A 57,671-nucleotide genomic window follows, 5' to 3' on the forward strand; every position below is an offset into this window, starting at 1 on the left:
AAAAGCAGACTTGTTGTGAACACACAACATCGTCTGCTTGTTTAACTTTTTATAAAGGAATGTAGTTTAATGGGTTTACACTGCCAACACTTTGTCTTACCCAAGTTCCAATATGAATTTCAAAGTGTAAGTGTGGACCTGTTGATGCCCCAGTACTACCCATGGCAGCGATATGTTGACCTTTTGATACTTGAGTACCAACACTTACATGAATTGAACTTAAATGTGCATAAAGAGAAGTGAAAATTTGTCCATCAATGGAATGCGTAATCATAACAACATTACCATAAGTGGATAAAGGTGCTGCATAACTTACAACACCATCTGCTGCTGCTACGATTGGAGTCCCTGTACTATTGGATAAATCGATTCCGTAATGCATTTTACGTTCCCCTGTAATTGGGTGAATTCGAACGCCATATGGGCTACTGTATCGACCATTTGCAGGTTTTGTCCAATTTCCGGATGATACAGCTGGTGCTGAACCACTGTTACTACTTCCACTGTTGCTACTTCCGCTATTACTGCTTCCGCTGTTGCTACTTCCGCTATTACTGCTTCCGCTGTTGCTACTATTATTCTTTTTAGCATTTTCAGCTTCTTTTTTCTTTTGTAGCTCTTGTTGACGAGCAATCTCTAGTAGTCTTTTTTGTTCAGCAGCGATTTGAGCATTGATCTCATCACTAATTTCAACCGCTTCTTCATAATGCTCTTCTAATTGTTGCTTCTCACTGGAAATTTGCGTTTGTTCTTGCTCAAGTTCTTTTACTAGTCTATCTTTCTCAGCTTTTTGAGAATCAAGGGAAGACTTTAAACTTTCTAGCCTTGATTTATTTGATTCTAATTCATCTTTCGTTTTTTCAACGGTTACCTTTTGTTGATCTAGCTTTTCCTGATCTTCTTTTTGCTCTTTAATAATTTGACGGTCTGCATCCATTAACGTATTAACTGCTGAGAAACGGTCAATGAAATCTACGAAACTATTAGCACCTAATAAAACATCGATGTAACTAACAGAACCATTTGCTTGAAGTGCGCGTGCACGTTCTTCAAGTAGCTTGTCCCGTTGTTCGATTTTTTCTTCAAGGGCTTTTATTTCCTTTTTTAACGTTTCAATTTTCTCTGTTGCTTCTGTAATTTCAGTTTCAACAGCAGCAATTTCATTATCCGTTTTTGAGATTTCATTGTTTAAATTGGAAATTTGAGCAATCAATTGATTTTGCTTGTCCTCTAAAACATTAATTTCAGAAGATTTTTCATTAATTTGGCTTTTTAACTCATTTTTTTGGCTTTCAATTTCTGATTTTTCATTTTTTAACTCTGATAAACTTTCAGCATATGTAGCTGGCATTTGAATAGCAAATACTAATGCCACTGCTGAAGCAAATACTGGAAACGTCTTTTTTCTCATTTTCACAAAAGATGACTCCTTTCAACTTAAATGCACATTATTCAACTTTTTTCGCCTATGTAATTGACCGTTAGATCTTTAAGAACTTTCTAACGGACATGAAACTTCCCCAAATTCCTATGAAAATACCAAGCACTAAAATTAATGCATTTACTTGATATAGTAACGGTGTTACATCTAACAGTTGTACTAACTCACCGTGCAATCTAGGTTGTAATACGTTAAATACGTTATAATAAACAATTGATACAACAGCGATTGGAAGTATTGAACCTAATACTCCAAGCCACATTCCTTCTAAAACAAATGGAATTCTTACAAATGAATTTGTCGCACCTACTAGTTTCATAATTTCAATTTCGTCCTTGCGGGCAATAATCGTAATACGAATTGTATTTGAAATTAAGAAAATAGCTGTAAATAGTAAGCCTACAATTAATACTAGGCCAACATTTCTACTTGTATTTAAGAAGCTAAATAGTTTCTCTACTTTGCCCTCACCATACACAACTTCATATGTATTTTCCAAATCATCAATTTTCTTTGCAACTTTGGCAGTTTGTTGTGGATCTGTAGCTTTTACATATAGAACGTTTCGTAATGGATTACTTTGTTCGAATAAGCTTAAATCATCACCGAAGTCCTCTATTAATAGATTCAATTCATTTTCTTTTGAGGAATACTGCACTTCTTTCACATCTGGTAAATTTTTTATTTCACTAATTAATTTATCTTCAGCTTGTTTTGCTTGATTTGGATCATCAATTATGTCAATTAATACTTTTATTTCTACATCGTTTTCAATATCATCCGCTACTTTGTTTAAGTTCATCATGATGATTGTAAAAACACCAACTAAAAGTAATGTTACGGTTACAGCACTAATGGAAGCAAATGTCATCCAACCATTACGACTAAGTGTTTTAAAACTTTCTCGGAAGTGCCGTTTAATCGTTCTACCCTTCATAACCGTAATCACCTCCGTCTACGTCACGGACGATTAAGCCGCCTTCTATTGCAATTACTCGTTTACGAATTGCATTTACAATTTCTCTGTTGTGAGTAGCCATCACAACTGTTGTTCCACGGGCATTAATTTCTTCAAAAATGTTCATAATTTCCCATGAAGTTTCAGGGTCTAAGTTTCCTGTAGGCTCGTCCGCAATAACAACTTTCGGCATGTTTACAATAGATCGTGCAATTGAGACACGTTGTTGTTCACCGCCGGAAAGTTCGTTTGGGAACATGCGAACTTTATGTTTTAGACCAACTAAATCTAATACATCCATTACTTGTTTACGAATGGTCTTTGGATGTTCTTCGATTACTTCAAGGGCAAACGCCACATTCTCATAAACATTTAATCTTGGTAACAATTTAAAGTCTTGGAATACAACACCAAGCTGCCGTCTTAAATATGGTACTTGTCGATTTTTTAAAGTTGTTAAATTTGTACCAGCGATAATTACTTCACCGGATGTTGGTTTTTCTTCACGATACATCAATTTAATGAAAGTAGATTTTCCCGCACCGCTTGGTCCAACCACATAGACAAATTCACCTTGTTTTATATCAACTGAAATTCCGTTAGCTGCGACAACACCATTCGGATATTTCTTCACGACGTTATTCATCTGTATCATTAATTAAACCACCTATATTCATATTAAATTCATTATCTATTCATTCACACATTATCTATTATAGCATTCCTTTTCTTTATTTTTATTACATTTTCGTTTCATATTTAGAGTCCATCTACCTATTTTAGTCAATATATTACATTTTTTTAGTATTTCCGAATTACTTTTTTCTATCTTTTACAATTTCTTCATATTATTTTCTAACCTATCATCTTAAAAATTGACAAAATTTTTATAGTTCTTTAGTAGAGTAAAAAAACCTAAAAATGTTAGATTATTGTCTAACACTTTTAGGTTGAAATGGAAATTTTTATTAATATAGATTTACTCAGCAATATATCGAACGATTATGCTTCCTGTACGAGATTCGCCAGATAGTTTTAAAATATTGGCATCTTCGATTAATTTCTCAAAATACAATGTTTTAAGTAAAAATTGATCTTCTTCTGATCGAATGACTACATCAGAAAGGCCAACATCTGCTTTTCCAAAGTTAGTTGTTACTTGCCCATCAACAGATATTGTTTTTGGTACATATAGCTCAACAGCTCCAGCTACTGTTTGTGCTTTTACTTTACGTGCATCTTTTGCATTTGTCGTTATAACTAGTGTACCGTTAACCGACTCTGCTTCAACTTCTTTAAGTTCTCCATCGATATAAATACGTCCGTTTACTGTTTCCGTTTCTAAATCTTCTCCTATGACATCACGGAGTTCAATGGATCCATTCCCTGTCTCAATTGACGCATGTTCAAAGGATGTATGATTTACTTTAATTGTCCCATTATACGTTTTTAACTTTATTAATTTTGCATCGAGGCTTTGAACTGTAACAGAACCATTTAATAAACGTACTAAAACTACGTCATATAGTTTCTCAGGTACAACTAAACGTAGAGAAACTTGAGACATTTTTGTCGAAACTGAGATCGTTAATTTCCCGTTTACTAGTTGAACTAATTGTTGTTCAAATTGTTCTTTTGTTTTTTCTTCATTATGATCATTCACAGATGTTTTTACTTGGGCTTCTACTAAAAATTGATTATCTTCCGATTTGATGATATCGACTTTCCCATTCGGTATGTCTATTTCAACACCTTTTATTTCATCGGATTCATAAGCATAGGTTTTCATGAATTGTACCTTTTCTCCAAAAGGAAATTCGAAATCAAAGTCTTTTATTTTCGAAAACGTAGAATTCATCAGCCCAACTACCCGATTACTAAATTGGGATAAATCTTGTTTTAAATCATTCATAAATTCATCCATTTTCTTATTTGTTTCTTTATTGTGAAATGCTTTGCCAAATATATCTTCAAATCCTGTTTTTTTCGATTCTTCTTCTGTATGTTGGGAAGTTTCCTTTTGCTCTGAATCATTTGTCTTTTCCGTATTTGTCGTTAGAGGTACATTCGTTACTTGTGTGGAATCCTTTTCTTTTGTTAACGCCTCAAGTAAAACAATCGCTTCTTCAGCGGAGATTGTTCCATTTTCAACTAATTTTAAAATGCGTTTACGTTCATTTTCCATAAAAAAAGCCTCCCTCTACTTTGTATACTTAATATACGAAGAGGGTGGCTAAAAAGTTTCATTTCTCTTTTATGATAGACAATTGTCGACGATTATTTGTTAGAAGCTTCGGCTAAAAGAGTTTCCATCCGTTTTCTGTCTCTCTCTAATATAGGTTTTAAATATTGACCAGTATAGGATTTTTCATGATTCGCTATTTCCTCTGGAGTGCCTGTAGCGATAATCGTACCGCCATTTTCTCCCCCTTCTGGTCCAAGGTCGATAATATAATCTGCTGTTTTAATAACATCTAAATTATGTTCAATGACAAGAACGGTATCACCATTATCTACAAGCCTTTGTAATACTTTTAAAAGACGGGCTATATCATGAGCATGTAAACCCGTTGTTGGTTCATCTAAAATATAAAACGATTTTCCAGTGGATCGTCGATGTAATTCTGATGCCAATTTAACCCGTTGTGCCTCCCCGCCTGATAATGTAGTGGCAGGTTGTCCGAGTTTCATATAACCTAATCCTACATCAACGATCGTTTGTAGTTTTCTTTGAATTTTAGGGACATTTTCGAAAAATACAACCGCATCTTCAATTGTCATATCTAGTAGTTCAGCAATATTTTTTTCTTTATAACGAACTTCTAAAGTTTCACGATTATATCGTTTCCCATGACAAACTTCACATGGAACATAGACGTCAGGTAAAAAATGCATTTCAATTTTAATAATGCCATCACCACGACATGCTTCACAGCGGCCACCTTTTACATTAAAACTAAAACGGCCCTTTTTATAACCACGAACTTTCGCTTCATTTGTTGAAGCAAATAAATCACGAATATCATCAAATACACCTGTATACGTTGCAGGATTTGAACGCGGTGTACGACCAATTGGTGATTGATCAATATCTATTACTTTGTCTAAATGTTCGATTCCTGATATGTCTTTATGGGCACCTGGTTTTGAGCGGGCACGATTCAATTTTTGAGCAAGGGCTTTATATAAAATTTCATTAATTAATGTAGATTTTCCAGAACCTGATACACCCGTAACGGCAATAAATTGTCCTAAAGGAATATCAACACTTACATTTTTTAAATTATTTTCTGTTGCCCCTTTAATCGTTAGTTTACGTCCATCCAATTTTCTTCGTTCAATCGGAAGTGGAATAAATTTGCTTCCGCTTAAATATTGTCCTGTAATCGATGAAGCGTTTTTCATCACTTCCAAAGGTGTTCCAGAAGCTACAATTTCTCCGCCGTGAACACCAGCACCAGGACCAACATCGATTAGGTAATCAGCGGCTAACATCGTATCCTCATCATGTTCAACGACAATTAATGTATTACCTAAATCCCTCATTTCTTTCATTGTTGCGATAAGTCGGTCATTATCTCGTTGATGGAGTCCGATTGAAGGTTCGTCCAAAATGTATAATACCCCTGTTAAACGGGAACCGATTTGTGTAGCAAGTCGAATTCGTTGCGCTTCTCCACCAGATAGTGTGCCAGCTGCCCTTGATAGCGTTAAATAATCTAGCCCAACATTTATAAGGAAGCTCAATCGCTCAGTAATTTCACGGATGATTAATCGGGCAATTTGCATTTCCTTTTCTGAAAGGTTTAATGTAGAGAAAAATTCATACATATCCCCAATCGAATGCTCGGTTGCTTCAGCAATGTGTAACCCTTCTACTTTTACAGCTAATGTTTCCGGCTTTAATCGATACCCTTTACACGTTGGACATGGTTGTTGGGTCATATATTTTTCCATTTGTTCCTTTACGTAATCGGAAGTAGAATCACGGTAACGTCGTTCAATATTACGAATAACTCCTTCAAATTCTATTTCCTTATCATGGACACTGCCGTATTCACTTTCATAATGGAAATGGATTTTTTCCTTCCCAGAACCATATAAAATTTTATCCATTTGGCTTTTCGGTATTTGTGACACCGGTACATCCATTGGGATACCATAGTGATCACAAACGGCTTTTAAAAGTTGTGGGTAATATTGGGAACTTGTTGGCTCCCAAGCAGCAATCGCATGTTCTTCCAAAGTCTTTTCCCAATCAGGAATTAATAAATCAAGATCTACCTCTTGTTTTGTTCCTAATCCGTCACAAGATGGGCAAGCGCCAAAGGGACTGTTAAATGAAAACATACGAGGCTCTAGTTCACCGATGGAAAAACCACACAACGGACAAGCATGATGTTCACTAAATAATAACTCTTCATGTTCCATCACATCCACTATCACTTTTCCATCAGCTAGTTTACATGCTGTTTCTAAAGAGTCACTTAAACGGGACGAAATCCCTTCTTTAATAACGATTCGATCGACTACTACTTCAATATTATGTTTTTTATTTTTATCAAGTTCAATGGAATCATCTAAATCCCGCATTTCTCCATCTATTCGAACACGAACAAATCCTTGTTTTTTCAAATCTTCAATTAGTTTAACATGGGTTCCCTTTCGACCCGATACGATTGGTGCGAATAGCTGCATTTTCGTACGTTCTGGATATTCCAATAAGCGATCTACCATTTGTTCGATTGTTTGGGAAGCAATTTCAGTTCCGTGATTTGGACAAATTGGTTTTCCAATTCGAGCAAATAGTAATCGTAAATAATCGTAAATTTCCGTAACCGTCCCTACTGTTGAACGTGGATTTCGACTAGTTGTCTTTTGGTCGATGGAAATAGCAGGTGATAACCCTTCAATTAAGTCAACGTCCGGCTTGTCCATTTGACCTAAAAATTGACGGGCATAGGCCGAAAGGGATTCTACGTACCGGCGTTGCCCTTCAGCATAAATCGTATCGAATGCAAGGGACGATTTACCAGAACCAGATAACCCAGTTATTACAACTAGCTTATCTCGTGGTATCGTTACATTAACATTTTTCAAATTATTTGAACGTGCACCTTGTACAACAATTTCAGTATTTTTCACTATTGATCACCCTTCCACCTTCAACTCAAATATCGTATCTCTCAATTCTGCTGCACGTTCAAAATCAAGGGCTTTCGCAGCTTCCTTCATTTCTAATTCTAAAGATGCAATCAGTTTTTCGATTTCAGATTTCGTCATTTTCTTACCTTTCGTTACTTTAGTAACGTAAGTTTCTTCCTCTTCTGCCGCTTGTGTAGCTCGAATTAATTCTGGTATTTTCTTCTGAATTGTTTTTGGTGTAATGCCATGCTCTTTGTTATATGCTTCTTGAATAGTTCGACGGCGTTTTGTTTCATCAATCGCTTTTTTCATCGAATCTGTTATATGATCTGCATACATAATGACATGACCGTTAGCATTTCGAGCTGCACGACCAATTGTTTGAATTAATGATCGTTCAGAACGTAAAAAACCTTCCTTATCTGCATCCAATATAGCTACAAGGGATACTTCAGGAATATCTAGTCCTTCCCGCAATAGGTTGATTCCAACTAATACGTCATATGTTCCTTTTCGAAGTTCTCTTATTATTTCGATTCGGTCTAGCGTTTTTACTTCTGAATGAAGATATTCTACTTTAATCCCCATTTCTTTAAAGTAATCTGTCAAATCTTCGGCCATTTTCTTTGTTAATGTCGTAACAAGTACTCGTTCTTGTCTTTTTGTTCGTTCGTTAATTTCATCGATTAAGTCATCGATTTGTCCTTCTATTGGACGTACATCGATTGTTGGATCTAATAATCCAGTTGGTCGTATAATTTGTTCTACCATTTCTGGTGTATGCTCTATCTCATATGGTCCAGGTGTGGCGGATACATAGATTGCTTGATGAATATGTTGTTCAAATTCTTCAAATTTTAACGGTCTATTATCCAATGCAGAAGGTAAACGGAATCCATGCTCTACTAATACGTTTTTACGAGCTTGGTCTCCATTATACATTCCTCGTATTTGTGGCAATGTAACATGACTTTCATCAACTACTAATAAAAAATCTTTTGGGAAGTAATCAAGCAACGTATATGGTGTTGCCCCTGCTTCTCTCAACGTTAAGTGACGGGAGTAATTTTCAACTCCCGAACAAAAACCCATTTCCCGCATCATTTCTAAATCGTAATTTGTTCGTTGTTCAAGACGTTGCGCTTCAAGCAATTTATCTTCTGCTCGGAATTTGGCTAACTGTTGTTCAAGTTCCTTTTCAATATTTTCAATCGCCTTCCGCATCTTTTCTTCCCGGGTAACGAAGTGGGAAGCTGGGAAAATCGCTACATGTTCCCGGTCGCCTATAATTTCTCCTGTTAAAGCATCCACTTCTCGGATTCGCTCAATCTCATCACCGAACAATTCAACTCGAATACATTTCTCATCCCGTGATGCTGGGAATATTTCGACCACGTCCCCACGAACACGGAACGTCCCACGGGTAAAGTTCACATCGTTTCTTTCATATTGAATATCTACTAATTTTCGTAGTAATTGATTACGTTCTATTTCCATTCCAGTTCGCAGTGAAACAACCATTTCACGATATTCCTCTGGATTCCCTAAACCATAAATACAGGAAACAGAAGCAATAATGATAACATCCTCTCTCTCAAATAATGAGGATGTTGCCGAGTGTCTTAATTTGTCAATTTCATCATTAATGCTTGAATCTTTTTCAATGTATGTATCGGTTTGTGGTACATACGCTTCTGGTTGATAATAATCGTAGTAACTAACAAAATATTCTACCGCATTATTTGGGAAAAATTGTTTAAATTCACTATAAAGCTGACCTGCCAATGTTTTATTATGGGCAATGACGAGGGTTGGCTTCTTCACTTCTTTAATAACGTTAGAAATTGTAAATGTTTTCCCTGTACCAGTAGCCCCGAGTAATGTCTGATGTCTTTTGCCCTCTTTTATTCCTTTAACAAGTTCTACAATAGCATTAGGCTGATCCCCACTCGGTTTATAGGCAGAATGCAATTCAAAAGTTTCGGTCATTTATCGTTCGTCCTTTCCACCCAAATGTTCTATGAATAAATTTTAGCATAACCAATCGAAAAATACGATTAATAAGCGAACGTACATTCTTAAAAAGATTATTGATCATATATCTAATACTAATTTTTACCATAGATTGGATTATTAAAACTTATAAAAGAAAAACGACGATCCATGTAAACATTTACTGCAAGGATCGACGCTATAATCTGCTTATAAATTTTTCTACTATTTCATCAACGAAGACTGCTTTTTATATAAAAATATATAGGAAAACAAATAAACCACCTTTAAGTTAATTGTCTACCCAAATGTTACATTCGGATTTAGACAACAACTCTTTAGGTGGCTTATAAAACTTGGCATTATGTTACATTAATGTCTCTTGCGATTCGTCCAACTCTTGAGATTCTTGTAACTCATTAAGCTCTTTTGTATAAGTATAAAACGCGTCTTCATTTCTTTCATCTAATGCACTATCGATGAGATCTTTCAACTGTTCAATTCTTTGCAATCTTTGCATGCGGTTTAAAAACAAGTCCAAATAAATGTCATTCAATAATTTTTCAGATTCGTTTGCATGTTGATAGTGTCCAACTGCCTTAAGAAAATCTGTGTATGAATAATATTTATCCATCGATAATCACCCCGATTCCCTTTTTTCTATTATAAAAAATCGGTTATCAATTTGCAATATATTCTGAAAAATATGTGATTTTTTCTTAAATTGGTGTTAGTAACAATTTATATGATTTCCTTACATATTAGCCAACAGAATTAATAGATTGAGGACTTTTGAATAAATTATTCCTTCCATTTATTATTTAAAATTTTATTTTTATTTAATTAAAAACGGAGAAATTTAAATTTAAGAATTTTTCAAAATTTCCCATTGAAATAGTTCTAATATCATATTATGATTTTCTTAAATCGGTTATATAGCATTAATTAGATATTGAAAAGGAGGATGTTTATGTTGGAAGATGTAAATGTTGTTAATTCTTATCATATCTCATTTAATACTTATTTAATCGAACCTATGGAACATGGAGAAAAACTATACTCTCGCGTTTACGATAAAAACGGAGAAATTATTGTCGAAAGAAAACCTCTTTACATAGTAAGAAAATCCTGTTATGCAATGGGCAGTAATTATAATGCAGCACGTATGGTTGCGAAACGTTTCTTTGGTAAAGAGAAACATAAATTGCCTATCATTATTTCTCATGATTATGGGATACCTTGTGTCTTCTTCCCGCTTCTATCTCCTGCGTCGCCTAGTAATGTTTGGATTGGACTTCATGCGATTATTAATATACGCCGTTTAAAAGACTTTACCGAAATTACTTTAAAAAATGGAAAAGAACTCGTTCTACAAATTAATTACTCATCCTTCTGTTCCCAATACGTATGCGCAACAATGCTGCAAAAATATGCTGCTAACCAGCGACTGATCATTCAAAATGAATTACCCTTTTGAGTAATTGTTGAAGCTTTATTTAAATATAATTTAAGCAAATCTTCAACTTGATTTCGAAGTCGTATATTTGAATATCTTCTAACTTCCATTATTTTCATATAATGGAATTGGTACTCAGTAAATAATTCATCGCGGTTTCCTTGAACAACTCTAAGCTGATGATTTTTCAAATAATCCTTTGTTTTTTTTAAATCATCTTCTGCGTATCTTCTTGCTTCATCAATTAAATAAATATAGGGACGCTTTAACTTAAACTGTCCATTTTCTATTTGTGCATGGTCTTTTTCTAAAACGATTAATAACATTGGTAAATAGATGGCCGCTTCTAGATATGGGACAGTTTCAATGGGAATATGTGCCATTAAAAAACCCTCCTAAACAGTAGAACACTTGTTCTTATTATTATATTACAACAAATTTTAAAAAATGCAATTACAGAATACAGGAAAATAATAGTATGTCTAAAGAGGATGATCTTTCGAGAGAAAAGCAATACTTTATAGTTAAAAATATGAATTAACTCTATTTGCTAATAACCGATGAATAAAATACATCTAAGAGTCATTCAGAAAATACGATCTATCTCTTATTATTAGACAAATAAATATAAAATAATAAAAACCTTTTCGATCAAGGAATTTCATCCTTATCGAAAAGGTTTTGAAGTAATTATTACTGTCCAATACGTGAACGTAAGAAGGCGTTGATGAAATCATCTAAATCTCCGTCCATTACCCCTTGAACATTACCTGTTTCAAAATTTGTACGGTGGTCTTTTACCATTGAATAAGGGTGGAATACATAAGAACGAATTTGAGAACCCCAACCAATTTCTTTCTGTTCTCCACGAATAGCAGCCAATTCAGCTTGTTGTTTCTCAATTTCAAGTTGGTATAACTTTGCTTTTAACATACTCATCGCTTTTTCACGGTTTTTAATTTGAGACCGCTCTGCTTGGCAAGAAACAACTACGCCTGTAGGAATGTGCGTAATACGAACAGCTGAGTCCGTCGTATTAATGTGCTGACCACCAGCACCAGTTGCACGATACGTATCAATTTTTAAATCTTCCGTTCGAACTTCGATTTCAATTTCATTATTAAACTCTGGCATTACATCACAGGAAACAAAGGAAGTATGACGACGTCCAGCTGAGTCAAAGGGTGAAATACGTACTAAACGATGTACGCCCTTTTCCGCCTTTAAATAGCCATATGCGTTATGTCCCTGAATTAATAAAGTAACAGATTTTATACCGGCTTCATCACCTGGCAAGTAATCCATTGTTTCTACTTTAAAGCCACGTTTTTCAGCCCAACGAGTGTACATACGTAATAACATCGAACCCCAATCTTGAGATTCGGTTCCACCAGCACCTGGGTGAAGTTCTAAAATTGCATTATTTTTATCGTATGGTTCACTTAAAAGCATTTGAAGCTCAAACTGATCCATTTTCCGTTGAAACTCTTCTAATTCATTACCTAGTTCGGATTGTAAATCTTCATCCGGCTCTTCTTTTAAAAGTTCTAACGTCATTTCTAAATTTTCATGGGTCATAATCAAGTCATTAAATTCATTAACGATTGCTTTTAAACCGTTTGCTTCATTGATGACTGTTTGTGCCGCGTTTTGGTCATTCCAAAAATCCGGCATCAGCATCATTTCATCCAATTCTTGAATACGCGCCTCTTTGTTTTCTAAGTCAAAGAGACCCCCTGAAGTCCGCCAATTTTGAGGCTGTAGTTTCCAACGTGTTTCTTACATCTGATAATTCAATCATTAAAAATCCTCCGTACTATATAATTAAATTGAGAGAACCGTACCATCATAAGATGACTACGGTTCAAGTTCATAAATAAAGGGTCTTCGATTTACTCTACACCATGGCAGTTTTTGTATTTTTTGCCGCTACCGCATGGGCATGGATCGTTACGGCCAATTGTATCGGATTTACGAATCGGTTGTTTTTTCTTCGGTGCAGCTTCTTCTTTCGGATTAACTGCCTGTCCTTTTGCAACCTCTTCCCGTTCTAAATTGTTGCGAATTTGGGCTTTCAGTGCATATTTCGTTACATCTTCACGAATAGAAGCAATCATATCTTCAAACATTGCAAATCCTTCTTGTTCATATTCGCGTAACGGATCATTTTGACCATAAGCACGTAAATGGATACCTTGACGTAATTGATCCATCGCATCAATATGATCAATCCATTTCGTATCAATTGAACGAAGTAAAATAACCTTTTCAAATTCACGCATACGTTCAGGAGATAACTGTTGTTCTTTTTCATCATAACGTTTTTGAACTTCTGCATAAATATATTGAATCATCTCTTCAGGTGATTTTCCTTCAAGATCGCTCGCTTTAATAGCTCCCTCTTCTAATAAATTTGCTTGAATGTAATCTTCGAGGGCTTTTAAATTCCAATCTTTTTGTTCGCCTTGTGTATGAACAGCGACGATATTTTCAATAGACTCTTGAATCATCGCCTCAACTAAAGAACGCATATTTTCCGTTTCAAGAACATCACGGCGCTCTTTGTAAATAACTTCCCGTTGTTGACGAAGTACATCATCATATTGTAATAAACGTTTACGAGCATCGAAGTTATTACCTTCAACTCGTTTTTGTGCAGATTCAACCGCTTTTGATACCATTCCTGATTGGATAGGTTGAGTATCATCCATACCAAGTCTCGTCATCATCGCTTTCATTTTATCTGAGCCGAAGCGACGCATTAAATCATCTTCTAAAGATAAGTAGAATTGGGTAACACCAGGATCCCCTTGACGTCCAGAACGACCGCGCAGCTGATTATCAATACGACGGGATTCGTGACGTTCCGTACCAATGACAGCCAAGCCTCCAAGCTCTAAAACGCCATCTCCTAATTTAATGTCAGTACCACGACCAGCCATGTTCGTTGCAATCGTTACAGCACCTTTATTCCCCGCATTAGCAATAATTTCAGCTTCCCGCTCATGATTTTTCGCGTTCAAAACATTGTGAGGAATTTTATGTTTATCTAGTAATTTCGAAATGATTTCAGACGTTTCAATCGCCACTGTCCCAACTAAAACTGGTTGCCCTTTTTTATGACGTTCCGCAATTTCAGCGGCAACCGCATTAAATTTCCCATTCATCGTAGCAAAAATTAAATCCGGTCTATCTTCACGGGCAATTGGTTTGTTTGTAGGAATGACAACTACTTGCATATTGTAAATATTACGGAACTCTTCTTCTTCCGTTTTTGCTGTTCCGGTCATACCAGCCAGTTTCTCATACATACGGAAGTAGTTTTGGAACGTGATCGTTGCCATCGTCATTGATTCATTTTGAATATCTACACCTTCTTTTGCTTCAATTGCTTGGTGTAGACCGTCAGAATAACGGCGTCCTTTCATTAAACGTCCTGTAAATCCATCGACAATGACAATTTCTCCATCTTGAACGACATAATCAACATCGCGATGCATAGAAACATGGGCTTTTAATGATTGGTTGATAGCATGGAGTAATCTTACATGGGATAAATCAAATAGGTTATCAATATTAAAAGCCTTTTCTGCTTTAGCAATACCAGTTTCCGTTAATGTAACCCCTTTTGTTGTTTCATCATAAGTGTAATCTTCTTCTGCTTTTAACAAGCGAACAAACATATTCGATTGAACATAAAGCTGGGCAGTTTTCCCTGCTTGACCTGAAATAATTAAAGGCGTACGTGCTTCATCAATTAAGATGGAGTCAACTTCGTCAATTACAGCGTAATAAAGAGGTCGTTGTACTCGCTCTTCTTTATAAAGCACCATGTTATCACGTAAATAGTCAAAACCAAGTTCATTGTTCGTACTATATGTAATATCAGCAGCATAGGCTTCACGTTTTTCTTCTTTCGATAGGCTATTTAAATTTAACCCTACCGTTAAACCTAGGAAATTATATAATTGACCCATTTCATTAGCGTCACGGCTAGCAAGATATTCATTGACTGTTACAACATGTACACCTTTCCCAGTTATAGCGTTTAAATAGACCGCCATTGTAGAAGTTAATGTTTTCCCTTCCCCGGTTTTCATCTCGGCAATATTACCTTCATTTAATGTAGCAGCACCCATAATTTGAACGCGGAATGGATACATCCCTAGTACACGACGAGATGCTTCCCGACATACGGCGAAGGCTTCTGGAAGTAACTGCTCCAATGTCTCCCCATTTTGATAACGCTCTTTGAATTCAGTCGTTTTTTCTTTTAAGTCTTCGTCACTTAACTGTTCCATCTGAGAAGCTAGAGCTTCGACTTGATCAGCAATTTTGTTTAATTTTTTAATTTCTTTTTTGTTAAGATCAAATATTTTATTTAAAATGTTAGCCATGAAATTTTTCACTTCCCATATAGTCTTAATACATATTTTATCACTACCTATATAGTAGGTGCAAATACCCTTCCTATTTTCGACGAATGTAACTAACCTCCAGAAAGTTTTCTTTGAAAGAAGTATAAAAATTAAACATTTCGTGAAGAAGGATAAAAGATGAATCTTATAGAAATACAATTAGAACCATAATTATATTGTAAGGAGAGATGGAAGTGGCAATTCAATTATATTTCGTTTTCAATGGAAATTGTCGAGAAGCAGTAGAATTTTATGCAAAAGTTTTTAAAACAGAGGAACAGAACATTATGTCTTTCGGTGATGCTCCACCGGATCCAAATCATACGATTCCAGAGGAAGCGAAACATTTAGTCATGCATGCAAACTTGGAAATTGCTGGCAGCAAAGTGATGTTTTCAGATACATGGCCTGGCTCTCCTTTTACTGTAGGAAACAATATTACAATAGCCGTTGTAAGTGAAGATGAAGAGTTGATTCGTTCTGCCTTTGATGGTTTAAAAGAAGGTGGGAAAGTGAACATGGAACTACAAGAAACTTTCTGGAGCAAATGTTATGGCCAAGTAGTGGACAAATTTGGCATCGAATGGCAACTAAGTCTAGAAAGTAAAGAACAATAAATCAAAAAACGGCCTTTATTCCCGCATATCATTGGAATAAAGGCTTTTATTTTTCCTAACTACATATTCGTACGACTGTTTGCTCCCATTGTTTCTTCCATTCTACCCAATTCAAATTCTTAACATATATTAGAGAGAAGTTACTACCGAATGAACAAACTAGAAAGAGGGGTTAAGGGTGGGGAAGGAGAGTTCCAAGCTTACTTCGTATGTATTGTTAATTTTATTAATCGTTATTTGGGGAGTTAGTTGGCCAATTTATAAAAATGGGGTAAGTTTTATGCCACCCCTTCTTTTTGCAGGAATAAGAGCTTTTATTGGAGGCATTCTTTTATTTTTCATTGCATGGAAAAGTCGTTATATCCTCCAATTTCGGAAGAACTGGCATTACTATGCTATTTCTGCCACATTGAACATTGTCCTTTATTTAGGAATCCAAACAGTTGGGCTTATTTATTTACCGGGTGGATTGTTCTCCGTTCTTGTCTATTTTCAACCTGTACTGTTAGGCATCCTCGCATGGTTGTTTTTAGGAGAGGGGATGACGATTACGAAAATAATCGGCTTAATCATTGGATTTATTGGGATATTACTTGTGAGCATTGAAGGACTGACCATCCACCTTTCCATTATAGGAGTATCCCTAGCCCTTGCAACCGCTCTAGTATGGGCAAGTGGCGTTGTTTATGTAAAGAAAAATAAAGAGAAGGTAGATCCTTACTGGATGGTCGTTATGCAACTAGTTATCGGTGGGGCCTTTTTATTAACGGCTGGATTTATTGTAGAAGATGTGCAACTCATTAGTTGGAACGGTGAGCTTATTTCAAGCATTATTTGGGGATCAACAGCAGGAATGGCCATTGCACAATTCCTTTATTATAAATTAATAAATGAAGGAGAAGCGAGCAAAGTAGGAGCTTTTACTTTTATCGTCCCGATTATTTCAGTCATTATTAGTGCCATTTTTTTAGATGAAACGATTACGATCAACTTATTTTTTGGCATGATTCTCGTAGGAACGAGTATTTATTTAGTGAATTATCAACGAAAAAAACTTTCAGCTTAAAATGAAAATACTCCGGAAGGGTCATTCTTTAGGAGTATTTCCTCTTCATAAAGACAAAAGAACCCTTATTATAATAAGGGTTCTTAATGCAGACAATGAACTCTTGTCCTTATCTATTTATTTTAGTTTGTTTCGATTAATCCATATTTTCCATCACGGCGTTTATAAACGATGTTCGTATGGTTCGATTCTGCGTCTGTATATACGAAGAAATCATGACCAAGTAAATTCATTTGAAGAATAGCTTCTTCCTGATCCATCGGTTTTAAGTCAAATTGCTTTGTTCGAACTACTGTAAATTCCTCATCATCTGTCGTTGTTGCTGCGATGCCGTTCCCTACTTCATGGGCAAAGTAAACACCTGCCCCTTCACGTTCACGGAATTTACGGTTAACCTTTGTTTTATGTTTACGAATTTGGCGCTCAAGTTTGTCAACGATTAAATCGATTGCTGCATACATATCATCATGACGTTCTTCTGCACGAAGTGTGACATTTTTCATAGGAATTGTTACTTCGACCTTTGTTTGCTTGTCATTGTACACTTTTAAATTGACATTAGCGTTTGCATTAACACCTTCGCTGAAATAACGTTCGATTTTCTCGATTTTATTTTCAACGTAGTCGCGAATCGCTGGAGTTACCTCAATGTTTTCACCACGAATGTTAAAGTTAATCATGTAAACTCCTCCTTTGTTACACCTATGTAAATATATATTCGCCATCGGTTCAAAAAATCCTACCAGTTTAAAAGAATATTTTTCATCTTTCGACATTTTTATTCACAAAAAATTAACATACCGAGAAAATACATATATAACATGTAAATGTAACGTTAAAATTTCTAAGTAACAAAACTAAAGTAAAAGAAAAAGCCTTACAAATGTAAGACTTGTTTCCTGCACAACGATTAAACTTGTTGTGTATTACTATATTGTTGTTGACGAGTAATTTGAATTACTTGTTTCCAAGTATCACGAAACTCAGTTGTTAACCCAATGACTTCATCGATAATCACCGTATCATTTTTCACATTTGCCTCCATTAGACGGCGATTCATATATTCATATAACGGAAGCATTTGTTTCGAAATGTCATAGTCCATATTTAAAGTGGACATCAACTCTTGAATAATAGCTTGAGCCTTTTGAAGGTTTGTATTTTTTTCTTGGATGTTTTGTTCTTCTATTGCTTTTTTTGCCTTCGTTAAAAACTTCAAACAGCCGTTATATAACATTAACGTCAGTTCTCCAGGCGAAGCAGTTGTCACACTGTTTTGTTTGTAAGCATTAAGTGCGGAATTTTGTACTGCCAATATGGGACACTCCTTTAGAGAGATACATTATAGTTTTCATACCAAGTAATTATCTACCTATTCATTTTTATTGAATTGGCTAACAAATACTTTATTTTTTCTTATCGTAATACATGCCGTCCATTACTTGAACGGATGCATACGGATTCATATATTGTTTTTCATGTTTCTTTGATTGTTGCAAATCTTTCATATCTTGCTTCACAAGTTTCATCGTATCGTCTAGGCGTGCTCGAATCCCACTATCCAACTCTACTAAAGTGGTATGAAGTTTATTTGTTGGATCCATTTGAAAGCCTTCTTGTCGAAGCTTTTCAACAATCGTACCGCGCTCATCCAACATGTCGTTGATTTCATCAATAAATTCGGAACGCTCTTCCCCTTTAGGAATGTTCGTTAAATGTTTCAATAGTTTCGCGGATATTTGTAAAAGTTGCTGTGTATTATCCATTGGTCTACTCCAATCAAAAGGAATTAATTTATGCTGTTTGGAAAAGACTTGCTTGGCTATTTGCTTTGTTAATGGCCGATTCCATTGCCGTGAACTGTCTCCAGTAACGCTCTTCAATGTTTTCTAACTTATCTAACCATCTCTTGATACTGCTATCTACTTCATTCAAACGTTTTCCTAAAGTAAACGTATCATTTGTTGAAGTTGATTTCCCTGCTTTTTTCTCAATGTCTGTTGTAAACTCTTTTAGTTCGTCACGTAATCGTTGGGCTATTCCGCGCGAGTCAACAGTTTTTCCATTTTCATCCTTTGTAACAGAACCTGTTTGTGTAAACATAGATGCCACTTGGTCTGGATTTTTTTCGATAGCACTACGCAATTTATCTTCATCAATAACTAGTTTACCACCATCCGAGTAAGTGGAAGATGTCGTAATTCCTATTTCTGCTAAAGAATCCATTGTAGCATCACCTAAACCTGCTACAGAATTCATAAATGAGCTACGCATACCATATAAACCGTTCGTTAAAATGGAATCATTTCTTAGCAAACCTGATTTAGCTTTTGCTTCCCATTTTTCAATTTCGTCTTCAGACATTTCTTCTTTTTGCTCGTCTGTTAACGGTGGATAATTACGATCATAGCTCTCTTTTAATTTGCTATTAATTGTCGTTACAAGCCCATTATAAGTTTCAACAAACTTTTTAATTTTGTCCACCATATCATCAACGTCTGTTGATGAAGTAAGTGTAACAGGGTTAATAGTTGTTGCATTACTTATTTCATTATTTAAGAACGAATTTAAATCAACTTCATTATTAGAAGAATCGTAAGCTTTATTCGTATTAAAATCGTATGTAATTCCATAGTTTTTCGTTAAAGCATCACTTAAAGTAGACTTTGCTGAATTCAAATTATTTGTAGCTGTTTCAGCATTAACGATACTTGTTTCTAATTGTTTGTTTGCATCAAAATAAGCTTTAACATCTGTAAAAGTTTGATCTGTTTCACCATTTAAATTATCTGCCAAACCTTTGAAAATCGAAGCTGATGAAGTGAATGAAATAGAAGCTTCTGCATCTCCTGTTGCTTCTGTCTCAGAAATGAACATCTTTTTTAACTGTTCCACTTCAGATTCAGTAAATAAATTTGTTTCACTATCGGCAGAATATAAGCCTTCCAGTTCTGTTTTTAACACAGCCGGATCCTCAAAATTCAAAGAAGAAAGTTTCTTTAATTTTTCTGCTCCGTTTTCTCCTAAATTCATTAAATAAGCATTTAATGCATCATCTGTTTCAACTGAGTCAATCGCTGAACGAATGTTCGAACTTAAAGCTGATTTTTTTGCCGATACATCATTTTGAGCAGCATCCAAATTATTCATTGCATCATTATACTCAGAAGAAGCAATAATGTAATTATTGTACATATTTTTTGTGTAATCTGCTGTTATAGACTGATTATTAAAAGTCGAGCTAAGGGTTACTGTATAACCATTTATAGTAAATGTATTGGAACTTCTTTCAGTCGCAATTCCATTTATAGAAAAGATCGCATTTTGACCACCAGAAGCTAAATCAAGAGAAGTACTACTATCAAAGTTGCCAGTTTGATCACCAAAACCAAGCTTATTAAATAAAGTAGCACCCGTTCCAGCCGATACAGTTACCTCGGCTCCATTTTCGATATCCCCCATATTTTTTGCAGTAATGGAAAGTTTGCCGTTCTCGAAAAGGGCAGTAACGCCAATATCGCTACTATTAATTTTTTTAACTAATGAATCAACTGTTTCATTTGCATCAATTGTAAATTCTTTTGAACTTAATGTACCACTACTATTAATCGCACTTAAAGTAAATTTGGAACCACTTGCTAAACCGGTTAAATCGGTAATTTTACTTGAACCTGTAGCTACAATCGTTGACCCTACTCCTTGTGCTGATTTCGCTAATTGACTTACACCATCAATCGAAATAGTACCTGTAGCAGAGGAACTAGCCGTTGCAGTTACATAGGATGAATTGGAAGATGTTACTGTTTTTTTATAAAAGTTACTTGATAGACGATAATTATCGAATAAAAAATCATCAAAAGAACTTAAAGCTGTATTAATTTCTCGATAGGCATCCCGTTGCCATTCGTATTTTTGTTGTTGTTGATAAAGCTTGTTTAAAGGCGCTTTTTCAGCAGACATTAACTTTTCAACAATCGAGTCAATGTCCATACCAGATGCTAACCCACCTACACGTGTTACCATTTATATACCCTCCAATGAATTATATTTTTTCGTCTACGATCATTCCGACTAGCTTTTGCATTTCATAAAATGCATCTAGCAGTTTTTTGGGTGGAATTTCTTTTACTACTTCTTCTGTATCTTTATTTACAACTTGAACGAAGTAACGTTCTAAACCTTCATGGTAAACAAACTTTGCCGAATTATGGTTAATTTCTAGAAATTCATTTAATGAATCAACCGCTTGTTTTAATTTTCCTTCCGTTACTTCACTATTTTCCAAAGTGGCATTTTGTTGATTTGTCATAGTTGTCGTATTTGAGCTTCCTTGCTTCTCTACTTGTTCTATCGATGCACTTTGAACCGTCTTCATTACCGTTGCACTTTCTACAGCATGTTGTGACGAAATACGCATGATCTCATCCTCCTTGATTTTGTCCGAGCGTATAAAGTTCAGTTGAGACAATTTTTGTATGTATTATATATCGGCAATTAAAAATGATATTTCATATAAAAATAGAAAATCTAGTTAAATAAAAAAAACTAAGCATTTAAATTATGCTTAGTTTCAGATTGTCGACAAAAGGCCTTCAGAATGGTCACATTCTGAAGGCCTTTTGTAATTTTGAACGTTTTTCGGGTATTTGACAGTCTTATTTTAAGCAAAAGCACTCTACGAGTATTCTATTTAGACCATTTCTGGAGCTTGCCATGTCCAATTGGCAAGCTTCTTTAAATTCATGGCAGCAAAAGTAAGCATCGCCTGCATGGACAATTTTTTAATCCCACGTAGGGTTGTCCATCGCATACCATGCTTTTCTTTCGCATCCGCAAAAACACGTTCAATCGTTTCTTTACGTCTTGCATATATTTGTTTGATATCGTTTTGATGACGAAGATGATCCGCTTCCTCTACATGATGTGCCCAAATATGACGCTCAATAATTTTTCGATGGTCTTTACTGTTCGTACATCGAGCAAGCAAAGGACAGTTTGCACACTCAGTAGGGTTCGATTTGTATTGGCGTTTTCCATCTTTAGTCGTTGTCGAATATTTTAGGATTTGCCCTTCCGGACAAAGGTAACAATCATAGTACTCGTCATATACATAATCGTGTTTACGTAAAAATCCATCCTTCGTTTTTGGTCGTGTATACGGAAGTGCCGGTTGAATATCATGTTCAAATAAAAACTTAGTAATCGCAGGTGTTTTATAAGCAGCATCGGCCGCAACCGCAAGTGGCTTCTTCACTTTTTCCATTACCTTTTCAACAAGTGGCTGAAGCATATGACTATCATGAACATTCCCAGGTGTCACAATCGATCCAAGTATAAATCCATACCTATCCGCTGCCGCATGGAATGAATAAGCAAACTGCTTCGTCCGTTCATCTTTTACATAGTAGCCACTTTCAGGATCTGTCGTACTCTCTTTAATTTCCTTCATCTCTTCTTTTTCAAATTTATCTGGCGGGAATGGTTTCTTCCCATGATCAATCCGATCTTGATTCAACTCTTCTTGAAGTTTAGCTTCATATGCCCGAGTCTCTTTGCGTACAATCTTCTTTTCGAATTTACGTTTATTCGCACTGGCTTTAACATGAGTTGAATCGATGAAGACATGGTCGGCACTTAGTAATCCTTTATCTGCAATTTCTTTAAGAATTCGATAGAAGATCTGTTCAAAGATATCCGTATCTTGGAAACGACGTTCATAATTTTTACCGAAGGTAGAAAAGTGCGGTACTTCAGAATGGAATCCAAATCCTAAAAACCATCGATATGCCATATTCGTCTCGATCTCTTTTATAGTTTGACGCATTGAACGAATTCCAAATACATATTGAACAAATGTCATTTTAATTAATACGACTGGATCCACACTCGGTCGACCTAGTGTTGAATACAGTGGTTCTACTAGTGGATAGATGAAGGAAAAATCAATAGCTGATTCAAGCTTTCTAACAAGATGATTCGGTGGTACAAGTTGTTCAATTGTAATCATCTCAATTTGATCACGTTCATTTATTTGATTTTTCGACATCATATCCATTCACCTCAGACATTTATTTAGAAAGGAGTTGATTGTAGTGTAGGCGGCGACTCCTGCGGGAAAAGCGTGAAGGCCGATACCCCGCAGGAGCAAAGCGACGAGGAGGATTGGGCCACGCCCGCGGAAAGCGTCCGCCGAAACGGAAATCAACTAACTCTATTTCAGAAACTATTACTTTTATTTTAAAAGAAAAAAGACTGTAGGCAAACTCGAAATTTCGAGTTTGTCTACAGTCTGAAACTAAGCATTTAAATTATGCTTAGTTTACTATTAATATTTTAAAATAAATCATTAAAGATTAAAGGAGTACCTGCCTTTATTTGTTTCTTAGAGATTTTACCAATTACACGATCCCAATATTTTGGCTCAAGTCCATAACCTGGTCTGACAATTTTAATATTTTCTTTTGTGAAAGGCTCTCCTTGTTCAATATCTTTACATACATAAATAGAACGTCGAAATTTTAAAGATGCTTTTTCTTTATCAGTTGGTCCATAAGTTACCTTTCCTAACGATTGCCATGCTCTTTCAGTTTCTTCAACTAACATCTTCATTTCAGAAGGTTCCATTGAAAATGCAGAATCGACTCCACCATCAGCGCGTGATAAAGTAAAATGTTTTTCTATTACTGTAGCACCTAACGCAACACTAGCGACTGCTACACCAATACCTATAGTATGATCCGATAAACCTATTTGAACATTCTCAAATAATTGTTGCATATGCGGAATAGTTAATATATTCGTATTTTCTGGGGTTGCTGGATATGTACTTGTACATTTTAATAAAACTAAATCTTTACATCCTGCTTCTGTTGCGGTTTTTACTAACTCATCCAATTCTGCTAAAGTCGCCATTCCAGTAGAAATAATCATTGGTTTTCCTGTTGATGCAACTTTTTTTATTAAAGGTAAATCAGTATTTTCAAAAGAAGCAATTTTATATAAAGGAACATTCAATTCTTCTAAAAAATCTACAGCTGTTTCATCAAAAGGAGTACTGAAAGCAATCATTCCTAATTCTTTAGCACGATCAAAAATCGGCTTATGCCATTCCCATGGTGTATATGCTTGTTGATATAATTGATATAGGTTTTGTCCATCCCATAAACTGTTTTTATCATTAATTTTAAAATCGGGATTTTCAATATTCAAAGTCATTGTATCTGCTGTATATGTTTGAATTTTAAGAGCATGTGCTCCAGCTTGTGCAGCAGCTTCCACAATTTCTAACGCTCGTTCAAGCGATTGATTATGATTCCCTGACATTTCAGCAATAATAAAGGGTTTGGATTGAGGACCAATCTCATGTTGCATTAATTTTATTTGTGACATTTAAAATCGCTCCTCTAATTCTTTTCTAATTTTTTCTTCATTCAATAGCCATTCATTTTGAAAAATACTATACAAATAGACATCTTCATACCGGTTATTCCTTAAAAGGTGCTTTCTCAATATACCGTCTAATTGAAAGCCTAATTTTTTATGAAAATTTCTACTGATTATATTAGATTCTAAAACTTCCGCACATACTTTTCTAATTTTTAAAGTTGAAAAAATATAATTTAAAGATGTGTAACCTAGAAAAAGTCCAGTTCCTTTACTAGAGTTTTTTTCTCCAATATAAAAACCCCATTCGCAACTATTTGATTCCACATTCATGTTTGTAATATTTAATACGCCATAATCTTTATCTTCCACGCTAAATATTTTACATATTCTCTTGTTAGACTGTTGAAGTTGATTGTACCATGCAATGTGCTGTTCATAACTTATTTGAGAGTTATTAAACATAACAGAGCGAATGAAGTCTTGGTTACGCCAAATTAGCACCTTTTCTAAATCATCCCTTTGTATGTCTCTTAAAATAGCTTTTTTCATGATAATCAACGCCTCTCATTTAAACAATTGAATACAGTTAGCTTTTGATTCATTTAAAAATGTTACATCCGTAATTATCTTTTGCAAGGCACTGATAATAATGGACTCGTTTATCTCTTGGGATAAACCTAAAAAATAAATAATTCCCTTTTCATTTAAGGCATTTGCTATTTCTACTTGATTATCTGCAACAGCAATAACAATTGAAGGTAAACTCAAATAAGCTCTTTCCCATGTTGTTGTGCCTCCAGCACCAATGGCTAAATCAGCTTTTGCCATTAACTCGGCAACATTATTAATTTGACAATAATATGTAAAATTACTAGACAGTTCACATAACTGCTTAATTTTCTTTTTATTTGGATTTGATTTTCCGACAATGACATCTGCCTTAATCTCATATTTTTTTATTATGGGAGCAATCGCTCGAACGACTTTTTCTGTTTCATTTGTTGGATCACTACCTCCAAAAAATATAAAAAGACGTTCCAATTTCCCGTTAAATTTTTTCAAATATTTTCGTGCCAATACGAATTCATCTCTTAGAAGGGCATGTTTAGGACCAAGAAGGAGTTTGGTCCCTTCAGAAACTAATCCATTATAACGGGAAGACATATTTAAATAAAAGTTTTGATCTAGTAAAATATCACAGTTATGTGGTCGATTCGCTAAATCATCGATGACGAAGATTTCTTTAACGAATTTCCTCATTTTACTTTCCCATTTCTCATCTAATGAATAGTGATCAACTACCAATTTATCAACTGTAAATTGATTAATAATTTCAATTGTCTGTTTTGCATCAATTTCCCAATTCATTTCGGTGTAGCTCCATAAGGATTCTTCAACGAATGGTAATTCATATACAGAAAATCCATTTTCCTTAATAAAATTGATACTATCTCCCTTTGCCTTTCGACAAATAAATGACACTTGATTACCAGCAGCTCTTTCCTTATTAGCGAAAGTTAAGCATCTCATTACATGTCCAGTGCCTATTTCAATTGAAGAATCCGTCCTAATGAATATTCCCATAGAATCACCTATATTTTCTTTTGCTCAATATGCGCATTCATTTTATACCAATTTGGATTTTGTTCCATTAAGTTAATAACTTCGTTCATAGAAAAATAAGGATTTTCATTATAAAGTTTCTCGATAATTAATCTAATTAATTCAAAATCTTCAACTGTATCAACTGTCCAGCGATACTTACTATAATCCGTTTCATTTCGTACTGAGCCAATGTTAAACTTTTCTGGATTAGAGTAAAAATAAGCTGTTACATGTTCACGATCCCTATTTAAAAAAGATTCTTGATAAGCTTTTTGCAAAGCTTCAAAAGAAAATACTTCCGTATCCATGCCTCTTGGATAGGTCCGCTCTACTGTATTTGAAACATAATCAAAATCATGTTCTATAAAATGTTGAATTGTGCGATCAACAACTTGTGAATCAATTATTGGACAATCAGATGTAATACGTACAATGATTTCTGATTTAAATTTAAGGGCAGCTTCGTAATATCGAGCTAATACATCCGATTCTGGACCTCTATATACAGGAACTGTTTGATTGATGCAAAATTCTTCAATAATATCGTCTTGTTCTTTTATAGTTGTAGCAATGACTATTTGATTTATATATTTGGATAAACTCAAACGTTCCAATTGATAGGATAATAATGGTCGACCATTAACCTCTTTCAATATTTTCCCAGGTAATCTTGTCGAACCCATTCTTGCTTGAATGATGGCAACAATTTTCATTTTTTCACCTGCATAATAACTGTTTTAACTGCTTCAATAACATCAACTAAATCTTCATCTGTCATTTTAGGGAATAATGGTAAAGTTATAATTTTTTCGTATAAATCCTCTGCTTGTGGAAAACTTCCTTTTTTATAGCCTAACTGCTGATAGTAATTTAAAGTATGTACAGGAATATAATGAACATTTACACCAATATTAAGTGCAATTAATTTTTCAAAAATTTCTCTTCTATTAATAGTAAGCTTATGGAGATTTAATTTGAGTATATATAAATGCCAACTTGAATCACTATCTGGACTTTGATAAGGTATAACGACTTCTGGCATTTCTGCAAAGGCTTCGTTATATTTCTTTACTATCTCTTTTCTTCGTTCAATAAATTTATCTAACTTTTTCATTTGACTTACACCAAGGGCTGCTTGGATATCCGTCATACGATAATTGTAGCCTAAAAATTGCATATCATAATACCAAGGACCGTGATTTTCTTCTAATAACTCTCTATCCCTTGTTATTCCATGGGATCTAAATTGGACAAGTTTTTGATAATAGTTTTTATTATTTGTTGTTATAATTCCACCTTCCCCAGTTGTGACATGTTTTACTGGGTGAAAGCTAAACATTGTCATATCCGAAAGCGATCCTACTTTTTTCCCTTTATAAGACGCTCCTAGAGCATGCGCTGCATCTTCAATAACAACTAAATTATGTTTTTCTGCGATGGAATGTATGGCATCTAAATTTACAGGCTGCCCCGTAAAGTGAACTGGAATAATGGCCTTTGTGTTATCAGTAATCTTTTTTTCAATTTCTTTGTGATCGATATTATACGTTTGTTCATCAATATCTGCGAATACAACAGTACCTCCTACATATCTAATACAATTAGCACTGGCAGCAAAAGTAATAGGTGTTGTTATTACTTCATCTCCTACAGTAATACCGGCTGCAAAACATGCACCATGTAAAGCTGCTGTACCATTGCTAAAGGCTACAGCGTATTTTGAACCAACATACTTAGCAACTGTTTTTTCAAATTCTTTAATCGAAGGTCCAGTTGTTAGAAAATCTCCTTTTAAAACATTTACAACGGTTTCAATATCTTCTTCATCCAAGTACTGCTTTCCATATGGTAAATATGTATCCCTCATAGTCTATTGCTCCTTAAAGAAAAAATGCAGTCATTGACTACATTCCTTCTACTAGTTCTTTTAATTGTTCAATCGTTAACCAATCCGTGTTGGAATCACTAGTATAAGCAAAACCGTCTGATAACTTTTTCCCTTCAAGATGTTTCTCTTTTTTCCACCAAGTAAATTCTGGCTGAATAACATAATAATCATCAAATTCAACTGTATGCCGTGCATCATCTTCCATAATCATTGCTTCATGTAATTTTTCTCCAGGGCGAATTCCGATAATTTCAATTTCACATTCTGGAGCAATTGCTTTAGCAAGATCAGTTACTTTCATACTTGGAATTTTAGGAATAAAAATTTCTCCACCTTGCATACGTTCTAAATTATCCAGCACAAATTGAACTCCTTGATCGAGTGTAATCCAAAAACGAGTCATACGTTCATCCGTAATTGGAATAACACCCGTATGTCTAATTTTTTTAAAGAATGGAACGACACTTCCGCGACTTCCTACAACATTCCCATAACGCACTACCGCAAATCTTGTTTTTTTATCACCTACATAAGAATTTGCTGCTACGAACAATTTATCTGATGCCAATTTTGTAGCTCCATATAAATTGACTGGACTACATGCTTTATCAGTTGAAAGGGCGATTACTTTTTCCACCCCTCGATCAATTGCAGCTTCAATAATATTTTGCGCACCGTGGATATTTGTTTTAATTGCTTCGAATGGGTTATATTCACAAGCATCTACATGTTTCATGGCAGCAGCATGAATCACGATATCAACCCCATCAAATGCTCGATTTAATCGATCTTTATCCCGTACATCTCCAATGAAAAAGCGAATTCTCTCATCCTTAAATTCTTGTTTCATTTCGTATTGTTTTAATTCATCTCTGCTAAAAACAATAACCTTTTTCACATTTTCTTCTAACGCTTTTTTTATAAATTTTTTCCCAAATGACCCAGTACCACCTGTTACTAATACTGTTTTATTACCTAAAATACTCATTGTAAATTACTCCAATCAATTTCCTGTCAATTTTTATTGAAATGTCTATTATTATTATTATCGGTAATTAAATTAAAAAATAAAGAAAAACCTATGATAACATAGGTTTGAAATATTTTCCTATTATAATATTTTTCACTCACTCTTATAGGAATACACAATTTTATAAAACTTGTCTTGATTAATGAACTCAACTTTATGAATCTTAGCTCCATTGAGTGCAGTATTAAAAACCTTCAAATTAGTAGAATCCTTCATTTTTGTATTAAACCACATGAAATAGGAATGTAAATTAGGGGTTGTATAAATTTCTTCCCCATTGTTCGAGAGTACTTTTAACAAATTTTCATTTTTATGAACAGTTCGACCCGATGTTGAAAAAGTTGCATGGGTTTTATTTTCTTTGAAGCCTAAATCTTGTCCGAAAAGAACAATTGTATCGAAGCCTAAAAATTTTAGAGTACTAAACCCAGTTGTTGCAACAGAACCACCTGTTTCCACTAAAGGTATATTATTTTGTTTTGCAATTTCTTCTGCTTTCTTAAAACCAGATTGAAATAATATATATCTCGTATATGAATAATTTGAAGTTGCTTCATAATTCGCTGTACTTAAGTAAAATAGTACCCCATCAAAATTAGTACCTTCTAACTGCTGTATAATATTTTTCTTAGGATCAGAGATGATTACAGCGTCTGGTTTAATACCTTCCTTCAACAAAACTTTTAATGCCGAACCTACACATAAAATATAGAGTTGTTCTCTTACATTTTTTATCCAGGTTTTTGTTTCATTGAGTGATGGACCACTCGAAACTAAACAAGCTATTTTATTATCCCGTTTCGTTTCAGATAGATAATGTTTTAAGTTTTTATCATTTAATCTTATATTATTCGAAAAATTTTCGTCCAAAAGTTTTTTTTGATTGCTGTAGCTTTCTTGTTTAATTTTTATATCCGCTAAAAAGTTGTATAGAGGATTCGATTTATTTAATACTTGTAACCATGCATTTGGAATAATAATTTGAAAATTTTTATTAATGTTAATTTCTTTTGGATCATAGATAATATGAACATTCGGAAGCGTTAATATATCCTGAGAAATTGTAGATTGAATAAAATTTCCTGTTCTTGTTTATCGACACATAGAACATATATTTTTTTGCTTTTCACTTTTTTTACAATTGATTGTAAATGATATCCTAATCCTAAACCTAGTAATAAATAACCCTCTGCCCCATGATTTATCTCTTTTTCAATAAAGGATTCAACATGATCCATCGGTTTATACTTACTATAAATATGAATCCCGTCAACTGTAAGTGTTTGATTTCCATCTCTAGCTATATCAACTTCGAACTTCATTGTTCAATCACAATTCTATTACATTGCTCAAAAAATTCAGCAATCTCATATTCAAATAAATCAGCAACTAAATGAAAATCTTGAATTTCTAATGCATTGTTTATTTCCGTCAAAAACTCATGGATTTTATCTATATTCGATGTAACATTTACTTCATTTTTCTTTAATAATTCAGCAGCTTCTGTTAACCATATTACACCTTCTGAAAAATCCTTTACATTTAATAATGCAGCTTGTATTTGATCGTCTCGGAATTTGTTTGCAATTGCTATACAACCGCTCGGTAATTTATTCAAATATTCATTATAACTTTCAATTACTTCTAGTACGACGTTTTGCAACTTTCCCACTCCTAATTTTCAATTTCAGTAATGACATCCCTTAAATTGACTTTTACCTTTTTAAAAGCTTCTAATAACCGCTTATATAGTGTATAAGTTTGATTCCATACCCGTTCAAAAGCTTCTTTCTGAGTTTCATTCGGTTTTTCCAAATAACAATTCGAAACTTCGATTGTAATTGGACCAATAAGAAAATGAACTTGGATTTTTTTCGACTTTTGATTTATTTCCTTTTCAATTTTATCGAACAAATTAAGTGTATGTTGATCAAAGAATGTATTGTTTTTTACTTTATGTAAAACATGGATTCCTTTAATTAACAGATTTTCTAGATCCCCTATTAATTTCAACTCCTTTTTATAAATGTCTACAACTTCTTTGTCTGTTTTATAAATTGCATTATTGTTATCTAGATGATCTAAATTTTTCACTTTATTTGTATCAACATAAGTGTCAACAAAATCTTGGAATGGAAGTTGTTCATACCCTTTTAGTTTCACTCCACCCTCTGTACAGTTGAATATGGGAACGAGTGGTTTATAAAAACGAATAATTTCTTCAAATACCATTTTCATAGATAAAAAATCTCGGGATGTATGAACGGTTTCTCCATAGTACCCTTCAACAGGTATTAGTTCTAAATTCAACTCAGATAACTGTTCGACTTCTTTTGCAAATTTATTTCCTTTAGCATGGGTTTGATTATTTGTATAGGCTAGATCTTGCCCTAACATGGCGATTGGACCAGAGTTAAGCAACCCAGCAACAGTAACACCATAATGGGCCACAGTTCCCCCACCAGCTAAAACAGGTAAATTAATTCCAATATTGTTTAATAAGTACTTTCCAACTTCCTCTTGGCTGACTTGCGTAAATACATATCCTTTTTTTCGGAAGGATTTTCGAACACCGGAATGATTATAAGGTGAATATATTAATCTCGCTTTATCAAATTGGAGATCTTTAAAATGTTTATAATTTGGTTCTCCTCCGTCAATTGAAAGGACAAAGTCTGGTTCCAAGTCAGCCGCTAATAGGGAGTTGACAGTAGAACCGGAAGCAATAATAATCACATGTTCTTGAATTTTTTTGAGCAAAGGGAGTTGTTTCGTTAAGGACGGCCCGCCCGCTGCTAACACTACCGGTAAATCAAACTGATTATGTAAAACAGATAAAGATTCATCTTTAGCAATCATTGGGACATTAATGGAAAAGTTCCGTTGCCATTGGTTTGCAAAAAACACTTCCGTATTATAATTAATTTGTGTTTTATTTTGAAAATCCCGCAAGTAAACTAACAGATCCCGATAGTTATTTGCAAATAACTTATCATAATTTGGGGTTAAAATAACCTTTATCTTTAATGCTTTCCCCTCTGAAATAGTTGAAATCAAATAACCTAAAGTATTTACTGTACTTTCTCCCCAATAGAATACTTTTTCACTGTTTTTATGGCGTTCATCAATTTGAATTTTCCCCATTTCAATTAAAGGGTCAACAATGATGATTGACTCATTTTTCATTTTTTTAAGTAAACTATCAACGACATATCCTTTCCCATATCCAAAAACAATGTGGGTACAGTTCATACTATATTCTTTTTCTGCAATTCGCTCGGATTCTATGATCGGATTATATTTACTATGTACATGATATTCATTTATTTTTAATGTTTCATCGCCTGATTTGGCAACCTCTATGTTTAAAATGTATTCAGTCAAAATCTCCACCTCATATTAAATATCGTCCGTTTCATATATAAATGAAGATAAAAAAACAGAAGAGGAAACCCTCTTCTGTTTTTTCAGGTTAAAATTAACCTAGTAATTGAAGTACACCTTGTGGTTGTTGGTTAGCTTGAGCTAACATAGATTGAGCAGCTTGCATTAAGATGTTGTTCTTAGTGAAGCCCATCATTTCAGCAGCCATATCAGTATCACGGATACGTGATTCAGCAGCAGTTAAGTTTTCAGAAGTTGTACCTAAGTTGTTGATTGTGTGTTCTAAACGGTTTTGAACCGCACCTAAAGATGCACGAGTTTTAGATACTTTGTTAATAGCGCTGTCTACGATTGAAATTGAGTTATCAGCAGCAGTTTGAGTTGTGATATTAATACCTGCAGTACCACCATCAGATACACTTGCTGCAGCAGTTACAGATACACCTAATGCACCTGCAGTCATTGTTCCAATAGATAAGTTAATGCTTTGACCTGAGTTTGCACCGATATGGAATTGTTTACCACCAGCTTGAGTTGCATTACCACCTGAAACTTTAGTTGCAGTACGTGTGAAAGTACCGTCTAATAATTTTTGAGTGTTGAACTCAGTGTTTTTTGCAATACGTGTAATCTCATCAGATAAAGATTGGATTTCTAATTGTAATGCTTCACGGTCAGCAGTTACGTTTGTGTCGTTTGCAGATTGAACTGCTAATTCACGCATACGTTGTAAAATTGAGTGAGTTTCGTTAAGAGCACCCTCAGCAGTTTGGATTAAAGAGATTGAGTCTTGAGCGTTTTTAGACGCCATGTCAAGACCACGGATTTGTCCGCGCATTTTTTCAGAGATAGCAAGACCAGCAGCGTCGTCGCCAGCACGGTTAATTTTGTAACCTGAAGATAATTTCTCAAGGTTTTTAGAAGCTTGAGTGTTGTTGAAAGCTAGGTTACGGTGAGTGTTTAAAGCTGAAATGTTGTGTTGAATTCTCATTTAGAATTCCTCCTTGAATTTTTATTAGATAATCCACATCCGTGTGGAATTGCTTGGCTTTGGAATAGTACCATCGCCTTACATTACTAATATCGTCCCATTTGAAATTAGTTTAATAGATTTTAAAAAAATTTTTTCTATTTTTTTTCAAGCTACATAAAAAAATCCACCCAGCATAACCGAGTGGATGAAATCTACTTTTTTTTCAATTGTTCAAGTATATTTACATTCGTATTTAGTGCTTCTTTATTTTGTTCTTGAATCGCTTGAAAAACTTCAGAACGATGGACTTTTACATTTCTCGGTGCAACGATTCCTAGTTTTACTTGATCACCATCAACAGATAAAATTTTCACTTCGATATGGTCACCAATCATAATCGATTCATTCTTTTTACGGGATAGGACAAGCATTATTTTGCACTTCCTTCCAATGTACTAATTGGAAATCTTAATGGGTAAGCAGCACTATCTTGTAATACAATTTGTTTTCCAAGTTTTTTATTCACATTAATGACAATAGGTGCTAATAGATTTAAAGTTGATTCTATGAAAGTTTCTTTTAACGTCACTATGGAATAGACGATCACATCTTCTTCCTTCTCAATTTTCAAATCTTCTTTATCTTCATCACTTATATCAAATTCATAGTCCTTTTTAAAAGCGAAAGGATAAGCAACGACAAACCCAATTTCTGCTTTTTCCGTTGATTGAAGTACCGCCAACGGAAGGTCACCATCTATAGGAAGAAGGACAAACTTTTTTAAATCAGGGAAACCTGGAAGTCCGTATTCAAACGTAATAATATCTCCATCGTTTATTTCTACTTCTCCTAAAAATTTTGTTTTTATATTCATATTAATTGCTCCTTTTATCCAATGAAATCAATATCTATTGATGGACGTTGTACTACTTCGTGGGTTACTTTTCCTTGTTTATAATCATATATAGGTCGATTAATTTGAACGTCTATTTCAGGTTTCTGCGGTGTATAATTTGTTTCTACCTTACCTGGCGTATAATCTATTTTAACAGAACCGACGGATGGAATGAATTTAATGTTCATTGGTACTCGATGGGGACCATGATTTTGCTTAGCAATATTAGCTATAATCGCTCTCCCCTGTCCCTTTCCACTATTCTCCAAAATTTGTCGCCCTTCTTGTACTGCCTTCGCTATCCCCTTTAATACTGCCTGTCTGCCATCAGCCACATATTTTTGGACCGATTCTTTCGGTGTTAACAGTCCTAAATCTTGCCAAGCTTGCGACTGATCAATTTCAAGCTTTCCTTTTGTTGTTTCAATATTTAATTTTCCATTAGGCTGCTTTATCGTTTGATTGGCCTTTGGTTGTCGAATGATTTGAACAGGATCTTGAATATGCATATTCAGTTTTATCTCAGTTTTCGTTATATGAAGCTTAGGGAAATTCAACTTATTCACCTTCTTTTAATAAAAGCGTTTGAACAAGTATGTCCAAACGCCATGTGAAAATTATAAAAAATTGACTAAAGTTTGTTGAATGATTTTTGCTCCTACAGAAAGGGATGCTTGATGAATCGATTCATAGGTAATCATTTGTGTGATTGCTTCAGCATAATCAACATCTTCGTTTTGCGACATTTGTTTTGTCACATTAATTTCCTGTAAAGAGAGGCGATTCGTCATCATTTCCACTCGGTTTTGTCGAGCTCCAACATCTGCGCGAGCCTCTAACACTTTATTTTGAAGTTCAGATAAAGTATCGTCAGTACCATCTGCTAGACCGCCTAATAGATTTCCAATTTCCTCACCGTCAGATGCATCCAGTGCCGAAGAAATATTCGCCATTAAATCATCTACATTTTTAAATAGTTCTGTACCATTAGACGTATTTACCTGTATTTGAATTCCATCAAATACTTCCATATTTACTTCTCCTGATGTTGCAGAAATAAATTCACCTGTCGAGCTGTCATAGGTTTCTGGATTTAATTCACCATTGACGAACAATGGAGATTGGGTTTTCGTTCCATTAAAAATATATTTATCAGCAATTTTTGTATTGGCGACATCTTGAATTTGACTTCGAATTTGATCGATTTCAAGTTTAATTTTTTGACGATCATCTGCAGTATTCGTATCATTAGCAGCTTGGACAACCAATTCCTTTACTCGGTTTAAAGCGTCCCCTACTTGTCCTAATGCATCATCGGATGAATCTAACCAGGAATTAACTTCGTTCATATTTCGTTCAAATTGGCTAACTTTATTTAAATCTGTTCGATAACTCATACCTTTAATAGCAATGACCGGGTCATCGGAAGGGCGAGTAATTTTAGAGCCTGTATTAATTTGATTTTGTAACTCAGACATTTTCGAATAGCTAGTACTTAAATTTCTTAGCATGTTATTAGATAACATAGATTGGGTTACGCGCATAACAATCTCCTTTCTTTACATCTAAATTGGAATTCTATTTTATAATCCAACACGGCCCATGCCGTTAATAATTTTATCTAGTGTTTCATCAATGACTGTAATCATTCGCGCATTGGCATTATACGCTTGCTGGAATGTAATCATATTCGTCATTTCTTCATCTAATGAGACAGAACTCATGGAAGCACGGTTATTTGCAACAGTTAAACGAATCGTTTCTGAATTATATTGTAGACGGGCTGCTTCTTGTCCATCTACTCCCAATTGTCCGATTAAACTTTCATAGAAGGATTGGAAAGTAGCACCATCTAGATCCGTTGTCGGCGTGTAAGTAACATTTGCATCGTTAGGGTTCGTACGATCTAAATCAATTGTAAATCCATTAGCTCCTACTGCCTTACTTTGTAAGTTCGCTAATTCAGTTGCCCATTTCCCATTTCCTTCTTCACCTGGAGCGGAAGATGCAGCAATTTTTTTAGGATCATTTTTAATTTCAGCGCTTACTTTAATTGTACCTGCCGTTATAGTTCCAGCAGAAGTTGCTGTTGCACCTTCTCCTACGAAGAATAGTCCCCCGTCTGGAGCTGTCGAATCATTTGTAGAATTCAATGTATAACCTGCTTGATGTACTGTATTAAATGCTTCCACAAATACTTGGGCTAATTTATCTAAATTCGCTAACATTTCAGGATAGTACCCTTCAGTTGTCGGACTATCTGTATTTTTGAAACCGTACGAATTAATTAATGATAGCAGTTTACCTTTAGAATTCTCAAAATCTGCTTCTTCAAAACTCCCTTGAGTCGTTGTACTATCGGGTGGATTTCCAATATTAGAAACAACAATTTGGGCAAATGGATTATACCCTTTCGTTGCTGCGTCATCCACATTTCCATCTACTTTATTTCCTGCAGTATCTAATGCCTTCAGTTCTGCATAGTCTTTTCCATCAACTAAAGTCATCGTTGTACCATCAGCAGTTTTATAAGTAATTTTATAACTACCTTCTGCAATTTCTAAAGCGTTCCCACCAGATTTTACTCGTTCAACTGAAACTGGTATGTATTCGTTTAACTCATCAAGCAAAGTATCTCGTGCATCGTATAAATCATTCGGCATATAACCATTTGGCTCTACAGCTTGAATTTGTTTATTAATTTCAGCAATTTGTTTCAAAATTGAATTGATTTGAGTAGTGGATACATCAATTTCATTTCCGATATTTCCTTGAATTTGTTTTAATTGTGTATCAAGGTAGTTAAACGTATCAGCCAAATGTTCTGCCCTTTGAATGGCAACTTTCCGTGCAGCTGAATCTTCCGGGTTAGTACTAACATCTTGTAAGGAACTCCAGAATAAATTGAAGGCTTCGTTTAAACCATATTCCGACGGTTCAGACATAACATCTTCCATTTGTGAAATTGCATTTGCTTTCGATTCCCAATATCCTAATTTATTTGTTTCTTGACGATATTGGCGATCGATAAATTCATCTCGAATACGTTGGACCGATGTCGCTTCCACGCCTGTCCCAATATGTCCTGCTGTCATTGGAGAGTTCAAACCTGCGCCTGGATAACCTAATGTGGAAGCCATATTCACCCGTTGACGCGTGTAGCCTATTGTATTGGCATTGGAAATATTATGACCAGTCGTGTAGAGTGCACTTTGTTGTGTAAAAAGTCCTCTCTTACTTGCTTCTAATCCCATGAATGTGGAGCGCAAAACTAACTCCTCCTTTAAATTGTTTTATGTATATGGAGCACGGCTCTCGATACCGTGCATATTGATTTAATTATGCTTGTGAATCAAATAATGATTTTTTAGACAAAGGATTATTCGTGTTCGATGCCTTTCCCGAATAGTTCATTTGCTCTTGGTTAGGGCGCATCATATCTAAAGTCATATGGACGAATTGTAAAGATTGGAATACGAGTTTTTGATTTAAATCATTTTGCTTTCGTAAATCATCGATAACTGCCATTAACCGCTTCCGTACCGATTTTAATTGCTCTCGCTCTTGTTCTAAATCAGCCGCTTCGATCACATCGAGAACAGTTGGAGTGTCAGCATATACAATTCCTTTTGCGTCCAAGTAATCCATTACTAGTTGCTGACGCTGTTGCTCGAGCTGTTCAATAGCCGCTATATGGGATTGCTCATTTTTTAACATCGTATCTAGTTCGTCCATATCGCCTTTTTTCACAATTTCTGTCTTCTGAATTGCTAGCTCAAACAAACTTTTATGCATTTTTTCAAGTTTTTCTAAAACCGATATGATTGATTGAAGCGACATGGTGAAAAACTCCTTTTCAACTATTTACGATAATAATTCAATAAATCTTCAGCTACTTTATGAGCATCAACTTTATATTCACCCGATTGAATTTCTTCTTTTAGCTTTTGAACTTTTTGAGCACGATCTGTACTATAATTTAAAGAAGTTGACAATGCTTTTGCGGTAGTTGAAATTTCAATTTTATCAGTAACGTTCGTTTTTGCTTCTTTTGGTTTAACATTTACTGGTTGTTTGTTGTAAGGATTAATTCCATTTACACCCAATGATGTAATTTTCACAACTACCCCTCCTCTCATCATTCTTGTATATTTTATATTTCGGTTAAATTAACAAAATGTTAACGTTTCTCATAGAAAAAGCTTATACTTTAACACAACTAAAATCTAGAACGATTAATGTGCCAATTATTTACCTTTATTTACGAAGTATGTTCCCTTTTCATTGTTTGCCACATTTTCTCTAAATTCTTTAGCTGCTTCAAATGTACGTAAATCAGATTTCAGTTCATTTTGACACGACTCGCACAATTTCCCTTTTGTCGTCAGGTGACCACAATTATCACAAGGATAACCTAAATTGGGGAAAAGGGCAGGATGAAGACGATTTTTCCGAACCCATCTATATAATAATTCTTGCTCAACACCTGTTGCTTCCACAATTCGTTCTACTGTTGCTGCACGGTTTTCTCGTTTACGTAAAAAGCGGTAAACGATTTCGTACATCTCCTCTTCTTTTTGTGCACATTTATGACAAACATCTCGAATACCCGTATAGTTGAAAAATTCACCGCAATTAGGACAATTTTTAATTTCAGCCATCATCGTTTCCTCCGTTACTAATAATTTATATACTATTCCATATAAATCATCGTCTATATTTCATTTTTATTAAACTCAATTCGTATTTTTTTATATTTCATCCTCGAATTAATGTAAATGCCGTTACGCAATTTGCCCCGTTGTCTAATAAAACTTTTTTACCATGTTGAATCGTAGTTCCAGTTGTATAAATATCATCAACTAAAATAAAATCCTTCCCTTTAACATCCATACCGTTCTTTAATCGGAAAATAGGGGGTGCTTTCAATCTTTGTTGCCGAGATTTTCCCCCTTGGGTTTCCGTCGTAATTTTTTCAAGATAATGAGTAAAAGGGACATTCGCTTCCTTTAACAATTCATCGACATGGGAAAAGGTTCTTTCCTTTAGTTTCAGGGGATGCATTGGTATAGGAACGATGACGGCTTTTTGTTTTGATAAATACATGTGAATTTGTTCTCTAAAAATTTTAGCTAAAATCACATCATGCAAAAACTTATAACGATGGAGGTAGTCTTTCATTGGATTATTATATCGGAAGAGAGAGATAACTGTTTTATCTTTGTTTTCATAAGGCTCAAACTTTTTTTCACAATCAAAGCAAATTGTTTTCGGAAAATGATTTGTTAATAGTAACTTCCAAGTAACAGGTTCGTTTAGCGGTGTGTTACATAAAAGACAATTTCTCACTTCAAAACGTTTCATTTTGATTCCTCTCCGAACCCTTCTTTATTTAGACGTATAATTTCATTTCGCGCTTCATCCATTTCCGCCGTAATTCCGTGATGAAAAAATACAATATCTCCTTTTGGAAATTGAGCATTCCGTCCAACACGACCACTTATTTGAATGAGAGCGCTGGATGTAAAAATTTTGGACTCAGCACCAACTACGGCAACTTGAATATTTTTAATTGTAATTCCTCTCTCTAAAATAGTAGTTGTTAGCAAACCAGGTACCTCTTCCTGTCGAAGTTGTAACACTTTTGATTTTCTTTCTACATCTTCTGCATGGACACTTTCGATTCGATTATCTAAAAGTTGAAAGAGGGGGGTTGCCTTTTGCATTAATTGAATAGTAGGAAAGAAAATTAAAAAAGGTTCTTTATTTCGTAGCCTTGCTTTCGTCCATTCCTCCAGTTTTGATGGAATTTTCCCCTTTTGCATTTTTTTATCGTAAGACCATAATGACTCAAACCTAGGTACTGGTAACGGGTAGCCATGATATCTTCTTGGAATAAAAGATACTCCCCATTTTTCCCGCTTCGCTTGAGATACAATTTGGGCAGAAGGGGTTGCTGTAACTAACACTATCGGAGCATCTTTCCTTTTCACTTTTATCACCGCTTGTTGAAGAGCACGGTCATACGTATAAGGAAAGGCATCCGCTTCATCCACAATAACGACATCAAACGCATTTTCAAAACGATAAAGTTGATGGGTTGTAGCTATGACAAGTTGGGAAAAACCTTGTTGTATAGGTGCATTTCCGTACAATGCATGTAAGTTTGTTTTCGGAAAAACCTTTTGAAAACGGGGATACAATTCTAAAACGACATCCGTTCGAGGGGTTGCAATACAAACCCGTTTTCCTTGTTTCAGGGCAAATTGAACAGCAGGAAAAAGAATTTCTGTTTTTCCCGCTCCACAAACTGCAAAGATTAAATGATTCCTACCTGTTTTTATACTTTCTTTTAATTGTTGGGATGCTTCCAATTGTAGTTCTGTATACGTCCCTTCCCACTGAAGTTCATGAGATAGACGATGATGTGGTTCTGGTCCATTCCATGTCAGTAAATCCGTGCAACTGCTTACTCTCCCCATATTTATACAGTGCCGGCAGTATACACATACCTTTTCACATCTTGCACAATTATAGTGAACAAATTCATACTGATTTGTATTTTGACATCGATGACAAATATAATATGGTCGTTGGAATAAACCTTTGCGAATAAAAGAAATACCAGGTTTTATATTGAAAAATTCTTGTTCTATATATTTTTCGATTTTGTCTTGTGGAAAAGGGGTATAATTCCTTGTCCATATTCGTCCTATGAAAAAATCTCGGATCTTTGATTCAACTACGATTCCTCTATAAATGAATCTTTTATTTACTTTACACAATTGATATTTCAATAGAATCACTCCTTCGTTTCGTTAAAGGTTATTATGAAAATTATTTTTGTATTGTATTGAAAATATCTTTCGTAAAATTTCAAGTAAATAAAAACAGTCTCTACTATACTGTAGAGACTGTTTTCAACTATTATTTAATTTTTAACTTTATATCTTTTTCACCCATCCAAGTCCGAGGGAACCATCTCCTAGATGAGTTCCTATAACCGGGCCAAAATAGCTTAAACGAAACTCAACATTCGAATATTTTCCAGCTAAATCATTCATCCAATCGCGTCCTTCATTTTCACAATTAGCATGAATAATTGTTGCGATTAGTTTGTCGTTTTCTGCAGCATCTTTAGCGAGTAATTCTTCCACACGTCGCAACGCTTTTTTCTTCGTACGGATTTTTTCAAAAGGAACGATGACTTTATTTTCAAAATGAAGGACAGGTTTTACTTGTAATAGCCCACCTACTAAAGCTGCGGCAGCGGAAAGTCTTCCGCCTCGTTGTAAATGAGAAAGATCATCTACAACAAAATAAGCTCGCATCACAGTTCTCATTTCTTCCAACGTGCTTAAAATTTGATCTGCTGTTGCGCCTTGCTGTGCCATTTCAGCAGCCTTAAGAACAAAATATCCTTGAGGGGAACAGGAAATTTCACTATCAAATGCATGCACTGTTATGCCTTCTACCATCTGACCAGCTTGTACAGCTCCTTGATATGTACCACTTATACCACTAGATAAGTGAATGGAAATTACCTCATCATAATCTTTCGCTAACTCTTCAAACAACTCAACAAATTTCCCAATAGGAGGTTGTGTTGTTTTCGGAAATTCTTTAGCACCGCGTACTTTATCATAAAATTGTGAAGCTGTAATCTCAACTTCTTCTTCATAACTACCATCTTCTAAATTAACGCTAAGAGGAATCATTCGAATGTTGTAGCGTGCTCTTTCTTCAGGCGTTAAATATGCTGTACTATCTGTAACGACTGCAATACTCATGAATATCCCACTCTCCTAATAAAAATTATATTACCTTATTACAAAATAGATGTGAACTCCCTAACCTCAATATAGTTATGGAATACTAGAAAACTGTTTAAAATTTATCCTTATGTTCTAGTAAAAAGAAAGCGTTCCGTATACTTAAACAAGTGTACACGAAACGCTATGATATTAAAGATAATTCCTAAAAACTAACTATTCGATTCGTTACCAATATAGTAAACGCTTGTTACTTTCCATGCACCATCTTCTTTTACAAAAACAGTAACTTGACGTCCACTACTTGTAAGTTCCGTATTTGTTTTAATCTCTGTCATTTTAATATCTAGATTAGCATATACTTGTGCTTCTTCTTCACTGTATTTGACAATCGTTATATCTGAAGGTGTTCTTTTAATATTATATTGATTAAAGGCAGTTTTTGCCGCTTCAATATCTTCCTCATATTCAAAACCTTGTGGATTTTTAGAAAGGGTTTTTGTATAACGATTGATATCCTTTTCATTAAAGGCTGCAATATATTCATTAAAAGCCTCAATGATTTGTTTTTCTTCCTTTTCCGGTACATCGGCTGCCTTTTCAATTTTATCGCCAAGTACTTCAAAACCTACCGTATTTTCACTAGCAGATTCAGTAACATTTTCATTATTTACTTCTTCATTATTATTACAGGCGGTAAGCATAAATAATGCTAACACCAAAATAAACCATTTTTTCATAAACTTTAAACCTCCCGCGCGAATATTGTAGCATAGTTGTCAAACTATGGCTAATTTCGTAAAAAAACATCGAATTTGTAACCAAATTTTATCATTTGTTACTGATTACCCGTTAGTATGACGTTTCCAACTACTTTTAGTTTCCGTCAGTTTAACGTTGAGAACCTAACGTCTATCCTTCAAAATCGTATCTATTTTCACTTGTCGTTTTAAAAACTGAAAAAAACTAACAGTCTACTCTTAGTGGGAAATGACATATTTTAAACCTATAACCAAGTCTCTGCTAAAATGAACAAAAAAATTCCAATCAACAATACTGTTGATTGGAACTATTCAATATCAATTGTTACCTTTAAATTATCTTACTTCTACCCAACCATTCTTAATAGCCGTAACTACTGCTTGTGTACGGTCATTAACGTTCATTTTTTGTAAAATACTTGATACATGGTTTTTAACTGTTTTCTCAGAAATAAATAATGTTTCACCAATTGTACGATTGGATTGTCCATCTGTTAACAACTGAAGAACTTCACATTCTCTTTTCGTAAGTAAATGGAAAGGACGGCGAATTTCAGTTTGATGGAAGTTCCCTTTATTTTCATGTTCGCTCAAACGACGGAACTCAGCTACTAAATTTTTCGTTACTTTTGGATGTAAATAAGAACCACCATTCGCAACTACTTTTATCGCTTCAACGATTTCATCTGCATCCATTTCTTTTAACATATACCCGAGGGCTCCAGATTTTAACGCATGTGTTACATAACTTTCATCATCATGAATGGATAGCATAATTACTTTTGCTTCAGGAAATTCTGCAATTAACTCTGCTGTTGCTTCCACACCATTTTTTCCAGGCATATTGATATCCATTAGTACTACATCAGGGAAATGATTACGGTATATATTCACTACATCCGTACCATCATCACCTTCTGCAACTACTTCAAATGAATCTTCGAAATCTAAAATTCGTTTAACTCCTTCTCGGAATAATTGGTGATCATCAATAATTATAATTTTCGTCATAAAATCCTTCCCCCTACAATAAATAACATCTTCGATTATTTCTCATTATTTAATTTATTTCTGGAAATGGTATTTTAAAAAAGATTGTAGTCCCTTTACCGATTCCACTTTGAATTTCCATATTACCTTTTAATAGATCAATTCTTTCTTTCATTCCGATAATACCAAAAGATTGGTCTTTTACACTAGTTTTATCGAAACCTTTTCCATTATCTTTCACTAATATATTAACATATTTTCGAAGCCACTCTATTTTCACCCAAATTTCTGAAGCGTTGCCATGCTTTATTGCATTATTTACGCCTTCTTGTACTAATCGGAAAATAGATACTTCATAATCTGAAGGTAGCCTTTTTTCATTACTATAAGATTGGAAGTGTATCTCAAGACCTTTGTTATAGTCCATAATAGTTGACAAGTACTTTTTCAATGTAGGTACAATGCCTAAATCATCCAATGCCATAGGACGTAAATCGTAAATGATTCGACGTACTTCCGATAGAGCATCTCTTACAGTCATTTTTAACGCTGCTATTTCCTGTATTGCCGCTTCAATGCCCTTTTCTCTATAAGTTCGTTCAATTATATCAGAACGCATTAAAACGTTAGCCATCATTTGAGCTGGCCCATCATGGATTTCCCGTGATAAACGTTTTCTTTCTTTTTCTTGGGCTGCTATAATTTTAATACCAAAATCTTGCTTTATCTTAGCTTGTTCTAGTGCAGCGCTAACATTTTTCAAATCAGATGTTAAATAGTTCAACACTACGTTCACTTGATTTACAATGTGATCAGCACGATCAATTGTCTCGTATAATGTTTTTAATCTTAGTTCCAAATCATCTCTTTTTTCACGTAAACTCTTCTCTTCAGAACGAGTTAAAGATAATCGAATTTGAAGGTCATTTGCAGCTTCATATGCTTCTCTTACCTCTTCTTCGGAATACTGATTAAAAAACTTGCTTACTAATACAAGACGTTGTTTAGCCATTTTGGTTCTTTTTTCTAAATGATCACTTTCTTCTATGATTATTTTAATTTTCTCTTTAATAATCTCTAGTTCTGCCTTCATTTCTTCAAAGCTTCTGCGGCTTTGTTCACTAATAATGAATATATCATTTTTAGAACTCGTGATGGTTTCAATCATTCGATTAAATATAACGTCAAGTGAACCTATGTCAACTTTATCGTTTGAAAACATACCTTTTCCCCAATCTAATTGGTGTTATTATTAAAACAATAAAAGTTTTTTAAATTGAAAACCAGTAGATGTAATTGTTTATAGATATTATAACATTTAAATAATTTTTTTTAAGTAAATATCTTACTATAGTATATTGCATTTTTTGTTAAAAAAAGGAGAAATTATAATGCGAAAAGACTATAAAACCGTAAAAGGATTTGGAGAACGGGAAATTGTTCTCTCAAAATCTCGTTTTATCGCCTATGTAAATAGGGCTGAATCGGAGGAAGAAGCGATAGAATTTATTAATTCCATCAAAAAAAAGCACCCGAATGCAACCCATAACTGCTCTTGCTATATGATTGGCGAGCATGATCAAATTCAAAAAGCAAATGATGATGGGGAACCTAGCGGAACTGCTGGCGTCCCTATGCTTGAGGTTCTAAAAAAACAAGGATTAAAAGATACAGTTGTTGTTGTAACACGTTACTTTGGGGGAATAAAACTCGGTGGTGGAGGATTAATTCGCGCATATGGTAAAGCGACAACTGAAGGAATCGCCGCTGCCCAAGTTGTTGAAAGAAAGTTACATCATGTAATGAAAATTTCCATAGATTATACTTGGTTAGGTAAAGTGGAAAATGAAATTCGAAACTCTCACTATCATTTAAGTGACATTCAATATGCAGACGCTGTTCATTTATTCGTTGATGTATTGCAAAAGGATGAAGAGACATTTACTAATTGGATTATTGAATTAACAAACGGTCAATCTTCTATTCATTGTGTCGATAAAAAATTTGTAGAATTCACCATATAAACCTATTAATTTTTGTTTTACTGATATTCGACATCATAGTATAATTAGTCGTATTGAATTATTTTTAATTTGCAGATTATTAATTTTATATTTTGACTAAGCTGAAAGTTTTACCAACAATACCTGACAATACGGTTCGACATACTAAATATGAATCCAATTATCATCAATATTGTGATTCCTACGGTTAGAGGAGAGTTTAGATGAAAAGATCAAGATCAGAAATATATATCCAGAAGAGGAAACCGAAGAAGAAGTTTTCCCGTTTTTTTAAAGTATTTTTAATACTAACTGCCTCACTACTATTATGTGTGGCCTGCTATGCTGTTTACTTAGTGAAAAAGGCTGAAAACGCAGCTAATCAATCCTACGAAAAAATTAACAATCGGGAATATTCCGAAATGCGTGAAGCAAAAGTTGAACCCCTTGAGGACAATGTTTCCATCTTATTTATTGGTGTCGATGACAGTGAAGCAAGGGAACAAGGATCGGACAATTCTCGATCAGACGCCCTTATTTTAGCTACATTAAATAACGAATCAAAAACTGTTAAAATATTAAGCATCCCTCGAGATTCTTACGTTTATATCCCATATGTAGGTTATAGTGATAAAATTACCCATGCCCATGCATTCGGTGGTACCCTTGCAACTATCGAAACAGTTGAAGAACTATTCGATATTCCGGTTGATTATTACGTAAGAATGAACTTTAATGCTTTCATCGACGTTGTCGATAGTTTAGGAGGAATCGATGTCGACGTTGATATCCCCTATGCCTTTTATGAAAGAGATGAAAATGACAAAAAGACGATTTATTTAGAACCTGGTTACCAACATTTAAATGGTAGTGAAGCACTGGCTTTAGCAAGAACACGTAAACACGACAGTGACATTATGCGTGGTAAACGTCAACAAGATATTATAAAAGCAATCGCAAAAAAAGCAACTTCAGTAACATCCATTACAAAATACGATGATGTCATCGATGCCATAAGTAACAATATGAAAACAGATATGACATTTAGTGAAATGAAAACATTTATAAATTATTTCTCAGAAGGGGTACCAGAAATTGAATCTTTAAATTTAGAGGGCTCCGATGATACATCTTCAGGTACATATTATTACCAACTAGATGAAGAATCAATAAATGAAATTTCACAGATTTTAAAAGGAAGTCTTGGTTTAATTCCAGATACATCTAATCTCTCTGAAAATAGTTCTGAGACTAGCGTTACAGAGACAACTTCTAATTCAAATCCATAAACAAATGATTATAAACTCCCAATATATATATTCGATTGGGAGTTTTTCTCTCCTATCAACTCATTAATAACCTAATATCGATTAAATAATAAAGAAAACAAGCTACTAACATTGAACGCTTTCCGCTCTAAAGTAGTAGCTTGTTTTTTATGTTTTATAACTATAGTAAGAACTTACTTATGTAGCTAATTCTTGTCTGCCAGAGCAAACAATTCAAATCATTAACAACTCAAAATAAAAGCTACCACTTCGAATAGCTTAACGTTCTGAAGTAGTAGCTTATTTTCATATGTTTTGTAATTGTACTCATTTATTAAACAGCTTTGCTAGATTGATTAGTGGGCGATAATTCTTTCCTGCTAGCCCGATTACTTCTACAAACAATTCAATCAGCACTAAAATAACTGCAATAAGGAAAATGGCACCCCATAATTTTGCAACAGAGATCGTTATAGCCGCTAGTCCAAACAGTGTGGCAATTCCATAAATGAGTAAAACCGTTTGACGATGAGAAAAACCTAACCCAATTAAACAATGGTGTAAATGGGATTTATCAGGAGCAGTCCACTTTTGTTTATTGCGAAAACGGCGGACAATTGCAAAGAATGTATCAGAAATTGGTACACCTAGCATAATGACCGGAACAATAAATGAGAACATAGTTACTCCTTTAAATCCGAGTAAAGAAAGTACTGATATCATAAAACCTAAAAATAAGGCTCCGGTGTCACCCATAAAAATTTTAGCTGGATAGAAGTTATGGAATAAAAAGCCGATTGTGCTACAAGCTAAAATAGCTGCTGTGGCAACAACAAACATATCTCCCAAAATAAAAGCCATACATGATAAGGTCACAAGAGCAATTGTAGAAACACCTGCTGCAAGACCATCTAAACCATCAATTAAGTTAATTGCATTTGTAATCCCAACAATCCATATAATGGTGAATGGAATACTAAGTAGTCCAAACTCTAATTTACCACCAAAGGGCAAATTGATAAAATGAATTTGAATATCTCCAACAAATACAATAATAAAAGCAGCGATTAACTGGCCAATTAATTTTGACTTCGCTGAAATTTCAAACACATCATCCAACATACCTGTTAGAACAATAATTGTAGCACCTAAAATAATTGCAATTGGCATTACATATGAATTATCCCCATCCGGTAAGGGTCTTAAAATAGCTAGTCCCACTAAAAATGCAATAAATATTGCTAAACCACCAAGTCGAGGCATTATTCGCGAATGGACTTTTCGATAGTTTGGCGCATCTACTGCACCGATACGAAATGCTAAACGTTTCACAAGTGGAGTAATTAAAATGGCAACGATAAATGCCATGACTAAAGACACGTAAATCATGTCTCTCCTCCTCAAGAGTAATATATATGCAGTCTAAATCTAAATTATTATACCATGAATTAGTACTAATAATAACTACTATTCATTACAAAGAATAAACAAATAAATTAAATTATTTTAACAGGTTCGATCAGTATCCTTTCATATTATTTTCACCACTCTTAAAGATCTTCATACCATTTTACAATGAAGAAACCCATTCATTAATTTTTGTTTCTTTGAACCATATTAAGGAATTTTAATATTAAAAGAAACCTTTGAATTTTTAATTTTAAGTAAAAATAATGTGAATTTTTCCAACAAATCCAACCAAACTAATTATTTGACGTTTTTTAAAACCGAAAGTTACACTGTCGCAAAAAAATTTACAAAACCAATAGTAAGAAGGATTTTCCGTATTCTTACCTTTTCCAACCTATTATTTACAATCCTTTAACAAAATAAATAAAGTATTTAATTTATCGACAAAATGTGATAGAATTCATCATTGTGTATAAGAATATAATAAATTTTTTGAAAGTTTTTGCTTTTCAATTAAGAAAGGAATTTGTAGTACAATGAAGTTTTTAAAAGAAAACCTTGCAGTAGGATTTATGCTCTTCGCATTATTCCTAGGTGCTGGAAATATTATTTTCCCTCCAGAATTGGGACAAAATGCAGGTACAGAATTTTTACCATCCATTATTGGTTTCCTAATTACAGGAGTTGGGTTACCATTAATTGGAATTGTAGCAGTCGCTAAAAACGGCGGTGACTTACAACTCGTTGCAAATCGAGTACATCCGGTCTTTAGCCTTATTTTTACTTCTATTATTTATTTGTCCATTGGTCCGCTGTTCGCGATTCCACGTACTGGAGCCGTTACATATGAAATCGGTATCGCTCCGTTTTTATCGGACTCGGCCCAATCTAGTTGGATTCCATTGTTCATTACATCATTACTTTTCTTTGGAATCGTACTTTATTTATCATTAAACCCAACGAAATTAGTAGATCGTATTGGAAAAATATTAACACCTGCATTATTACTTATTATCGCTTTACTTGCAGTAAAATCATTTATTACACCGATGGGAGAATTCGGTTCACCCCATGGTGTTTATAAAACAAAGGCGTTCTCTGAGAGCTTTATTCAAGGTTATTTAACAATGGATGTTTTAGCTTCCCTTGTGTTTGGTATTGTTATTGTTCAATCGTTACAAGCAAAAGGCATTATGGAGCGTTCTAAACAAGTAACGATTACAATATTCTCTGGTATTGTTGCCGCAATTGGTTTAGCATTCGTCTATATTTCATTGGAATATATCGGTGCGACAAGTATTGATTCAATCGGTTATTTAGGTGATGGTGGAAGCATTATTGCAGAATCTGCGCGAGTTTTATTTGGTAACGCGGGAAATGTCATTTTATCTTTAGTCATTATTTTGGCTTGTATTACAACGGCTGTTGGACTTGTTTCTGCTAATGCTACATTTTTCAATAAACTATTCCCAAAAATACCTTATAAATTATTAGTCATTATTTTTACGTTCTTTAGTCTTTTCATTTCAAACTTCGGGCTAGAAAAATTAATAGCAATTACTTTACCAGTACTAATGTTTATTTACCCAATTGCCATCGTTTTAATGTTCTTAGTCATGTTTGACAAACTATTCAACCGCGCACCGATCGTATATATCCTAGCTTTAATTGCGACGGCATTCGTTAGTATTTATGACGGAATTAAAGCAGCTGGATTTGAAATTTCATGGTATGAACATATTTTAAAGTTATTACCTCTTTACGACCAAAGTATCGGCTGGTTAGTTCCTGCAATTATTGGAATGCTCATTGGATGGTTTATTCAATTATTAAGTAAATAATAAAAACCTCTCCTATTAATTAATATAATGGGAGAGGTTTTTTCATTTTATTACAGTCCATCTATGTTGCATAGGATAGTAATTCATCCTTTACAAAGTAAATCGATAAAAGTTCTTCCGTTAATTGATCCACGGTTTTTTTATTTGTCAGTAATAGCGTAAAGGTTAAACGCTCAATAGAACCTACTAAGCTTTGTGACACAATATGTATATCCATCTGTTCTAACTTACTAAAATACTGTTTTTGTTTCTCTAAAATATATTCAAACTTTTCAACTAATCTTTCTTTCACTAAATACGACCCTTCCGATTGATACAATCCTATTTTCGTCAATAATGGATTTTCAGAAAAATATTGTAAAAGGTTTCCGATTACTTGATGAAAATGGGCTTCATTTTGACCCGGCTGTTCTTCAAAAAGACGAAATAAATCGACTTGGAATTGTTCATTTAAATCAATAAATAAAGAATCTTTACTATCAAAGTATAAATAAAATGTAGGTTGAGTCACATTGGCTGCTTTAACAATGTCACTAATTTTCGTTTGATAATAACCATTTGATGCGAAAAGTTCAATCGCCTTCTCACGTAGTAATTGTTTGCTTCTTTCACCGTTTGAATTCACTTTTCTTCCACGCGCCATTTTACCTAATCCACCTATCCTATTAAAATACTTACAGACAAATAATGATTCCAATCTTTAGCAATATTATATAATAGTTATAGAGGATAATAAAGACTTTAGACTTATATAAAATTACAAAAGTTCTATTTAAATATTTGATTTAATTATCGCTTCTAAAATGTATTAGTCCAATTAACCTAAAATAAACATAAAATAAAACGCCTTTTAAAAGGCGTTTTATTTTATGTTTATTTTATGACGTTTTAAAAACTTTCTTTTTAATAACAGCCAAGAAATCCTTCATTTCTTTTATTCCCAACAAGAAATAAGAGCCTACCGTAATGACAACAAATATGAATACTCCAATGATAAATGTTATCCATTTACTATCGAATGTGAAATACTTGCTTGATAAATAAAGAACAATACCTATCAAAATAAAGGAAGCAATTGATTTTAATAAATTAGAATTTTTATCCGAAATAAGTTTTAAACTATATTTAAAGTTCGCATATATCATTAACATGATTGTATTCGTAACAGAACTTATAAACGTTCCCCATGCTATCGCACTAACTCCAGATCCTTCAGCAAATAAATACATAACCGCAATATTGACTACAAATACATTGATAATACTAAAAATGACTGGAGCCATCGAGTCACCTTTTGCATAATAAAAACGAGTTATATATGTATTAGCCGCTAAAAAGAACATGGATAATACAAAAATTTGTAATACTGGTGTCGTAATAGCTGTACTTTTCTCAGTAAATTTTCCATATTCAAAAATGACTTGAATTAAATTTTCTCCATAGAAGAAAGAATAGATTGAAACAGGTATTAAAAGTAATAATAAATAATGTAACCCTCTACTATATAAACTTTTAATGGATGAATGATCATCTTCGGCTTCTTTTCTACTTAATATCGGATAAATAACTGTCGTTACAGCTGTTATTAAAATTGCTTGTGGAAATTGGGTTAATCGAGAAGCATAGTTCACAACGGAAATAGCATTTTCTCCTAGGCCAAGTAATCCAACGAAAAAACGTTGCAACATAGCATAAATTTGTATCGTTCCCCCGCCTATTGCAATCGGGACAACCATTAACCATAATTCCTTTGTTGTTTGATCCTGCTTAAAGGAAAGACCAACTTGGTAGGTATCCAATTTTCGGTATCCAATAATAAGGAAATAAATCATAACAATTGCACTTGCAAAAGCACTGATACCATAGGCAATAGGTCCAACGAATAATGATAATCCTACTGCTATAAGTAAAAAACTTATATTATAAATTAATATTGAAATACTAGATAAATGAAATTTATTATGAACATTTAATAATCCACTATACCAAGATGCTAAACATAACAGAATGGAAGAGGGCATCATCCAATAAAATAGATGCTTCGATAATTCGAAACCTTCTCGACTTATTTCAAACCCTGAATCACGGTAAAATAAATTAATAATTGGTTCTGTAAAAAATAGAACTATCAGTGTCATGACAGACACTGAAATAAGAACAATAGTAAAAGATTGTTTGACAAATAATGCTTGGTTCGTTGACTTTTTATTATAAAGGGATATAACGGCAGTCGTAAAAGCCCCACCAATTACTAAATATAAAAAATTAGGGAAATTATAAGCGGTAAAAATACTATCAGAGGCATAGGATACCCCATATTGATAACCAATTACCATTTCCCTCAGGAAGCCGAATAGTCGAGCAGCAATATTAATAATTGCAACGGCTCCAACAATTTTTAAAAATTTATTCATGAGTTGGAACCACCTTTAACCGTTGATTCGTAGAGATTAATCACTGTTTTTGTAATTTCTTTCACATCGTGAAGATGCAATATTTCCTTCGCTGCTTCTTCATTGTAATATTGTTCTTTTGGCGTATGTAAAGCCCGAATCATTTCATCCGTTAATGCCCCAGGATTTTTAGCTTCAACTAGATGGCCTGTCCCATTCTCTAATAAAGAAACGAGACCGCCAACACTGGAAGCAATAACAGGTGTACCAGATGCGATAGCTTCCAATGCTACTAATCCGAACCCTTCTATATGGGAAGGTAATACAAATACATTACTTGCTTGGAACCATTTCACTAATTCCTTTTGTTCTAACGGGTCAACTAATACAACGGTGTCATCAATATAAGGTTGAATTTGATGAATGAAGTTGCCATCCCTTCTTGAACCAATGAGTACTAATTTAACTGATTTTCCGGTTCTTTTCTTTACTTGTTGAAATGCTTGCAACAATTCTTCTATACCCTTTTGTTTAATGACATTTCCTACAAATAAATAAATAAAATCGTGTTGATCCAGTCCTAGTTGTCCTCTTACTAATGAAAGATTAGCAGGCTGGAACACTTCCCGGTCAACTCCCATACTACAAACAGTAATTTTATCGCGTGGAATTTTATATTCTTCTTCTATTTGCTTTGCCAAAACGGGACCGACTGCAATAATAGCGCTACTTTCTTTTAATATGCTTTCAGTCCATTGACGTATTTTTGCATTTTTCTTTGCCATTCGTTCAATATCCCCACCGTGGGCTGTAACAATATAAGGAATATGAAATATTTTTTTTAAAAGTAAAGAAAACATTCCTGATGGAAAAACATAATGGGCATGGGTAAGGGATATTTGTTTCCGATATTTTATCGCTTTCTTAATAATATTTACTCCCCATTTACAGTACTTTACAATCGTTTTCTTTCTTCCTGTTTCAGGATCTTGGTTAACCGCTACGATTACATCTAAATCTTCATTTCGAAGGGCTTCTACCTGGTTTTTTACAAATATCCCAAAAGATAAATGTTTACTAGAAGGATACATGTTACTAATTACGAATATTTTTTTCATCAGTCCTTCACGCCTTTTCATCAATTCTTTACATACTTTTACACAATTATTGAAAACAACTTAATATTTTCCTTATAAAATAAACATGTCTCTGTTTTCTTTATGCTTTATTAATACATAATAAAAATCTTTGGGACAACTTTAAAATTTTTTCATTAAATTTCAAAAAACTGTAATATCAGTTTACTAGCCTTATTTTTTTCTGTCCAACGTGTGCTAAGGCATTACTTTTCCTAAATATGTATAATGTTTAGAGAATGTAATAATTACCCACAATATGATTAAGATTAAGAAAGGAATTTTCAAATGCAACTTACCAAGCAAAACTTATTTTCAAAAGATTTCCTTCAAATTTTCATTTTATTAATTTTTACATTTGCTGTACTTGCACTCCCATCTAAAGTAACGATTATATTAACAACTTTAGTTTTTATCATTTTCGCTTTTATAAAACCTTTTGAAAGTATTTTATATTTAGTTATTTATGTAGCGATTCGTCCATTTTTAATTGAAGTCAATTCCGGTATGAAATATATCGGTGACATCATTACGTTTATTTTATTAGTAAAATGCCTTATTTCAAGTAAATTTGATATGAAGAATTTATTAAAATTTAAATTATTTGAATCGGCATTCTTTATCTTTTTACTATTCGGTGCGTTAAACGGCTATTTAAATGGGGTTAGTGTTGGAGCAATTTTATTCCAAGTCCGTACATTTATCATTATGTACTTTATTTATTTCTTCCTCTCTAGAAGTCAATTACCAATCAACTTTATATCAAAGTTAGCCTGGACAGGTGTAGGTTTAGGTTGGTTATTAGCATTGCATGGTATCATTGAAAAAATTTCTATACGCCAATGGTTGCTACCTTACAACTGGAAACATATGGCGCTATCTCCGGAGAATATATCTAGAATTTATGGATTAGTAGGAAATCCAAATTCATTAGCACTTGTTTTAATGTTTTGTATTATTTCCGTTTTTGTATTAAAGCATTTGTTTAAAAACAATGAATATAAAATTTTCTTAAATATAAGTCTCGTGCTCTTTATGGGTATCTTTATTTTAACGTTCTCTAGAGGAACATTGATATCTGCCGTTGTATTAGGAGTCACTTACATTTTATTATCTAGACAGTTCTATTTAATTAAACAAATTGCAATTAGTTTAATAGCATCTGTTCTCCTCGTTTACTTCCCTATCATTGGAGGGGTGAATTTAGCTCAATCAATGGGTGTAGAAGCGCCGGAAGGAATTGCTGGTGGTATCGGGGAACGTTTTAATCAAACAATCGATGAAAAAAATATTGAGCTTATGGTTTCCAATGGGCGAGTTTTTTATATAACAAAAGGGTTCGAAATTTTTAGTGATCAACCAATCACAGGGACAGGATTCGGTACTTTTGGAGGTGCCGCTACCCTTTCCTACGGATCACCTATTTACGAGGACTATGGAATCGATTTATCGATTTATTATAATAATAAAATCTATTCCGATAACCAATATATTCAAATTATCGCTGAAACCGGATCAATTGGTGTCATTTTATTTGCGATTTTCTTAATTTCCATGGTAATACTGTTTTGGAAAAGAAAGAATACAAGTTTCGGGCAATTTATGATCGCATTATGGTTATCTACAGGATGTTCAGGAGCTTATTATAATATTTGGGAATTAAAAATTTACACTTTAATCTTCTTCATTATTTTAGGAATATTTGCTGTACAAAATAAACTATATAAACAATACTCATTGAATTAAACAGCTTTGGGATCATTTCCCAATTAAACGTAAAAAGACACTTATGAAGAAAAGGAACAGTTTAACTGTTTCTACTTCTTTCAATAAGTGTCTTTTTCGTCTTTTTGCCATTTAGGCGTGAAACAATCACAAAGTGTGACAAAGTATAAGTATATATTACAGTTAAATGATACATACTGCAATATTTACGAATTTCCTCTATTAATCTCCTGATCTTTTCCCTAATACTGTTCCATATGAAATTTTTAAAATCCCATTGTTGTTATATAACATATTATGATATTATCTTATTATGAAAATTGAGAATATTTAAAAAGGGATGGGGGTACTATAAATGGTTACATTTTTAGTATGTATCGCGATTTTAATCGTTGGCTATTTTACATATGGCAAATACGTTGAAAAAGTATTTGGTTCTAAATCAGAAAGACCTACTCCCGCATACGTGAATGCGGATGGTGTTGATTATGTTCCAATGTCAACTTCAAAAAATTCATTAATCCAGCTACTAAATATTGCGGGGACAGGCCCAGTGTTTGGACCTATTGCAGGGGCACTTTATGGTCCAGTCGCATTCATTTGGATTGTCGTAGGCTGTATATTTGCCGGCGCTGTACATGACTACTTAACAGGCATGATTTCAATCCGTAATAAAGGGGCACACGTACCAGAATTAGTATCGAAGTTTTTAGGGAAATTTATGAAGCACGTTGTAAACGTTTTCGCATTGTTACTTTTATTGTTAGTTGGTACTGTTTTCGTTACATCACCAGCAATGTTAATTAATAATTTACTAGATGGAAAGGTAGCCCTTGCAGTTATTGTAGGCGTTATTTTCTTCTACTACATTTTAGCAACGTTATTACCGGTGGATAAAATAATTGGTCGTCTTTATCCATATTTCGGTGCGCTATTAGTTCTTTCAGCACTAGGTGTAGGAATTGGATTAATCGTAACAGGTGCACCGATTCCAGAGTTAAGTTTTCAAAATATGCATCCTAATGACTTACCTATTTTCCCACTATTATTCTTTACAATTACTTGTGGGGCTTTATCTGGATTCCATGCTACTCAAACACCTATTATTTCTCGTACAACACAAAATGAAAAACAAGGTCGTAAAATTTTCTATGGCATGATGATAGCAGAAGGAATTATCGCTATGATTTGGGCCGCAGCAGCTATGAGTTTATTTGATGGCTATGGTGGTTTAAACGAAATGTTAGCTGCTGGAGGACCTGCAGCAGTAGTAAGTGAAGTTTCACTATTAATGATGGGTTCCATTGGCGGTACATTAGCTATTTTAGGAGTTGTTATTTTACCGATTACATCTGGGGATACAGCGTTCCGCGCAGCACGTATGATCATTGCAGATTATTTTAAATTTGGTCAATCAAAATTATTAAGCAGGCTATGGATTGCCATTCCTTTATTCGTCATTTCTTACGCATTAACGAAAATTGACTTTAATATTTTATGGCAATACTTCTCCTGGGCAAACCAAGTAACAGCCGTTATCGCCCTTTGGGTAGGAGCAATGTATTTATTCTTGGCGAAAAAAAATCATTGGATCGCTACAGTGCCAGCTTCCTTCATGACAGTAATGGTCATTGTCTATATTTTATATGAACCTACAATGGGATTCGGTATACCATTAAACGCTTCCTATATTGGAGGAATTGTGGCAACGATGGCCATTGTAGCTATTTTCTTCAATGCAGCCCATAAAAAACGTGGAACGTCCTTCCTATTGGACGAAGACGTCTCGCGATTTAATGTAAATGAAATGAAATAAAATAATAACACCTTCACCATGTATGAATAAAATACATCTTGGTGAAGGTGTTTTCATTTACTTTGATTAAATCATTCATAAGAATATGTCCCACATTTACAATAAATTTCTCCAACGAAATCAACTAAATAGTATCCTTTATACTTTATGTTGTTTTCGAACAGAATGTCTCACTACTTCAACTAAAAAGCGTGGTAAAGCTAGTTGTCGTTTAAATCGCTTCGGTTCTTTTAACAGCCGATATAACCATTCTAAACCTAGCTGTTGGAAAATGACCGGAGCTCTTTTTACTGTACCAGCCA

54 protein-coding genes (1 of these 54 running past the window's edge) are annotated in these 57,671 nt (G+C 34.1%); 8 read left to right on the forward strand and 46 right to left on the reverse strand.

The annotated features are described in order from the left end of the window. Positions 1-49: 49 nt before the first annotated feature. From ACH0B5_RS08055 to ACH0B5_RS08085, 7 genes are all read right to left on the reverse strand, one after another. Positions 50-1,411 carry a murein hydrolase activator EnvC family protein gene (locus ACH0B5_RS08055; RefSeq protein WP_406927708.1) on the reverse strand — a complete coding sequence of 454 codons (1,362 nt, stop codon included), beginning with the start codon at positions 1,409-1,411 and terminating at the stop codon, positions 50-52. A 70-nt stretch (positions 1,412-1,481) separates the two neighbouring features. After that, positions 1,482-2,378, reverse strand: a complete 897-nt coding sequence (gene ftsX / locus ACH0B5_RS08060; protein ID WP_122971035.1) for a permease-like cell division protein FtsX — start codon at positions 2,376-2,378, stop codon at positions 1,482-1,484. Further along, on the reverse strand, positions 2,368-3,054 hold the full coding sequence (gene ftsE, locus ACH0B5_RS08065; RefSeq protein ID WP_122971036.1) for a cell division ATP-binding protein FtsE: 687 nt from the start codon (positions 3,052-3,054) through the stop codon (positions 2,368-2,370). The genes ftsX and ftsE overlap by 11 nt, the downstream gene beginning before the upstream one ends. 324 nt (positions 3,055-3,378) lie before the next feature. Then, entirely contained in the window at positions 3,379-4,584 is a 1,206-nt protein-coding gene (locus ACH0B5_RS08070; RefSeq protein ID WP_122971037.1) for an SHOCT-like domain-containing protein, read from the reverse strand. A gap of 92 nt (positions 4,585-4,676) precedes the next feature. Beyond that, complete coding sequence (gene uvrA / locus ACH0B5_RS08075) at positions 4,677-7,544, reverse strand: excinuclease ABC subunit UvrA (RefSeq protein WP_122971038.1); 2,868 nt, start codon at positions 7,542-7,544, stop codon at positions 4,677-4,679. Positions 7,545-7,550: 6 nt separating this feature from the next. Further along, positions 7,551-9,533, reverse strand: a complete 1,983-nt coding sequence (gene uvrB, locus ACH0B5_RS08080; RefSeq protein ID WP_122971039.1) for an excinuclease ABC subunit UvrB — start codon at positions 9,531-9,533, stop codon at positions 7,551-7,553. Positions 9,534-9,903: 370 nt separating this feature from the next. Continuing rightward, complete coding sequence (locus ACH0B5_RS08085) at positions 9,904-10,170, reverse strand: IDEAL domain-containing protein (RefSeq protein WP_122971040.1); 267 nt, start codon at positions 10,168-10,170, stop codon at positions 9,904-9,906. 336 nt (positions 10,171-10,506) lie between these two features. Between ACH0B5_RS08085 and ACH0B5_RS08090 the strand changes: the two genes are divergently transcribed. Then, positions 10,507-11,013, forward strand: coding sequence for a competence protein ComK (locus ACH0B5_RS08090; RefSeq protein ID WP_122971041.1), 507 nt, complete (start codon positions 10,507-10,509; stop codon positions 11,011-11,013). On the opposite strand, the gene ACH0B5_RS08095 is transcribed toward ACH0B5_RS08090, so the two are convergent. The 3 genes from ACH0B5_RS08095 to secA all read right to left on the reverse strand — a co-directional run bounded on the left by ACH0B5_RS08095 (position 10,992) and on the right by secA (position 15,389). Then, on the reverse strand, positions 10,992-11,375 hold the full coding sequence (locus ACH0B5_RS08095) for a YhjD family protein (protein WP_341361813.1): 384 nt from the start codon (positions 11,373-11,375) through the stop codon (positions 10,992-10,994). The genes ACH0B5_RS08090 and ACH0B5_RS08095 overlap by 22 nt on opposite strands. A gap of 310 nt (positions 11,376-11,685) precedes the next feature. Next, positions 11,686-12,790, reverse strand: a protein-coding gene (gene prfB / locus ACH0B5_RS08100) for a peptide chain release factor 2 (RefSeq protein WP_122971076.1) whose coding sequence is annotated in 2 segments (ribosomal slippage) — positions 11,686-12,717 and positions 12,719-12,790 — 1,104 coding nt in all. Because the reading frame shifts where the segments join, the coding sequence is not laid out codon by codon here. 94 nt (positions 12,791-12,884) lie between these two features. Beyond that, complete coding sequence (gene secA, locus ACH0B5_RS08105) at positions 12,885-15,389, reverse strand: preprotein translocase subunit SecA (RefSeq protein ID WP_122971043.1); 2,505 nt, start codon at positions 15,387-15,389, stop codon at positions 12,885-12,887. Between the two features lie 209 nt (positions 15,390-15,598). On the opposite strand from secA, the gene ACH0B5_RS08110 reads away from it, so the two are divergent. Beyond that, complete coding sequence (locus ACH0B5_RS08110) at positions 15,599-16,027, forward strand: VOC family protein (protein WP_406927685.1); 429 nt, start codon at positions 15,599-15,601, stop codon at positions 16,025-16,027. Positions 16,028-16,205: 178 nt separating this feature from the next. Then, positions 16,206-17,093 carry a DMT family transporter gene (locus ACH0B5_RS08115; RefSeq protein WP_122971045.1) on the forward strand — a complete coding sequence of 296 codons (888 nt, stop codon included), beginning with the start codon at positions 16,206-16,208 and terminating at the stop codon, positions 17,091-17,093. Positions 17,094-17,215: 122 nt separating this feature from the next. Here the strand turns inward: ACH0B5_RS08115 and hpf are convergent, their stop codons facing one another. The 31 genes from hpf to ACH0B5_RS08270 form a co-directional block, all read right to left on the reverse strand. Next, positions 17,216-17,773 carry a ribosome hibernation-promoting factor, HPF/YfiA family gene (hpf, locus tag ACH0B5_RS08120; RefSeq protein WP_122971046.1) on the reverse strand — a complete coding sequence of 186 codons (558 nt, stop codon included), beginning with the start codon at positions 17,771-17,773 and terminating at the stop codon, positions 17,216-17,218. A 230-nt stretch (positions 17,774-18,003) separates the two neighbouring features. Then, complete coding sequence (gene fliS, locus ACH0B5_RS08125; protein ID WP_122971047.1) at positions 18,004-18,408, reverse strand: flagellar export chaperone FliS; 405 nt, start codon at positions 18,406-18,408, stop codon at positions 18,004-18,006. A 91-nt stretch (positions 18,409-18,499) separates the two neighbouring features. Next, positions 18,500-18,859 carry a flagellar protein FliT gene (fliT, locus tag ACH0B5_RS08130; RefSeq protein ID WP_122971048.1) on the reverse strand — a complete coding sequence of 120 codons (360 nt, stop codon included), beginning with the start codon at positions 18,857-18,859 and terminating at the stop codon, positions 18,500-18,502. 28 nt (positions 18,860-18,887) lie between these two features. Further along, positions 18,888-21,116, reverse strand: a complete 2,229-nt coding sequence (gene fliD, locus ACH0B5_RS08135) for a flagellar filament capping protein FliD (RefSeq protein ID WP_122971049.1) — start codon at positions 21,114-21,116, stop codon at positions 18,888-18,890. Between the two features lie 19 nt (positions 21,117-21,135). Next, the gene (locus ACH0B5_RS08140) at positions 21,136-21,510 is read right to left on the reverse strand and encodes a flagellar protein FlaG (protein ID WP_122971050.1); all 375 of its coding nucleotides are present in this window, start codon (positions 21,508-21,510) and stop codon (positions 21,136-21,138) included. 273 nt (positions 21,511-21,783) lie between these two features. After that, entirely contained in the window at positions 21,784-23,142 is a 1,359-nt protein-coding gene (locus ACH0B5_RS08145; protein ID WP_191709097.1) for an IS1182 family transposase, read from the reverse strand. A 284-nt stretch (positions 23,143-23,426) separates the two neighbouring features. Then, entirely contained in the window at positions 23,427-24,482 is a 1,056-nt protein-coding gene (pseI, locus tag ACH0B5_RS08150; protein ID WP_406927686.1) for a pseudaminic acid synthase, read from the reverse strand. Then, on the reverse strand, positions 24,483-25,028 hold the full coding sequence (pseH, locus tag ACH0B5_RS08155; protein WP_406927687.1) for a UDP-4-amino-4,6-dideoxy-N-acetyl-beta-L-altrosamine N-acetyltransferase: 546 nt from the start codon (positions 25,026-25,028) through the stop codon (positions 24,483-24,485). 15 nt (positions 25,029-25,043) lie between these two features. Next, positions 25,044-26,063, reverse strand: coding sequence for a UDP-2,4-diacetamido-2,4,6-trideoxy-beta-L-altropyranose hydrolase (gene pseG, locus ACH0B5_RS08160; protein ID WP_406927688.1), 1,020 nt, complete (start codon positions 26,061-26,063; stop codon positions 25,044-25,046). Between the two features lie 8 nt (positions 26,064-26,071). Next, positions 26,072-26,797 (reverse strand): cytidylyltransferase domain-containing protein, encoded by a 726-nt coding sequence (locus tag ACH0B5_RS08165; RefSeq protein WP_406927689.1) that lies wholly within the window; start codon positions 26,795-26,797, stop codon positions 26,072-26,074. Next, positions 26,794-27,951, reverse strand: a complete 1,158-nt coding sequence (pseC, locus tag ACH0B5_RS08170) for a UDP-4-amino-4,6-dideoxy-N-acetyl-beta-L-altrosamine transaminase (protein WP_406927690.1) — start codon at positions 27,949-27,951, stop codon at positions 26,794-26,796. Before pseC ends, ACH0B5_RS08165 begins: the two co-directional genes overlap by 4 nt. A gap of 37 nt (positions 27,952-27,988) precedes the next feature. Continuing rightward, entirely contained in the window at positions 27,989-28,960 is a 972-nt protein-coding gene (pseB, locus tag ACH0B5_RS08175) for a UDP-N-acetylglucosamine 4,6-dehydratase (inverting) (RefSeq protein WP_406927691.1), read from the reverse strand. Positions 28,961-29,095: 135 nt separating this feature from the next. Continuing rightward, positions 29,096-29,872, reverse strand: a complete 777-nt coding sequence (locus ACH0B5_RS08180) for a motility associated factor glycosyltransferase family protein (RefSeq protein ID WP_406927692.1) — start codon at positions 29,870-29,872, stop codon at positions 29,096-29,098. A 173-nt stretch (positions 29,873-30,045) separates the two neighbouring features. Then, a complete protein-coding gene (locus ACH0B5_RS08185) occupies positions 30,046-30,324 on the reverse strand; it encodes a hypothetical protein (protein ID WP_406927693.1) in 279 nt (92 codons plus the stop codon). Further along, positions 30,321-30,665 (reverse strand): DUF8042 domain-containing protein, encoded by a 345-nt coding sequence (locus ACH0B5_RS08190; RefSeq protein ID WP_406927694.1) that lies wholly within the window; start codon positions 30,663-30,665, stop codon positions 30,321-30,323. The genes ACH0B5_RS08185 and ACH0B5_RS08190 overlap by 4 nt, the downstream gene beginning before the upstream one ends. An 11-nt stretch (positions 30,666-30,676) precedes the next feature. After that, on the reverse strand, positions 30,677-32,386 hold the full coding sequence (locus tag ACH0B5_RS08195; RefSeq protein WP_406927695.1) for a motility associated factor glycosyltransferase family protein: 1,710 nt from the start codon (positions 32,384-32,386) through the stop codon (positions 30,677-30,679). A 94-nt stretch (positions 32,387-32,480) separates the two neighbouring features. After that, positions 32,481-33,377: a flagellin Hag gene (gene hag, locus ACH0B5_RS08200; RefSeq protein ID WP_406927696.1), complete on the reverse strand. Its 897-nt coding sequence runs from the start codon at positions 33,375-33,377 to the stop codon at positions 32,481-32,483. Positions 33,378-33,571: 194 nt separating this feature from the next. Beyond that, positions 33,572-33,790, reverse strand: coding sequence for a carbon storage regulator CsrA (gene csrA / locus ACH0B5_RS08205; protein WP_122971064.1), 219 nt, complete (start codon positions 33,788-33,790; stop codon positions 33,572-33,574). Beyond that, the gene (gene fliW, locus ACH0B5_RS08210; protein WP_406927697.1) at positions 33,790-34,233 is read right to left on the reverse strand and encodes a flagellar assembly protein FliW; all 444 of its coding nucleotides are present in this window, start codon (positions 34,231-34,233) and stop codon (positions 33,790-33,792) included. The genes csrA and fliW overlap by 1 nt, the downstream gene beginning before the upstream one ends. A gap of 14 nt (positions 34,234-34,247) precedes the next feature. Then, positions 34,248-34,811, reverse strand: a complete 564-nt coding sequence (locus ACH0B5_RS08215; protein WP_406927698.1) for a DUF6470 family protein — start codon at positions 34,809-34,811, stop codon at positions 34,248-34,250. A 60-nt stretch (positions 34,812-34,871) separates the two neighbouring features. Then, a complete protein-coding gene (flgL, locus tag ACH0B5_RS08220) occupies positions 34,872-35,798 on the reverse strand; it encodes a flagellar hook-associated protein FlgL (protein WP_341361801.1) in 927 nt (308 codons plus the stop codon). Positions 35,799-35,837: 39 nt separating this feature from the next. Beyond that, entirely contained in the window at positions 35,838-37,523 is a 1,686-nt protein-coding gene (gene flgK, locus ACH0B5_RS08225; RefSeq protein ID WP_122971068.1) for a flagellar hook-associated protein FlgK, read from the reverse strand. Positions 37,524-37,593: 70 nt separating this feature from the next. Beyond that, a complete protein-coding gene (locus tag ACH0B5_RS08230; RefSeq protein WP_341361800.1) occupies positions 37,594-38,094 on the reverse strand; it encodes a flagellar protein FlgN in 501 nt (166 codons plus the stop codon). A 20-nt stretch (positions 38,095-38,114) separates the two neighbouring features. After that, on the reverse strand, positions 38,115-38,375 hold the full coding sequence (gene flgM / locus ACH0B5_RS08235; RefSeq protein ID WP_341361799.1) for a flagellar biosynthesis anti-sigma factor FlgM: 261 nt from the start codon (positions 38,373-38,375) through the stop codon (positions 38,115-38,117). Between the two features lie 126 nt (positions 38,376-38,501). Then, positions 38,502-38,915 carry a TIGR03826 family flagellar region protein gene (locus ACH0B5_RS08240; protein ID WP_122971071.1) on the reverse strand — a complete coding sequence of 138 codons (414 nt, stop codon included), beginning with the start codon at positions 38,913-38,915 and terminating at the stop codon, positions 38,502-38,504. A 97-nt stretch (positions 38,916-39,012) separates the two neighbouring features. Further along, entirely contained in the window at positions 39,013-39,618 is a 606-nt protein-coding gene (locus ACH0B5_RS08245; RefSeq protein ID WP_122971072.1) for a ComF family protein, read from the reverse strand. Next, positions 39,615-40,736: an ATP-dependent helicase ComFA gene (locus ACH0B5_RS08250; protein WP_406927699.1), complete on the reverse strand. Its 1,122-nt coding sequence runs from the start codon at positions 40,734-40,736 to the stop codon at positions 39,615-39,617. The genes ACH0B5_RS08245 and ACH0B5_RS08250 overlap by 4 nt, the downstream gene beginning before the upstream one ends. A 462-nt stretch (positions 40,737-41,198) precedes the next feature. After that, positions 41,199-42,044 carry a DegV family protein gene (locus ACH0B5_RS08255; RefSeq protein WP_341361797.1) on the reverse strand — a complete coding sequence of 282 codons (846 nt, stop codon included), beginning with the start codon at positions 42,042-42,044 and terminating at the stop codon, positions 41,199-41,201. Between the two features lie 194 nt (positions 42,045-42,238). Then, positions 42,239-42,766, reverse strand: a complete 528-nt coding sequence (locus ACH0B5_RS08260) for a nuclear transport factor 2 family protein (protein ID WP_122973618.1) — start codon at positions 42,764-42,766, stop codon at positions 42,239-42,241. 357 nt (positions 42,767-43,123) lie between these two features. Further along, positions 43,124-43,798, reverse strand: a complete 675-nt coding sequence (locus ACH0B5_RS08265; RefSeq protein ID WP_122973619.1) for a response regulator transcription factor — start codon at positions 43,796-43,798, stop codon at positions 43,124-43,126. Positions 43,799-43,847: 49 nt separating this feature from the next. Continuing rightward, positions 43,848-44,999: a sensor histidine kinase gene (locus ACH0B5_RS08270; protein WP_122973620.1), complete on the reverse strand. Its 1,152-nt coding sequence runs from the start codon at positions 44,997-44,999 to the stop codon at positions 43,848-43,850. Positions 45,000-45,168: 169 nt separating this feature from the next. Between ACH0B5_RS08270 and ACH0B5_RS08275 the strand changes: the two genes are divergently transcribed. After that, positions 45,169-45,801, forward strand: a complete 633-nt coding sequence (locus ACH0B5_RS08275; RefSeq protein ID WP_122973621.1) for a YigZ family protein — start codon at positions 45,169-45,171, stop codon at positions 45,799-45,801. Positions 45,802-46,004: 203 nt separating this feature from the next. Continuing rightward, on the forward strand, positions 46,005-47,069 hold the full coding sequence (locus ACH0B5_RS08280) for an LCP family protein (RefSeq protein ID WP_122973622.1): 1,065 nt from the start codon (positions 46,005-46,007) through the stop codon (positions 47,067-47,069). A 306-nt stretch (positions 47,070-47,375) separates the two neighbouring features. Here ACH0B5_RS08280 and ACH0B5_RS08285 read toward each other — a convergent pair whose 3' ends face one another. Further along, the gene (locus tag ACH0B5_RS08285) at positions 47,376-48,437 is read right to left on the reverse strand and encodes a glycosyltransferase family 4 protein (RefSeq protein ID WP_341361794.1); all 1,062 of its coding nucleotides are present in this window, start codon (positions 48,435-48,437) and stop codon (positions 47,376-47,378) included. 557 nt (positions 48,438-48,994) lie between these two features. On the opposite strand from ACH0B5_RS08285, the gene brnQ reads away from it, so the two are divergent. Beyond that, positions 48,995-50,299, forward strand: a complete 1,305-nt coding sequence (gene brnQ, locus ACH0B5_RS08290; protein WP_122973624.1) for a branched-chain amino acid transport system II carrier protein — start codon at positions 48,995-48,997, stop codon at positions 50,297-50,299. A 61-nt stretch (positions 50,300-50,360) separates the two neighbouring features. Here the strand turns inward: brnQ and ACH0B5_RS08295 are convergent, their stop codons facing one another. From ACH0B5_RS08295 to ACH0B5_RS08305, 3 genes are all read right to left on the reverse strand, one after another. Beyond that, a complete protein-coding gene (locus ACH0B5_RS08295; RefSeq protein ID WP_122973421.1) occupies positions 50,361-50,942 on the reverse strand; it encodes a TetR/AcrR family transcriptional regulator in 582 nt (193 codons plus the stop codon). A 235-nt stretch (positions 50,943-51,177) separates the two neighbouring features. After that, on the reverse strand, positions 51,178-52,713 hold the full coding sequence (gene murJ / locus ACH0B5_RS08300; protein WP_406927700.1) for a murein biosynthesis integral membrane protein MurJ: 1,536 nt from the start codon (positions 52,711-52,713) through the stop codon (positions 51,178-51,180). Then, a complete protein-coding gene (locus ACH0B5_RS08305) occupies positions 52,710-53,810 on the reverse strand; it encodes a glycosyltransferase (protein ID WP_406927701.1) in 1,101 nt (366 codons plus the stop codon). Before ACH0B5_RS08305 ends, murJ begins: the two co-directional genes overlap by 4 nt. Positions 53,811-54,116: 306 nt before the next feature. On the opposite strand from ACH0B5_RS08305, the gene ACH0B5_RS08310 reads away from it, so the two are divergent. Both ACH0B5_RS08310 and ACH0B5_RS08315 read left to right on the forward strand, forming a co-directional pair. Next, positions 54,117-55,574 carry an O-antigen ligase family protein gene (locus tag ACH0B5_RS08310; RefSeq protein ID WP_406927702.1) on the forward strand — a complete coding sequence of 486 codons (1,458 nt, stop codon included), beginning with the start codon at positions 54,117-54,119 and terminating at the stop codon, positions 55,572-55,574. Positions 55,575-55,908: 334 nt separating this feature from the next. Next, entirely contained in the window at positions 55,909-57,369 is a 1,461-nt protein-coding gene (locus ACH0B5_RS08315; protein ID WP_406927703.1) for a carbon starvation CstA family protein, read from the forward strand. A gap of 138 nt (positions 57,370-57,507) precedes the next feature. On the opposite strand, the gene ACH0B5_RS08320 is transcribed toward ACH0B5_RS08315, so the two are convergent. Next, positions 57,508-57,671: the 3' end of a WecB/TagA/CpsF family glycosyltransferase gene (locus tag ACH0B5_RS08320; protein ID WP_122973426.1), read on the reverse strand. The gene runs 568 nt beyond the window's last position; the window shows 164 of its 732 coding nt (coding positions 569-732); its start codon lies beyond the right edge, outside the window; the stop codon is at positions 57,508-57,510.

Origin of the sequence: Ureibacillus sp. 179-F W5.1 NHS (genome assembly GCF_045369345.1) — a bacterium.
GTDB lineage: Bacteria > Bacillota > Bacilli > Bacillales_A > Planococcaceae > Ureibacillus > Ureibacillus halotolerans.

What these genes read in the sequence shown, in the direction of transcription:
- pseG (WP_406927688.1), bottom strand. Translation starts at nt 26,063, where the DNA reads ATGGGAATATTCATTAGGACGGATTCTTCAATTGAAATAGGCACTGGA.
- murJ (WP_406927700.1), bottom strand. Translation starts at nt 52,713, where the DNA reads ATGAATAAATTTTTAAAAATTGTTGGAGCCGTTGCAATTATTAATATT.
- hag (WP_406927696.1), bottom strand. Translation starts at nt 33,377, where the DNA reads ATGAGAATTCAACACAACATTTCAGCTTTAAACACTCACCGTAACCTA.
- ACH0B5_RS08255 (WP_341361797.1), bottom strand. Translation starts at nt 42,044, where the DNA reads ATGAGTATTGCAGTCGTTACAGATAGTACAGCATATTTAACGCCTGAA.
- fliW (WP_406927697.1), bottom strand. Translation starts at nt 34,233, where the DNA reads ATGAATATAAAAACAAAATTTTTAGGAGAAGTAGAAATAAACGATGGA.
- hpf (WP_122971046.1), bottom strand. Translation starts at nt 17,773, where the DNA reads ATGATTAACTTTAACATTCGTGGTGAAAACATTGAGGTAACTCCAGCG.
- ftsX (WP_122971035.1), bottom strand. Translation starts at nt 2,378, where the DNA reads ATGAAGGGTAGAACGATTAAACGGCACTTCCGAGAAAGTTTTAAAACA.
- brnQ (WP_122973624.1), top strand. Translation starts at nt 48,995, where the DNA reads ATGAAGTTTTTAAAAGAAAACCTTGCAGTAGGATTTATGCTCTTCGCA.
- ACH0B5_RS08055 (WP_406927708.1), bottom strand. Translation starts at nt 1,411, where the DNA reads ATGAGAAAAAAGACGTTTCCAGTATTTGCTTCAGCAGTGGCATTAGTA.
- ACH0B5_RS08145 (WP_191709097.1), bottom strand. Translation starts at nt 23,142, where the DNA reads ATGATGTCGAAAAATCAAATAAATGAACGTGATCAAATTGAGATGATT.
- ACH0B5_RS08260 (WP_122973618.1), bottom strand. Translation starts at nt 42,766, where the DNA reads ATGAAAAAATGGTTTATTTTGGTGTTAGCATTATTTATGCTTACCGCC.
- ACH0B5_RS08305 (WP_406927701.1), bottom strand. Translation starts at nt 53,810, where the DNA reads ATGAAAAAAATATTCGTAATTAGTAACATGTATCCTTCTAGTAAACAT.
- ACH0B5_RS08185 (WP_406927693.1), bottom strand. Translation starts at nt 30,324, where the DNA reads ATGAAGTTCGAAGTTGATATAGCTAGAGATGGAAATCAAACACTTACA.
- ACH0B5_RS08250 (WP_406927699.1), bottom strand. Translation starts at nt 40,736, where the DNA reads ATGGGGAGAGTAAGCAGTTGCACGGATTTACTGACATGGAATGGACCA.
- secA (WP_122971043.1), bottom strand. Translation starts at nt 15,389, where the DNA reads ATGGCTAACATTTTAAATAAAATATTTGATCTTAACAAAAAAGAAATT.
- ACH0B5_RS08240 (WP_122971071.1), bottom strand. Translation starts at nt 38,915, where the DNA reads ATGGCTGAAATTAAAAATTGTCCTAATTGCGGTGAATTTTTCAACTAT.
- ACH0B5_RS08310 (WP_406927702.1), top strand. Translation starts at nt 54,117, where the DNA reads ATGCAACTTACCAAGCAAAACTTATTTTCAAAAGATTTCCTTCAAATT.
- ACH0B5_RS08275 (WP_122973621.1), top strand. Translation starts at nt 45,169, where the DNA reads ATGCGAAAAGACTATAAAACCGTAAAAGGATTTGGAGAACGGGAAATT.
- ACH0B5_RS08070 (WP_122971037.1), bottom strand. Translation starts at nt 4,584, where the DNA reads ATGGAAAATGAACGTAAACGCATTTTAAAATTAGTTGAAAATGGAACA.
- pseI (WP_406927686.1), bottom strand. Translation starts at nt 24,482, where the DNA reads ATGTCACAAATAAAATTAATGCAACATGAGATTGGTCCTCAATCCAAA.
- ACH0B5_RS08245 (WP_122971072.1), bottom strand. Translation starts at nt 39,618, where the DNA reads ATGAAACGTTTTGAAGTGAGAAATTGTCTTTTATGTAACACACCGCTA.
- ACH0B5_RS08265 (WP_122973619.1), bottom strand. Translation starts at nt 43,798, where the DNA reads ATGACGAAAATTATAATTATTGATGATCACCAATTATTCCGAGAAGGA.
- pseH (WP_406927687.1), bottom strand. Translation starts at nt 25,028, where the DNA reads ATGAAAAAAGCTATTTTAAGAGACATACAAAGGGATGATTTAGAAAAG.
- ACH0B5_RS08165 (WP_406927689.1), bottom strand. Translation starts at nt 26,797, where the DNA reads ATGAAAATTGTTGCCATCATTCAAGCAAGAATGGGTTCGACAAGATTA.
- flgL (WP_341361801.1), bottom strand. Translation starts at nt 35,798, where the DNA reads ATGCGCGTAACCCAATCTATGTTATCTAATAACATGCTAAGAAATTTA.
- uvrB (WP_122971039.1), bottom strand. Translation starts at nt 9,533, where the DNA reads ATGACCGAAACTTTTGAATTGCATTCTGCCTATAAACCGAGTGGGGAT.
- ACH0B5_RS08110 (WP_406927685.1), top strand. Translation starts at nt 15,599, where the DNA reads ATGGAAGTGGCAATTCAATTATATTTCGTTTTCAATGGAAATTGTCGA.
- ACH0B5_RS08285 (WP_341361794.1), bottom strand. Translation starts at nt 48,437, where the DNA reads ATGATTTACGTGTCTTTAGTCATGGCATTTATCGTTGCCATTTTAATT.
- fliD (WP_122971049.1), bottom strand. Translation starts at nt 21,116, where the DNA reads ATGGTAACACGTGTAGGTGGGTTAGCATCTGGTATGGACATTGACTCG.
- ACH0B5_RS08095 (WP_341361813.1), bottom strand. Translation starts at nt 11,375, where the DNA reads ATGGCACATATTCCCATTGAAACTGTCCCATATCTAGAAGCGGCCATC.
- ACH0B5_RS08090 (WP_122971041.1), top strand. Translation starts at nt 10,507, where the DNA reads ATGTTGGAAGATGTAAATGTTGTTAATTCTTATCATATCTCATTTAAT.
- ACH0B5_RS08140 (WP_122971050.1), bottom strand. Translation starts at nt 21,510, where the DNA reads ATGCGTATTTCGTCACAACATGCTGTAGAAAGTGCAACGGTAATGAAG.
- ACH0B5_RS08270 (WP_122973620.1), bottom strand. Translation starts at nt 44,999, where the DNA reads ATGTTTTCAAACGATAAAGTTGACATAGGTTCACTTGACGTTATATTT.
- ACH0B5_RS08280 (WP_122973622.1), top strand. Translation starts at nt 46,005, where the DNA reads ATGAAAAGATCAAGATCAGAAATATATATCCAGAAGAGGAAACCGAAG.
- ACH0B5_RS08085 (WP_122971040.1), bottom strand. Translation starts at nt 10,170, where the DNA reads ATGGATAAATATTATTCATACACAGATTTTCTTAAGGCAGTTGGACAC.
- ACH0B5_RS08315 (WP_406927703.1), top strand. Translation starts at nt 55,909, where the DNA reads ATGGTTACATTTTTAGTATGTATCGCGATTTTAATCGTTGGCTATTTT.
- ftsE (WP_122971036.1), bottom strand. Translation starts at nt 3,054, where the DNA reads ATGATACAGATGAATAACGTCGTGAAGAAATATCCGAATGGTGTTGTC.
- ACH0B5_RS08230 (WP_341361800.1), bottom strand. Translation starts at nt 38,094, where the DNA reads ATGTCGCTTCAATCAATCATATCGGTTTTAGAAAAACTTGAAAAAATG.
- pseC (WP_406927690.1), bottom strand. Translation starts at nt 27,951, where the DNA reads ATGAGGGATACATATTTACCATATGGAAAGCAGTACTTGGATGAAGAA.
- ACH0B5_RS08295 (WP_122973421.1), bottom strand. Translation starts at nt 50,942, where the DNA reads ATGGCGCGTGGAAGAAAAGTGAATTCAAACGGTGAAAGAAGCAAACAA.
- fliT (WP_122971048.1), bottom strand. Translation starts at nt 18,859, where the DNA reads ATGGATAATACACAGCAACTTTTACAAATATCCGCGAAACTATTGAAA.
- pseB (WP_406927691.1), bottom strand. Translation starts at nt 28,960, where the DNA reads ATGAGTATTTTAGGTAATAAAACAGTATTAGTAACAGGTGGTACTGGG.
- csrA (WP_122971064.1), bottom strand. Translation starts at nt 33,790, where the DNA reads ATGCTTGTCCTATCCCGTAAAAAGAATGAATCGATTATGATTGGTGAC.